Consider the following 54,262-nt stretch of genomic DNA (forward strand, 5'->3'; position numbering starts at 1 on the left):
GGCGGGCGCGGACGGGGCCGAGTCCTGGGCCTGCGGCAGGGGCTGCAGCGACGGCAGGGGCGGCAGCGGCTCCGGCTCGGGCGGCGGGGACGCGACGGCCCGGCGACGTCCGGTCGGCTCGGCCGACGGAGCGTGCTGCGCTGACGTGTGCTCGGCGCCGGGGACACCCCGTACGGCCTCGTGCTGCCCCTCGTCGGAGACCGGCAGCGGCCCGGCGACGGGAACGGGGGCGCCCGGTCCGGCGAACGGCGCCGCCTCCGGCTCGGCGGGACGGTCGGCGTCGGCGGGCGGGAGCGCGAACGGCGTCCGGGGCCCGGCATCGGCCGCCGCCGCCCGCTCCTGCGCGGCGGCGAGCGCGCGCCGACGGCGCCCGCTGGGCTGAGGCTCGGACGCGACCTCGGCGGAGGCCACGGCCGGCAGGGCGCGGGCGAGCGCGGTGGCCGACGGCGCACCCGAGGGCTCGACGGCGACGCCCTGCGGCGGCACCGCGGCGCCGAGTGCGGCCCGCCCCTGCGCGCCCTCGGCGGCGGTCACGACGGACCCCTCGGCGGGCCGGCCGCGTCGGCGTCCGGTCGGCTCGACGACGGAGACGCCGGGGGCGCCCGGGGCCGAACCGGCGGCTGGAAGGGCCTGCTGCCCGCCCGAGTTCTGCTGGGCCGGGATCAGTTCGGCGGGTCCGCCGGTGGCCTCCGCCGTACGGGCACGGCGACGCCCGCTGGGCTCGGCACCGCCCTCGGGCGCGAGCGAGCTCTCGAGGAAGGCGTCCGTGGAGCTGCGTCGGGCGCGTCGCCGTCCCCCGCCGGGGGCCTCCGAGGGCTCCGGGCCATCCGGGGCCGAGGACCCGGGGGCGAGCGCGAGAGCAGCGGAAGGAGCGGAGTCGCCGGCGGAACCGTCGGGAGCCGACGCACCGGAGGCGGCCGAAGAAGACCCCGCGGGAGCCGAAGCACCCGAAGCGGCCGAGGAACCCGAAGAGGCCGCCGAGGAACCGGAAGGCACCGGTACGGGCGCGGAAGCCTGCGCGGGCAGCGCGAGCGCCTCCCGACCGCCGCCGCCCGGCCCACTGCCCGGCCCACCGACCGGTCCGAGTGCGGGCCCGCCGCTCGACCCGCCGACCGGGCCGAGTGCGGGCGTGCCGGCCGGCGCGCCGCCCGATCCGCCCTCACGGCCCGTCGCCGCCGCGGGGACCGTGCCCCGCCCCGTACCGACCGGGACTTCGAGGACGTACGCGCCGCCGGTCGTCCCCGGCACCTCGTGCGTCTGGACGACACCGCCGTGCGCCGCCACGATGCCGCGGACGACCGGGCCGTGGACCGGGTCGCCGCCGGCGTACGGGCCGCGGACCTCGATCCGTACGACGTCACCGCGCTGTGCGGCCGCGACGACGATCGTGGAGTCGGCCGGCCCGGATCCCTGGGCGGTGGCGCGGTTCTTGCCGGTCGCGTCGACGCCGGCGACGTCCGCGACGAGGTGCGCGAGCGCGGTCGTGAGGCGGGCCGCGTCGACCTCGGCCTCGATGGGCGGCGCGTGCACGGCGAACTGGGCCCGGCCGGGTCCGATCAGGTCGACGGCGCCGTCGATGCCGGCCGTCACGACCCCGTCGAGGAGCGCGACGCGCTTGTCCAGGGTCTCCGCGCCGGCGTCCAGGCGCTGGTAGCCCAGGACGTTGTCGACGAGCGCCGTCATCCGGGCGTACCCGGCGGCGAGGTGGTGCAGGACCTGGTTGGCCTCGGGCCAGAGCTGTCCGGCGTCGTCCGCGGCGAGGGCGCCCAGCTGGGTGCGCAGCTCCTGGAGGGGGCCGCGCAGGGACTCGGCGAGGACGGCCGTGAGCTGCTCGTGCCGGGCGGCGAGGGAGGCGTACCGCTCCTGCTGGGCCTCCCGGTCGGCGGCGTTCCGCTCGGCGCGGTCGGCGAGTTCGGCGGTGTTCCGCTCGGTGAGGTCCTTGATCTCGGCGGCGTGTTCCTCGACGAGCTGCTCGTACGGCCTGCGGTCGGTGAAGGTCATGACCGCGCCGACGAGCTGGTCGCCGTCGCGGACCGGGGCGGTCGTCAGGTCGACCGGTACGCGGTCGCCCTTCTTGGCCCACAGGACCTGCCCGCGGACGCGGTGCTTGCGGCCGGACTTGAGGGTGTCGGCGAGCGGCGATTCCTCGTACGGGAAGGGCTCGCCGTCGGGGCGCTTGGCCAGGATCAGCGGGTGCAGCTCCTGGCCGCCGAGTTCACCGGCGCGGTAGCCGAGGATCTGGGCGGCGGCCGGGTTCACGAGGACGACGCGGCCGTCGGTGTCCGTGCCGACGACGCCCTCGGCCGCGGCGCGCAGGATCATCTCGGTCTGCCGCTGCGAGCGGGCGAGTTCGGCCTCGGTGTCGAGGGTGCCGGTGAGGTCCCGGACGACCAGCATGAGCAGCTCGTCGCCGGTGTAGCCGCCATACGAGTCGTAGGCCTCGCGGCCGTCCTCCAGGCTGGCGCTCGTCACCTCGACGGCGAACTCGCTGCCGTCGGTGCGGCGGGCGATCATCCGGGTCGGCTTGGTGCGGCCGCGCTCGTCGGTGCCCTCGGGGCGGCGCATGGAGCCGGGGATGAGGCGGGAGTCGAAGCCGGGCAGGAGATCGAGCAGGCCGCGTCCGACGAGTGCGGTGCCCGGGGTCTCGAACATGCCGAGGGCGATGGTGTTGGCGTTGACGACCGTGCCGTTGCAGTTGACGAGCACGAGGCCGTCGGGGAGGGCGTCGAGTATGGCTGCGAGGCGAGCAGCGCCCCGGGATGGCCTGCTGCTCACGACGACGTTCCTCCCTGACGCACTGCAACGTGCATGCCCTATCGGCCGGCCGGCCCCATCTTGCCCCTCGGGCCGCACCCTGTCACGGAAGGGAGTCTAAGGGAGCCTCCGGTGGGGGACCCCGGTCTCATCCCTCCCATCCCGTCTCATCCCCGGACAAGAGGAAGGACCGGCTCCAGATTCTCCCAGCGGTTGATCTCACAGCCGTTGGCGCGGGAGAAGCGGGCGTCGACCGTGCGGCCCTGCCAGGTGCCGGTGACGTGGGCGAGGGCGGGGCCGCCGTACACCTGGGTGCAGAGCTGGTCCGCGGGCACGGGCGCGAAGGGGTTCGCGCCCTCCTTCGCGAGCCGGTCGAGGCGCTCGCAGGCGTTCTCGCGCGCCGGGTGGTTCCCGGCGGCCCGGTCGTCGCACCTGAGCTCGAAGGTGCCGTCGGCGTCCGGATGCCCGCTCTCGGAGACGGCCACGGTGAGCCGCTCGGCGGGCGGCGGCGCGAGCAGGGGCAGCGGCGGAAGCGGGCCGAGCCCGGCGGTGCCTGCGGCGGCGGTGGCGAGGGACGCGAGGACGAGGCGGCGCAGCATGCGGATCTCCAGGAGCGGGCGGACGGGGAGCGGCGGTGCACGGAAGGACGCGGGCGCACGAGGTGCTCCCGCCCCGTCTAACGCTCCGGGAGCCGGGGCGTTGCGCAACCGGGGTGCGCCGGCCGGGCGGCGGGCACGGAAAGGGCGGGGGTGCGGGCGGGGCGGCGGGAGGGAGCCGGCGCCGAGTCCGCGCCGAGTCCGCCGCCCGGCCGGTGCCTCGGACGGCCCCGGCGGGCGCTGCGTCGGGCGCCACGTCGGGGCCGCTGGGCTTTGCCCTCGACCCCGGAGGGCTAGTACGGTGAGAATCGATTGGTGACAGCCGGTTCGCCTGTGTCATCATCTGCACGCACCACTCGCGTCCGCGCGGGGTGCATGGAGGCGTCGCCTAGTCCGGTCTATGGCGCCGCACTGCTAATGCGGTTTGGGTCTTAAAGCCCATCGAGGGTTCAAATCCCTCCGCCTCCGCCCCTACCGAAGCCCCGGCCCCACAGGCCGGGGCTTCGGCCGTTTCCGGCCCGGAGATCACCGCACCAGCTCCGCCCGCGATCCGGGCGCACCGATGCCCCGTGCGGTGTTTCCGCAGGTCACAAGGGGTGAGGCCAATGGATTTCACATGGCGGCGGCAGTCATGTAATGTTCTGTCTGTCGCCGCGAGCGGGTCGAAAGACCGGGGAGCGGAGGCAAGACAAAAGAACAAGCACTCGTAGCTTAACGGATAGAGCATCTGACTACGGATCAGAAGGTTGCAGGTTCGAATCCTGCCGAGTGCACAGTGGATCGAAGGCCCCGGACGAGAGTCCGGGGCCTTCGGCGTTGTGGGGGTGGGGGGTTAGGGTCGGATGATCGTTCTTTTCTCTTCTATGTGGGGGTTGGGGCATGGCGCTCTTCGGGAACGCGCACGCGATTGATCCGGCGCAGGCGCAGCAGGACTACGCGCGGCTGCTCGGGCAGGGGGAGCAGGTGCACGCCGCGTACCTGCTGATCCGCGACACCATCTTCTTCACCGACCGGCGGCTCGTGCTGGTCGACAAGCAGGGCATCACCGGCAAGAAGGTCGAGTACCACTCGATCCCGTACAAGAGCATCACGCACTTCGCGGTCGAGACCGCCGGCACCTTCGATCTGGATGCCGAGCTGAAGATCTGGATCTCCGGCAGCCAGCTGCCGGTCCAGAAGACCTTCACCAAGGGCGTCGACATCTACGAGGTCCAGGCGATCCTCACGCAGTTCGTCGCCCGCTAGGCGACGCGGCGCCTTCGTAGATGCGGGGGGAGGGATTTCGGGGGGTATACCCGGGAATCCCTCCCCTTTTGGGTGAACCTGTCTGATTTGCATGTCAGTTGAATATGCCTTCGTCCTAGCTTGCGAGGCGGAGGTGATGATCGATGGACGCGATCGACATCGATGACGTGGTGTACGCCGCCACCGGAGCGCCCCTGCGCCGGCTGACCGCGTACGACGGGACCCACTGGTTCCCCGTCGTGGACGTGGCCAAGCAGCTGGGGTACGCGGGGAGCCGGGAGGCGTTGCGGACGGTGGCGCTGCCCGGGACCTGCCTGGCGTCCGCGCGGGAGCTCGCCGGGGGCGAGGAGTTCTCCGGCCGGAGCGGGATCAGGGCGTCGACGCGGATGGTGAGCCTGCAGGGGCTCGTGCAGCTCGTCGGGGCCTGCCGGAGACCGGAGGCCGGGCCGTTCCGGGCGTGGACGGCCGAGGTCATAGCGGCGGTTCAGCGGTACGGGGGGTACGGGCTCGAACCCTCCCCCGTGCAGGGCGTGTTCGTGCTGCCGCCCGAGCTCGTCGACGTCCTCGTCCGGCTCGACGGGCAGTTCGACGAGCGGGCCGTCGCGTACACCGAGCACACCGAGTACGCGGAGCTGCTCCGCGAGACCCGGCGGAGCCTCTCAAGGGTCGCCGACTCCCTTGAACGGCTCGCCGTGCCCCGCCAGCGCGCCGGCGCCGTCGTCGCGCTCACCCCGCAGCAGCTCGTCGAGTCCTGGACGGTCACCGGGGACACGCACACGGTCGCGAGCTGCCTCGCCCCCGCCCTGCTCCGCGGCGGCGTCCGCCACCGGGCCCAGGACGTCACCCGGCGCACCGGTCTCTCCGCCGACCGGGTCCGGGAGTGCGTGCGGCTCCTCGTCGACCGCGGGTGCATCCGGGAGGTCGGCGGACCCGACGCCGACGGGGCGCGGATCTACGTCCTGCCCTGAGCCGTCACGACGACGATCCGGCCGGTCGGGCCGAAGGCGCCGGGAGGGTCGACCCGCGGGCCCGGGGTAGGGGACCGGCAGTGGATGTGGCGGAGACTGGACATCCGGGGAGCACAGGGAGGCGCGGGCGTGGAGTGGCGGTGTCGGGGGATCACCTGGAGCGGAGGCGTGCCCGGACTGCGGTGGCAGGGCGGGAGGGTCAGCGCGCTCGCGTACGGGCAGCGGCTCGCCTTCCGGGCCGCGGGGGAGCGCCGGTGCCCGGGGGCGCGGGGGAATCCCTGCCCGCTGGAGGCCGTCGTGCCCGGCCGGTCCACCGGAGGGCGGTGCGGCGCGTGCGCGCGGCTCGACCGGGCCCATTCCGTCGCCGCCGACACCTTCCTGGACGATCCGCAGCCGTACCGGGTGTACCTGGCCTGGTTCGGACCCGGGATGACCAAGGTCGGGATCACCGCGGAGGCCCGGGGCGACGCCCGGCTGCTCGAACAGGGCGCCGTCGCGTTCAGCTGGCTCGGGCGGGGCCCGCTGATGGCCGCCCGGCGGACCGAGGAGGTGCTGCGGCAGGCGCTCGGGGTTCCCGACCGGGTGGCGTACGAGCGGAAGCGCGCCGCCCGGCACGCCCTGCCGCCCGCCCCGGGCCGGGCCCTGGAGGTCCGGGAACTGTACGGGCGGGCGCGGGAGGTCGGCGGCTGGACGGAGACCCTGGAGCCGCTGGACTTCGCCGCACACGACCACGCCGCGGCCTTCGCCCTCGACGGACTGCCGACGTTCTCGGGCACGGTCACGGAACTGGTCGACGGGGGTGTCGTGTGTGGGCGGCTGCTCGCCGCGGCCGGGCCCGATCTGCACCTGCTCGACCCCGGCGGGCGCTGCCTCGCGCTCGACACCCGGCTGATGGGCGGGTGGGTGCTGCAGGGAGCCGGCGAGGAGGACGCCTTCTCCGCGCCGGTGTCGGAGGCGGTTGCCACCGTCGATCCGAGCAGTCAGGGAGAGCTGTTCTGAGGGCCCGCGACCCCTTCGTAAAGTCTTGGATCCCTTTCCCCGGGGGCCGTGGACATCCCCGCCCCGGCCCGGCGAGGGTGATCACATGACCCCCAAACTGGTGGCGGACATCGAACCGCCCTACTACACCGCTGTCTTCACCTCGATCCGGCCCGACGACCCCGAGGGCTACGCCGAGACGGCCGCGCGGATGGACGAGCTCGCCGGCGGGATGCCGGGCTTCCTCGGCCACGAGTCCGCCCGTACGCCGGGCGGCATCGGCATCACCGTCGCCTACTTCCGGGACCTGGAGTCGCTCGACGCCTGGCGGGTGCACGCCGAGCACCGGGCCGCCAAGGCGTACGGGCGGGAGCACTGGTACGACAGCTACAGCGTCCACATCGGCAAGGTCGAGCGGAGCTACAGCTTTGAGCGCGAGTAGCCGGAGCGGCGTGAGTGGTCCGAGTGACCCGGGTGGAGAGACCCGCGGGGCCCGCGAGAGCGAGGACATCCGGGTGCTCCTCGGGCGGTTGGGCATTCCTGGTCTCGTCGACGTGCACACGCACTTCATGCCGCAGAACGTCCTCGACAAGGTCTGGGCCTACTTCGACGCCGTCGGCCCCCTGACCGGCATGGAGTGGCCCATCACCTACCGCGAGGAGGAGGAGCGCCGGCTCGCCCTCCTGCGGGGCTTCGGGGCGGTCGCCTTCACCGCGATGCTCTATCCGCACAAGCCCGGCATGGCCGCCTGGCTGAACTCCTGGGCCGTCGACTTCGCCTCCCGCACCCCCGACTGCCTGCACACCGCGACCTTCTTCCCCGAGCCGGGCGTCGAGGGGTACGTCCACGAGGCGCTCGCCGCGGGGGCCCGGGTCTTCAAGGTGCACCTCCAGGTCGGCGGCTTCGACCCGAACGACACGCTGCTGGACCCGGCGTGGGGAGCCCTCGCCGACTCCGGGACCCCCGTCGTGGTGCACTGCGGCTCCGGGCCCACCCCGGGCAGGTTCACCGGACCCGGGCCCATGGAGCGGCTGCTCGCCCGCCACCCCCGGCTCCGGGTGATCGTCGCCCACATGGGGATGCCCGAGTACGGCGAGTTCCTCGACCTCGTCCAGCGGTACGAGGGCGTCCACCTCGACACCACCATGGCCTTCACCGACTTCAGCGAGCGGCTCGCGCCCTTCCCCCGGGCGGAGCTCAAGCGGCTCGTGGACGTCGGTGACCGGATCCTCCTCGGCTCCGACTTCCCGAACATCCCGTATCCGTACGCGCACCAGCTCCACGCCCTCGAACGCCTCGGGCTCGGCGACGACTGGCTCAGGGCGGTCCTGTACGGGAACGGCGCCGCGTTGTTTCACGTGAAACCCTGAACCCTGAACCCTGAGGGCCAGTGCCAGGGCCTCCCGTCCCTTTCTCAGGGAATTCACAGGAAAGGGCAAGAGGCCTCTCAGCGGCGGCCGACAGTGTGGGTTCCATGACCGTCACCACACGCCGTCCCGGCACCCGCGCCGACCTGCTCCGTGCCGACGGAACCGCCGTCCGCGTCCTCGTCGTCGACGACGAGGCCTCGCTCGCCGAGCTGCTCTCGATGGCCCTGCGCTACGAGGGCTGGCAGGTGCGCAGTGCCGGGGACGGGGCCACCGCCCTGCGTTCCGCGCGGGAGTTCCGGCCCGACGTCGTCATCCTCGACATCATGCTGCCCGACGTCGACGGCCTGAGCCTGCTCGGCCGGATCCGGCGCGAACTGCCCGACGTGCCGGTGCTGTTCCTGACGGCGAAGGACGCCGTCGAGGACCGGATCGCCGGGCTCACGGCCGGCGGCGACGACTACGTCACCAAGCCGTTCAGCCTGGAGGAGGTGGTGGCCCGGCTGCGCGGGCTCATCCGCAGGTCGGGGGCGGCCCTCGCGCGCAGCGAGTCGCTGCTCGCCGTCGGGGACCTCACCCTGGACGAGGACAGCCACGAGGTCACCCGGGGCGGGGACTCCATCCACCTCACGGCGACCGAGTTCGAGCTGCTGCGCTATCTGATGCGCAATCCGCGGCGGGTGCTCAGCAAGGCGCAGATCCTCGACCGGGTCTGGTCGTACGACTTCGGCGGCCAGGCCAATGTCGTCGAGCTCTACATCTCGTACCTGCGGCGGAAGATCGACGCGGGGCGCGCCCCGATGATCCACACCCGGCGCGGGGCGGGCTACCTCATCAAGCCGGGGGAGTAGCGGCCCGTGGTGAGAGGTGCGGGGCAGCGGGACCGGCCGTCGCCGACCCGATCGTCGCGGAGCCGGCGGCCACAGACCCGGCCGACCCGGCCGACCCGGCCGTCCCGGACTCCGTCGTCGAGGACCTCGTCGTCCCGGATCCGGGGGCCGTGGTCGCTGCGGACCCGGCTCGTCGTCTCGGCTGTCGCGCTGATCGCGGTCGTCGCGGCCGTCATCGGCACGGTCACGACGATCGCGTTCCGCTCGTACCTGTACAACCAGGCCGACGACTCGCTCCGCAGCGTGTCCACACGTGCCGCCGGGCCGCCGGACCGCGTCGGCCTGCCCGACCCGGACGGGAAGAGGCAGGTCAGGCCGCCGCTCGGCTTCCTCAAGGACCCCGGCGCGCCGATAGGGACGCTCGGTGCGGTCCTGATCGACGGGGCGGTCTCCGAGGCCGGCTACTCGACGGAGGCGGCCGGGGCGACCGGCGCGGACCTGCCGCTGTTCCCGGTCGAGAGCCTCGACGCCGCCCAGCAGTCCGCGCTCTCCGCCGTCCCGCGGGACGGACGGCCGCACACCGTCGACCTCCCGGGCGGCCTGGGTTCCTACCGGGTCGAGTACGCGAAGGGCGGCCTCGGCACCTTCCTCATCGGCATCCCCCTCACCGAGGTCGAGGACGCCCTCTCCACCCTGATCCTCGTCGAACTCAGCGTCACCGGCGCCGGGCTCTTCGCCGCCTCGCTCGCCGGAACCGTGCTCGTCCGGGTGGCCCTGCGGCCGCTGCACCGGGTCGCCGTCACCGCCCGGCAGGTCGCCCGGCTTCCCCTGCACAGCGGTGAGGTGGCGCTCCACCAGCGGGTCCCCGACACGGAGGCCGATCCGCGGACCGAGGTCGGCCAGGTCGGGGCCGCCCTCAACCGGATGCTCGACCACGTCCACTCGGCGCTCGACGCACGCCAGCAGAGCGAGACCCGCGTCCGGCAGTTCGTCGCCGACGCCAGCCACGAACTGCGCACCCCGCTCGCCTCGATCCGGGGGTACGCGGAGCTGACCCGGCGCGGCCGCGAGGAGTGCGGGCCCGACACCCGGCACGCCCTCGGCCGTATCGAGTCCGAGGCGACCCGGATGACGGGCCTCGTCGAGGACCTGCTGCTGCTCGCCCGGCTGGACGCCGGCCGCCCCCTCGCGTACGAGCCCACCGACCTCGTCCCCCTGGTCGTGGACGCCGTGAGCGACGCCCGCGCCGCCGGGCCCGACCACCACTGGTCCCTCGAACTGCCCGAGGACGACGCCTGTCCCGTACGGGCGGACGGCGCCCGGATCCAGCAGGTCCTCGTCAACCTCCTCGCCAACGCGCGGACGCACACCCCGCCGGGCACCAAGGTCACCGCCCGGGTCGGTACGGAACCCGGCGCGGTGGTCGTCGGGATCGAGGACGACGGGCCCGGCATCCCGGCCGCGCTCCTGCCCTCCGTCTTCGAGCGGTTCGCCCGCGGCGACGCCTCCCGCTCCCGCAACGCCGGATCCACCGGCCTCGGGCTCGCCATCGTCCGGGCGGTCGTGGGCGCGCACGGGGGCGAGGTGGGCGTCGAGAGCGCCCCCGGCCGGACCGTCTTCACCGTCCGGCTGCCCGCCGCGTCCCCGGCCGGAGCCCACTCACAGGCAGGCCACAGGCTCATCACACAGCCGTGACAGCGCCCCCGGCGAAGGTCGGTGGCATGCGAACCCCAACGATCGCGGGGCCCACGTCCGGGGCCCTCCCCGCCCGGGAGCACCTGCCGGTGAACACCGCGGGACGGCCCGTCCTCGACGTGGTGATTCCCGTCTACAACGAGGAGAAGGACCTGGAGCCGTGCGTCCGCCGGCTCCACGAGCACCTCCTCCGGACCTTCCCGTACGGCTTCCGCATCACCGTCGCCGACAACGCCTCCACCGACACCACGCCCGAGGTCGCCGCCGGCCTCGCCGCGGAGGTGCCCGAGGTGCGCTCCGTACGACTGGAGCAGAAGGGCCGCGGCCGGGCGCTGCGGACGGTGTGGTCGGGCTCGGACGCGCCCGTCCTTGCCTATATGGACGTCGACCTGTCCACCGATCTGAACGCCCTGCTCCCGCTGGTCGCGCCGCTCATCTCCGGCCACTCCGACCTGGCGATCGGGTCCCGGCTCGCCCGCTCCTCGCGGGTGGTGCGCGGCCCGAAGCGGGAGTTCATCTCCCGCGCGTACAACCTGATCCTGCGGGGCTCGCTCGCCGCCCGGTTCTCCGACGCGCAGTGCGGGTTCAAGGCGATCCGGCGCGATGTCGCCGAGCGGCTGCTCCCGATGGTGGAGGACACCGGCTGGTTCTTCGACACCGAGTTGCTGGTCCTCGCCGAGCGGGCCGGGCTCCGCATCCACGAGGTGCCCGTCGACTGGGTCGACGACCCCGACTCGACCGTGCACATCGTGAGCACGGCCACCGACGACCTGAAGGGCGTCTGGCGGGTGGGCCGGGCGCTCGCGACCGGTTCGCTGCCGCTGGACCGGCTGGCCAGGCCCTTCGGGGACGACCCCCGGGACCGTGAACTCGCCGGGGTGCCGGGCGGACTCGCCCGGCAGCTGGTCGGCTTCTGCGTGGTCGGGGTCCTGTCGACGCTCTTCTACCTCGCCCTGTACTCGCTCTTCCGGCTCGGTGTGGGCCCGCAGATCGCCAACGCCGCCGCGCTCCTCGTCTCCGCCGTCGCCAACACGGCGGCCAACCGGCGGCTCACCTTCGGGGTACGGGGCCGGGACCGGGCCGTCCGCCACCAGGCGCAGGGGCTCGTGGTCTTCGCCATCGGCCTGGCCCTGACCAGCGGTTCGCTCGCCGCCCTCGGCGCGGCGACCGGCGATCCGGCGCACTCCACCGAACTCGCGGTGCTGGTCGTCGCCAACCTGGCCGCGACGGTCCTCCGCTTCCTCCTCTTCCGGCTCTGGGTCTTCCCCGAGCGGTCCGCCTCACGGAACGACCCAAGGAACGACCGATGACTTCGACCTCCCTGGCCGCGCCGGCCGGCGCCGCCCCCGCCGCGCCGCCCCGCAGCGGCCCGCTCGCCCGGCTGTGGCGCGGCCGCGCCGAGGACGCCCGCTGGGTCCGCCCCGCGTTCCTCGGCCTGCTCGCCGTGACCACCGCGCTCTACCTGTGGAACCTGAGCGCCTCCGGCTACGCCAACTCGTTCTACTCCGCGGCCGTCCAGGCGGGCGGCGAGAGCTGGAAGGCCTTCTTCTTCGGCTCGCTCGACGCGGCCAACGCCATCACCGTCGACAAGCCGCCGGCCGCCCTCTGGCCGATGGCCCTGTCCGTCCGTCTCTTCGGCCTCGGCTCCTGGCAGATCCTCGTGCCCGAGGTCCTCATGGGCGTGGCGACCGTCGCCGTGCTCTACGCGGCCGTACGGCGCAGGTTCGGCGCGGACGCCGGTCTGATCGCGGGCGCCGTCCTGGCGCTCACCCCCGTGGCGGCGCTCATGTTCCGCTTCAACAACCCGGACGCGCTGCTCGCCCTGCTCATGACGGTGGCCGTGTACTGCGTGCTGCGCGCGCTCGAGGAGGACCGGGGCGCGGCGAAGTGGCTGGTGTGGGCCGGGGTGGCCTTCGGGTTCGCGTTCCTCGCGAAGACCCTCCAGGCCTTCCTGATCCTGCCGCCGCTCGCCCTCGTCTACGGGGTGTGCGCGCCGGGCGGGATCGGGCGCCGGATCGGCCGTCTCGCGCTCGCGGGGCTCGCGATGCTGGTGTCGGCGGGCTGGTGGGTGGCCCTGGTCGAGCTGTGGCCGGCGTCCTCCCGCCCGTATGTCGGAGGCTCGCAGAACAACAGCTTCCTGGAGCTGACCTTCGGCTACAACGGCCTCGGCCGCATCAACGGCGACGAGACCGGCAGCGTCGGCGGCGGGGGCGGCGGCATGGGGGGTGGCCGTTGGGGTGAGACCGGCATCGTCCGGATGTTCAACGACTCCGTCGGCGGCCAGATCTCCTGGCTCCTGCCGGCCGCGCTGATCCTGCTCGTCGCGGGGCTCGTCGTCACCCGGCGGGCACCCAGGACGGACACGGCACGCGCGGCGTTCCTGGTGTGGGGCGGTTCGCTGCTGATCACGCTGGCGGTGTTCAGCTTCATGGCCGGCATCTTCCACGAGTACTACACGGTGGCCCTGGCCCCGTACCTCGCGGCGCTCGTGGGCATGGGCGCGGCCGTGCTCTGGGAGGAGCGGACCCGGCTGCTCGCCTCTGCGGCCCTCGCGGTGACGGTGGCGGTGACCGCATGGTGGGGCTGGACCCTGCTGGGGCGGACGCCGGACTGGCTGCCGTGGCTGCGCTGGACGGTCCTGGTCGCGGGCGCGGTGGCCGCGCTCGGGCTGCTGTGCGCGGGGCGGGTGGACCGGCGGCTCGGCCTCGGGGCCGCGGGCCTCGGTCTGGCGGCGGGACTCGCGGGTCCGTTCGCGTACACCCTGGCGACGGTGGACGCCGGACACCAGGGCTCGATCGTCACGGCGGGCCCGGCGGGCGGCGCGATGGGGGGCCGGGGTCCCGGCGGCGGTGGCATGCGGATGTTCGGGGGCGAGGGATTTCCCGGCGGCGGCCAGATGCCGGGCGGTCCCGGTGGTCAGGGCGGCCAGGGCGGCCAGATGCCTGGTGGCCCCGGTGGCCAGATGCCCGGCGGCCAGGGCGGGCAGTTGCCGGGTGGTCAGGTGCCCGGTGGTCAGGGCGTCCAGGGCGGCGGTCAGCTGCCGGACGGTCAGGGCGGGACCCAGGGCGGGCGGCCCGGCGGCACCCCGCCGCAGGGCATGGCCCGGGGCGAAGGCTTCGGTGGCGGTGGCGGCGGGATGGGCGGTCTGCTCAACGGTGCCAGCGTCGGTACGGAGGCGAAGAGCGCGCTCCTCAAGGACGCCGACGCCTACACCTGGGTAGCGGCCACGGTCGGCGCCCAGAACGCGGCCAGCTACCAGCTCGCCACCGAGAAGCCGGTCATGGCCATCGGCGGCTTCAACGGCAGCGACCCCTCCCCGACGCTCGCGCAGTTCCAGCAGTACGTCGCCGACGGGAAGATCCACTATTTCATCGGCGGCGGCGAGGGCGGCGGCACCGGCGAGGGCGGCGGGGGCCGGATGGGCGGGGGCGGTGGCCCCGGCGGCAACTCGGAGATCTCCACCTGGGTCGCCGAGAACTTCGAGAAGGTCACGGTCGGCAACGCCACCTTCTACGACCTGACCGCCGCCGAGTGAATAAGCGCTGTACAGCGTAAGAGAGACCCTTGTACGGTGTACGAGACCTAGTCCCGTACACCGTACAAGGAGTGCTGCCCATGACGGCGACGACCGCCGCGACCGAACCGACCGCCACCGGCGGTCACCCGCAGCGCTGGCTGATCCTCGGCGTCATCTGCCTCGCCCAGCTCACCGTGCTGCTCGACAACACCGTCCTCAGCGTCGCCATCCCGTCGCTGACCTCCGAACTCCACGCGACCACCACCGACATCCAGTGGATGATCAACGCGTACTCGCTCGTCCAGTCCGGCCTGCTGCTCAGCGCGGGCAACGCCGCCGACCGCTACGGACGCAAGAAGCTGCTCGCGATCGGACTCGCGCTCTTCGGCATCGGCTCGCTCGCCGCCGGGATCGCCGACTCCACCACGCAGCTGATTGCCGCCCGCGCGGGCATGGGCGTCGGCGGCGCGCTCCTCATGACCACCACCCTCGCCGTCGTCATGCAGATCTTCGACGACTCGGAGCGGGTGAAGGCCATCGCGCTCTGGTCCACCGTCGCCTCCCTCGGCTTCGCCGGCGGACCGCTGATCGGCGGCGTGATCCTCAACCACTTCTGGTGGGGAATGATCTTCCTGATCAACATCCCCGTCGCGGTCGTGGCCCTGGTCGCCGTCCTCAAGCTCGTACCGGAGTCCAAGAACCCGCAGGGCGAGCGCCCCGACCTGCTCGGCGCGCTGCTCTCCACCATCGGCATGACCGCCGTCGTGTACGCGATCATCAGCGGCCCCGAGCACGGCTGGGTCTCCGCCCAGGTGCTGGTCCCGGCCGCGATCGGGCTGCTCGGCCTCGGCGCGTTCGCGCTCTGGGAGCTGCACACCCCGTACCCGATGCTCGACATGCACTTCTTCCGGAACCAGAAGTTCATCGGCGCCATCGGCGGCTCGATCCTGGTCGTCTTCGGCATGGGCGGCTCGCTCTTCCTGCTCACCCAGCACCTGCAGTTCGTGCTCGGCTACGAGCCCCTGGAGGCCGGTCTGCGGATGGCGCCGCTCGCGCTGACGATCGTCGGCCTCAACCTGACCGGCATCGGCCCGAAGATCGTCATGAAGCTGGGCACCCCGCCCACCGTCGTCCTCGGCATGACCCTGGTCGCCGGGGGTCTGACCTCGATCTCGCTGCTCGGCGGCGGCACCGACGGCAGCTACGCGGGCATGCTCCTCGGCCTGGTCCTGATGGGCGGCGGCATCGCCGTCTCCTCCCCGGCGATGGCCAACGCGATCATGAGCTCGATCCCGCCGGAGAAGGCGGGCGTGGGCGCGGGGATCAACGGCACCCTCGCCGAGTTCGGCAACGGCCTCGGTGTCGCCGTCCTCGGCGCCGTCCTCAACGCGCGCTTCGCCGCGCTCGTCGCCGTCACCGCGACCTCCCTCCCGGCGGCCCTCGCGGCAGCCGGCGGCGAGGCCGAGCGGCGGGAGATCGCGGACGCCTTCGCCTCCGGCCTCCAGACCAGCCAGCTGGTCGGCGCGATCGCCGTCTTCGCGGGCGGTCTGGTGGCGGCGGCCCTGCTCCGGCGGGCCGAACGGACGGAGAAGGCCCTGACGCCCGAGCGGCCGATCGCTGCCTAGCATGGTCACGGAGAACTGACAGACGGAGGAACGCGATGGTCAAGGCAGCCGACCGGGCCAAGAACCCGGCGCGTTCCAGCGTCTGGCTGGAGACCCGGACCCCGCGCGGCGGCGGCGGTCCGGCCGGTCTCGACCGGGAGCGGATCGTCGCCGCCGCGATCCGGATGCTCGACGAGGAGGGCCTGGCCAAGCTGTCGATGCGCAAGCTGGCGGCCGAGCTGAACGTCACCGCGATGTCCCTGTACTGGTACGTGGACACCAAGGACGACATCATCGAGTTCGCCATGGACAGCGTGTACGGCGAGGTCGACCTCGGGGCGGTCGAAGCCGCCGACGGCTGGCGGGACATGATCAGGGTGCTCGCCCTGGAGTACCGCCGGATGCTGGTGCGCCACCCGTGGATGTCCCCGAGTGCCGGGCAGTACCTGAACATCGGCCCGCACGCGATCGCGGTCGGCGCAAAGATCCACGAGGCGATCGGCGGCACCGGTCTGCCGATGGACCGCCAGCCCAGCGCGATGTCGGCGGTCTTCCAGTTCGTCTACGGCTACGGGACGATCGAGTCCCAGTTCGGGCGGCGTGCGGCGGAGGCCGGGATGTCGGAGGACGACTTCTACACGGAGTCGATCAGGGCCTTCCGCGACGAACCGGGCTTCACGGACGCCCTCGAACCCATCACGGAGCTCCTCGACGAGCGGGCCTCGCACGGCAGCGTCACCCAGATCTGGGACCGCGACTTCGCCTACGCGCTGGACGTCCTGGTCGCCGGTATCGAGACGATGGTTTCCCGTGAAACCGAGGCCGGCGGGACCAAGACCGGCGGGACCGGGGCGGGCGGGACCGAGGCAGATGGCCCCGGCGCCGATGCACCACAGGCCGGCGGGGCCGGTGCCGGCGGGGCGGACGCCCCCCGAACCGGAACATGACGGAGCGGCGGGCCGTCCCCTGCCCGCCGCTCCGTACCGGACCCGGCCGCGCCTCCGCTCGAAGCGCGGCCGGGAGTCTTTTCTAGGCCTCCGCCGCGGCCTCCGCGGCCACCGGCTTCTCGTCGGCCTTCGCCGAGCCGCTCTTCAGGGCGACTTCCTTGATGAAGAGCGTCACCACGAAGGCCAGCAGCGCGAACGGCGCCGAGTAGAGGAAGACGTCGCCGACGCCGTGTCCGTACGCGCTCTCCATGACCGTGCGGATCGGGGCAGGCAGCTTGTCCATGTCGGGGATGCCGCCGCCCGTGCCGCCCTGGCCCATGGCCGCCGCGGCCTTCGGGCCGAGCTCGGTCAGGCCCTCCTTGACGTAGTCCGTGACCCGGTGGGCCATGACCGCGCCGAGCGCCGAGACACCGATCGCACCGCCCAGGGAGCGGAAGAAGGTGACGACGGAGGAGGCGGCGCCGAGGTCGGCGGGGGCCACCTGGTTCTGGGTGCAGAGCACCAGGTTCTGCATCATCATGCCGAGGCCGAGGCCGAGGACCGCCATGAACAGCGCGATGTGCCAGTACTGCGTGTCGTAGCGGATCGTGCCGAGCAGGCCGAGACCGCCCGCGGCGAGGGCGCCGCCGCTGACCAGCCACGCCTTCCACCGGCCGGTCTTGGTGATGATCAGACCCGAGACGGTGGAGGAGACGAACAGGCCCGCGATCATCGGGATGGTGAGGACGCCGGACATCGTCGGCGACTCGTTCCGCGCCAGCTGGAAGTACTGGCTGAAGAAGACCGTGCCGGCGAACATCGCGACACCCACGAAGAGCGAGGCGAGCGAGGCGAGGGTGATCGTGCGGTTGCGGAAGAGGCGGAGCGGGATGATCGGCTCGCTCGCCTTCGACTCGACGAGCAGGAAGATCCCGCCGAGCGCGACCGCGCCGAGCACCATCACGGCCGTCTGCCAGGACATCCAGTCGTACTTGTCGCCCGCGAAGGTGACCCAGATGAGGAGCAGGGAGACCGCGGCGCTGATGAAGAAGGCGCCGGCCCAGTCGACCTTGACCTTGCGCTTCACGACGGGGAGCTTGAGGGTCTTCTGCAGGACGACCAGCGCGATGATCGCGAAGGGCACGCCCACGTAGAAGCACCAGCGCCAGCCGAGCCAGTCGGTGTCGGTGATGACACCGCCGAGCAGCGGGCCGCCGACGGTGGCGACGGCGAAGGTCGCGCCGAGGTAGCCGCTGTACCGGCCGCGCTCACGCGGGGCGATCATCGCGGCCAGGATGATCTGGGAGAGGGCGGTCAGACCGCCGACGCCGATGCCCTGCACGACACGGCAGGCGATGAGCATGCCGGTGCTCTGCGAGAGACCGGCGACGACCGAGCCCGCCACGTAGATGATCAGGGCTATCTGGACGAGCAGCTTCTTGGAGAAGAGGTCCGCGAGCTTGCCCCAGAGCGGGGTGGTCGCGGTCATCGAGAGGAGTGCGGCGGTGACCACCCAGGTGTAGGCGGACTGGCCGCCGCCCAGGTCGGTGATGATCTGGGGGAGGGCGTTGGAGACGATCGTCGAGGACAGGATGGCGACGAACATGCCGAGCAGCAGCCCGGACAGCGCCTCCATGATCTGCTTGTGCGTCATCGGGGCGCCGCCGGAGGCGGTGCCCCCCTGCTTGGCGCTCGCGCCGCTCACACCGGTCTCTGGTGTGGTGGTCGTAGCCATCAAGTTCCTTCGTTCTCAAGCGTGGTGGGCCCGGCAGTCCCCGAAGGAATCGCGGAGGCGGGCGAGCAGGGTGGTGAGCAGTTCGACGTCGTCGTCGGACCACTCCGCGAGGGTGCGGGCGAGCATGCCGGTCAGCCGTCGGTCGAGGACGGCGAGCATGTCTTCGCCCGCCCGGGTCAGGTGCAGGATCCGGGAGCGCCGGTCGGCGGGATCGGGCAGGCGCTCGACCCAGCCGCGGTCCACGGTGTGGGCCACGTGGCGGCTGCTGACCGACATGTCGACGGCCATCAGCTCGGCCACCCGGCCCATCCGCATGTCGCCGTGGTGGTTGAGCAGGGCGAGGACGATGGCCGATCCGCCGGGGCACTCGGCGGGCAGGACCCGCGCGAGTCCGCGCTTCACCGCTCCGATGGCGCTCACCTGGCGGGCGAGGTTCTCGTAGCGATTGCTCCGGTCCGTCGGGCTGTCCATCGAGTCGTCCATCAGGCACTCCACAGATGTTGTTGCTTAGGGCAACCATAGAGATGGATGGTTGCTCCAGGCAAACTAAATCGGTCAAACGGCGCTAAAGAATAGGCAAAGGTGGAGCGGAGGTGTGGGTCGCGGACGGTTCCGCAGTGGTGGGGGTACGGGGCTTGGGCCCCTCACCCGTACTTCGCTAGGGTCCTGACCCATGGCACACAACCCCCAAGCACCGTACGGCCAGGGCCAGGGCCCCGAGGGCTCCTACGACCCCGCCGGCAACACCCAGATGTTCCGCGCCTTCGTCGACGAGGGCGCCCCGCAGCAGCGGCAGCCGCAGGTCGCGGCGGCGTCGGGCGGTCCGAAGGTCGGTCTGATCGTCGGCGTGGTCGCGGTGATCGTCGTCCTGGCGGCCGTCGCCTGGCTGGCCCTCGGTCGCTGACCGCCCCGTCCTTCACCGAGCCCCCGGGTGGGCCGGATCCGCGCCACGCGGACCCGGCCCACCTTTCCTTTGCCCCGGCGCGGCTCCCCGGCCCAGCCCCTGATCCGGCGTGGCCCCCAACCCGACCCCTCTCTTACGGGGTCTCCCGCCGGGCGACGGAGTCCAGCGCGGGCGCGAGCAGCGCGAAGGCCTCGGTGATCAGGGCGCCGGGATCCGCCGAGCTCCCCGGTTCCTCGCCCTCGCTCCACCGGTGCAGTACGGCGTCGAAGGCGGCGAGCGCCGTCCCCGCGGCCAGTCGCGGGGAGAGGTCGGTCCGGGGGTCGCGGCCCAGCCGGGCCGCCAGCTCCTCCGTCAGGTCCTCCCGCCACCGGGCCTGGTGCTCCAGGAACCGGGCGAGGAGGGCGGGGGTGCGCAGGATCAGCCGCACCACCGGCAGGGCCCGCTCGGCGTGGGCGTCGCAGATCGTCAGGGGTACGGAGACGGCGTGCAGCAGTGCCTCGGAGGGGCGCTCCCCGGTGGGCCGGGCGGCGAGGTCCGCGCGCATGTCGGCGCCCATGTCGGCCAGGAACTGGACGACCACGTCCTCCTTGGACGCGAAGTAGCGGAAGAAGGTCCGCTTGGAGACCCCGGCGGCGGTCGCGATCTCGTCGACGGTGACGGCGTCGAAGCCCTTGAGGGCGAGCAGTTGGAGGGCCGCCTCGGTGAGCTCGGTCGCGACGAGCTGGCGCTTGCGCTGAGCCAGGCTGACGGAGGCCGGAGCTGGAGCCGTGACGAGGCCGGGGGTGGCGGCTGGAGACAGGGCGGGGCCGGGGCCGGTACCGGGGGCGACTTCGGGGCGGATGCTCACGCTCGGCATCGTAACGCGGTGCCCTCGACGGCACCAAGGGGCTTCAATGGCGCGTGAGCGCATGCTTGACACTCGGTGACACAAGCGGCAGCCTGTGCCGCATGACCAGGAAGCAGCGCTGGACCGCCGACCGGATACCGGACCAGACCGGGCGGCTCTTCGTCGTCACCGGGGCCAACAGCGGCCTCGGCCTCGCCACCACCCGCGAGCTCGCCCGCCGGGGCGGACACGTGATCCTCGCCGTACGGGACGAGGAGAAGGGCCGCCGCGCCGTCGACGCGCTCGTCGCAGCCGGGACCGCGCCGGGCCTGCTCGCCGTACGGCCGCTCGACCTCGCCGACCTCGGCTCGGTGCGCGCCTTCGCCGGCCGGCTGCGCGAGGAGCACCCCCGGCTGGACGTCCTCGTCAACAACGCGGGGGTGATGGCGCCGCCGCGCACGCTGAGCCCCCAGGGCCACGAGGTCCAGTTCGCCGTCAACCACCTCGGCCACTTCGCGCTCACCGGGCTGCTGCTCGACCTGCTCGCCGCCGGACGCGAGCCCCGGGTGGTCACGGTCAGCTCCCTCAACCACCGCCAGGGCCGCCTCCGCCTCGACGACCTCACCGGTGAACGCGGCTACGCGCCCATGGCCTTCTACAACCAGTCGAAGTTCGCCAACGCCGTCTTCGGACAGGAACTGCACCGGCGGCTGAGCGCGGCCGGCAGCCCGGTCCTGAGCGTCCTCGCCCACCCCGGCTACACGGCGACCCGGCTCCAGACCCGGGACACCTCCGGTCTCCTGAAGCTGCTCCTCGGCCGCATCGGCAACCCGCTGCTCGCCCAGCGCCCCGAGCGGGGCGCGCTGCCGCAGCTGTACGCGGCGACCGGACCGGGCCTGGAGGGCGGCGAGTTCATCGGGCCCGACGGCCCGGGCGAGCTGCGCGGCGCGCCCATCCGGGTGCGTCCCTCGGGCCCGTCCGCCGACCCCGGCACGGGGCGCGCGCTGTGGGAGCTCTCGGAGCGCCTGACCGAGGTGAGCTTCCCCGTCACCGCCAGGTAGCGGAGACCTTCCGGGTGTCGATCCGCATCCCGAGCGGCACCCGCCAGGAGTCCACGCACACGGTGTACGTCTCCGTCCGCGCCGTGCCCGCGGCGATCGGCGCGGGCAGCGGCTGGGAGGACGTGAGCGTCGCCCAGTCGACGCCCAGGGCTCCGATGACGTGGGTGGCGAAGGTGACCGTGCCCGAACGGGCCGCCGTCCCCCCGCTGTTCCGGAAGGTGACCGTCACCTTCTCGCACCAGCGCCGGTCGCCGTCGGCGAGGACGGGCGCGGAGACGGTGACCAGGGCGGGCCCGGGGGCGGGCGTCGGCGTGGGTGCCGTGGTCGTGGGGGGCGCCGGGGCGGTGGTCCCGGGCGCGGGCTTGGGGGGCGGGGCGGAGGGCGTACGGGGAGGGGTGCCGGCGCCGGGGTGCGCGGACGTCCCGCCGGAGCCGGAGCCGGAGCCCGAGCCCGTGTCCGAGCCGGAGCCCGTGCCCGAGCCGCCCGGTGCGGTCGTGCCCGGCCCCGTACTCGATCCCGTGCCCGGCCCCGTACCCGATCCGGTGTCGGAGGATCCGGGGCTGCCCGGGGGGCTCGTGGCGCCGTCCGCCGGCGGCATGGCCGACCCGCCCTGCTCCGTGCCCGGGGCCGTGCCCGGTTCCGGCGACGGGGACGACGTGCTGGACGTGTCCCCGCTCGACGTGGGGCCGTCCAGGGGTATCAGGGTGACCGCGCCCGAGGGGGCGCCCGCCGCTCCCGGGGAGGGGCCCGCGCCGACCGCCGCGTACCCCTCGCCGTCTCCTCCGCCGCCACAGGCGGTCAGCGCCCCGCCGAGGCAGAGCGCCACCGCCACGAGTCCGGGCTTCCTTCGCCTCATGACCGCCAGTCTGTCTGACGATCCGTCAACAAACGAGCCCTTCGCGGAACTCAGTCCGCGATGAGGCCGTCCCGCAGCTGGGCCAGGGTGCGGGTGAGCAGCCGCGAGACGTGCATCTGGGAGATGCCGACCTCCTCGCCGATCTGCGACTGGGTCATGTTGGCGAAGAAGCGCAGCATGATGATCTGCCGCTCCCGGGGCGGGAGTTTGGCGAGCAGCGGCTTGAGCGACTCGCGGTACTCGACGCCTTCGAGCGCGGTGTCCTCGTAGCCGAGGCGGTCGGCGAGGGAGCCCTCGCCGCCGTCGTCCTCGGGCGAGGGGGAGTCGAGCGAGGAGGCGGTGTACGCGTTGCCCACGGCGAGGCCGTCGACGACGTCCTCCTCCGAAACCCCGAGCACGGCGGCGAGTTCGGGCACGGTGGGGGAGCGGTCGAGCTTCTGCGCGAGCTCGTCGCTGGCCTTGGTGAGGGCGAGGCGCAGCTCCTGGAGCCGGCGCGGGACGCGGACCGACCAGGAGGTGTCGCGGAAGAAGCGCTTGATCTCACCGACGACCGTCGGCATCGCGAACGTCGGGAACTCCACGCCGCGTTCGCAGTCGAAGCGGTCGATCGCCTTGATCAGGCCGATGGTGCCGACCTGGACGATGTCCTCCATCGGCTCGTTGCGGGAGCGGAAGCGGGCCGCCGCGTACCGCACGAGGGGGAGGTTGAGCTCGATGAGGGTGTCGCGGACGTAGGTCCGTTCCGGGCTGTCCGCGGCGGCACCCTCGGTGTCCAGGGCGCGCAGCCTCAGGAAGAGGGAGCGCGAGAGGGTGCGGGTGTCGAGGGCTCCCGACGTGACGGCCATCGGCGGAGGCGTGACCTCGGCGCTGTCGGTCGCGGTCGGCGCCGTCGTCTGCGTGGGCACGGGAACGGGCGTGAGCGTGAGCACCTTCGAGCTGCCCAGTTCTGTGGACATGCCACCCCCTTGAGGTCGCGGACGGTCGCGGTGGCCGCGACCATCTGAGGAACGCAGCCACCACCTGAATACCGGCGGCGGGGCTGCGGCAAACTCGGTTCCAGCAGAATGTCACATGTCGGCAACACGCTGTAGTGACTTGTCGACAAGCCGAGGGCGCATATCCGCAGGAAACAAGGGGTGTACGGCATTTGGGGCGCCGCAGAACTGCTCCGAACCGGTCTACCCGATTCAGCTACGCCTCGATTCTGTTTGCGGATCTCAAACGCGCGAAGCTGCGGGCGAGGAGCCTTGACACATGCATCTGGGAGACGCCGAGTTCCTGGCTGATCTGTGACTGCGTCAGATTGCTGTAGTAGCGCAGCATCAGGATCCGCTGCTCGCGCTCGGGCAGTTGGACGAGCAGGTGCCGGACGAGGTCGCGGTGCTCGACGCCGGCCAGCGCGGGGTCCTCGTAGCCGAGCCGGTCGAGCAGTCCGGGCAGTCCGTCGCCCTCCTGCGCGGCCTCCAGGGAGGTCGCGTGGTACGAGCGCCCGGCCTCGATGCAGGCGAGCACCTCGTCCTCGCCGATCCGCAGCCGCTCGGCGATCTCGGCGGTCGTGGGGGAGCGGCCGTGGGCGGTCGTGAGGTCCTCGGTGGCGCCGTTCACCTGGACCCAGAGCTCGTGCAGGCGGCGGGGCACGTGCACGGTGCGGACGTTGTCCCGGAAGTACCGCTTGATCTCGCCGACGACGGTCGGCATGGCGAACGTCGGGAACTGGACACCGCGGTCGGGGTCGAAGCGGTCGATGGCGTTGATGAGGCCGATGGTGCCGACCTGGACGACGTCCTCCATCGGCTCGTTGCGGGAGCGGAAGCGGGCCGCCGCGTACCGCACGAGCGGCAGGTTGGCCTCGATGAGCGCCCCGCGCACCCGGTGGTGCTCGGGAGTGCCCGGTTCCAGGTTCTTGAGCTGCCCGAAGAGCACCTGGGTGAGGGCGCGGGTGTCGGCGCCGCGGGTGCTCTGCGGGCGCGGGCGCGGGGACTCCGCGCCCGCCTCGTGCTGGGGCGGGACCTGAGGCGCTGTACTGGCCGGCACGTTCACGCCACCCCTTTGTCTGGTCTTGCTGGTCGACTGGGTCAACTACGGTCAACTCATCCGTCAAAAGCGGTCATAGCATCACAAGACATGTCCACTGTGTGCAAGCACCGCATACTGACGTGTTGAGGGCATAGTGGCGGAAAAAGGGGAGGTCACGCGTGGAATCACCCACGAAAAAGCCCCCCACCTCGAAGGCGGGGGGCTCGGCGGCGTCCGTGGACTAGAACGCGTAGTCCGCGATCACCCAGGTGGCGAACTCGCGCCACTGGCCGACACCCGCCTGGTGCGCGGGGTGGTCCAGGTAGCGCTGGAGCGCGTCAGTGTCCTCGACGGCCGAGTTGATGGCGAAGTCGTACGCGATCGGCCGGTCCGTGATGTTCCAGTCGCACTCCCAGAAGCGCAGCTCCGGGATCTGGTCGCCGAGGGCGCGGAACGCCTCCACACCGGCGACGACGCGCGGCTCGTCGCGTGCGACACCGTCGTTGAGCTTGAAGAGGACCAGATGGCGGATCACGGAAGGGCTCCTAGTTGATGAGTTCGGTCATGAACTCGCCGACACCCTGGGCGGCGCTGGAAATGCCCTCGAACCCTACCTGTACGAGATCGGCGGCCCGGGAAGGGGACGTGATGATCGTGTACAGCACAAAGACCGCGACCGCGTAGAGCGCGATCTTCTTCGCCTGCGCCATGGCCGGCCCTCCCCTGTTGCCCCGCCTGTTCCCCTGCCGTACGACCGCGCCACTCTAACCGAGGCTTTATGGACCAAGGGCCCGGTGATCGAGGCCTTTCGCCGCCCCCCGGACGGGTGACGGCGGAGCAGGATGGAGGGCGAGCCCGGAGGATCTGGCAGGAATCGGAAGGGCTCCTGGAACCGGCCCGCACTGCGGGGTCCGCGCCGCGAGCTTCCCCCTGACTGCGGCGCGGGCTTGGAGGACCGGTTCCCATCGGGGGGAGCGGCTTGTCCCCCCGATGCCGCTCCCCCCGTCCCAGCTTCCCGGGTGAATTCCCCGAGGACTTCTCGGCCGGGGCGTTCTCCCGGTATCACGGTGAATGCGGTACGGACCGCTGCCGAAGACGATTTCCGTGGAAAGGTGGACGGCCGTGGGCCGTTCCGGGCCGTGCGCGGCCTTCGCGGAATTCACCGGGGGATATCGGGGACGACGTCGGAGCCCCGTGCGGCAGCCGCTCGGGATCGGGTCGGTTCCGGGCCGGACTCCCCGGTGATCCGCAGTCACGCCGCCCCGCCCGCACACGCCCCCCGGCTCCCGGCCGCGGGGCGGCTCGGCGGCCGTACGGGTCAAGGGCCTCGGCGACGCGCCGGAGGCGGCGATCCCGCCCGGCCCGTCGGTTTTCGGCCTGGACTTCGCTCTTCGGCCAACGGCTCGGGACCGGGCACACCATATGACGTACGGTGAAGACGAGTTGGCGGTTTCTTTACCGAGTGCGGGCATGCCCCGGGGGGATCACAGGTATGAAGCGGATTTTCGGCATCGCGGCGATCATCGCGGGCGGAGTGCTCGCCCTGTTCTTCCCGGATCTCGAATTCGGCTGGTTCAGGGGCCGGCCGCTGGGAATCGTCCTCGTCGTCATCGGAGGCATCGAACTCCTGGAGAGCGCGCGGGGCCGCAAGCCGGAGGTGGACCGGGAGGTGGACCGGGAGGCGCGGAAGCACCGCGGCCACCCCGACCTCTGAGCCCGGCCGGTGGGTGACGCCCTGGGCCAGGTCCTGCCCCTCGCCCTGCTCGACACCCTCGGCGTGTCCACGATCGCCGTCCCCGTCTGGTTCCTGCTCATGCCGTCGGGACTGCGGTTCGACCGCGTCTTCGGCTATCTCGCCCTCGTCCCGCTGGGCTACCTCCTGATCGGCCTGGTGCTCCTGAGCACGCTGGCGGCGGTACGCGAGGACCTGGGGAGCGCACTGGACTCACGGGCAGGGGACACCGCCACGGGCGTGGCGGGCGGCGCCCTGCTCCTGTTCGCCGCCTGGTACGGCCTGCTGCGCCGGGAGAGGCCCGGCTCAGGCCGGCTCGCCCTCCGACGGGAACAGACCGTGGGCAGGTCCTCCACGGTGAAGGGCCTGGTCGGCTTCGCCGCCCTGGCCGTCGTCCTCGAAGCGGCGACGATGTTCCCCTACGTGGCGGCCGTCGGGAGCCTGGCCGACTCGGCGCTGCCGTGGCCGTCCCGGGCCGCCGTCCTGGCGGTCCACTGCCTGGTGATGGTCGCCCCGGCCGTGCTCCTCACCCTGGCCCGGCTGGCCTCGGAGCGCGCGGTCCACCGACCGCTGCGGAGGATCGACGACTGGCTCAGGGACAACGCCCGGGAGAACACGGCCTGGCTCATCGCCCTCGCGGGCTTCGTGCTGCTGTCGCACAGCACCGCCTACGACCGGATCACCGGCCTGCTCTCCTCCGGCTGACGGAGGGCCAAGACTCCGTCCCTGCCCACCGGCAGGCAGCAAAAGAAGAACCCCTCCGGTCCGTTTCCACGGACCGGAGGGGTTCTTGCTGGCGGTAGCGGAGGGATTTGAACCCTCGGTGAGTTTCCCCACACTCGCTTTCGAGGCGAGCTCCTTCGGCCGCTCGGACACGCTACCGAGAGAGAGCTTAGCCGAAACTCGCGCTGCGATGAAATCCGTATCCCGTGGCAGGTCAGCGGGCGCGGAAGAAGGCCGTCAGCTGCGCCGCGCACTCCTCGCCGAGCACGCCCTGGATCACCTCGGGCCGGTGGTTGAGCCGGCGGTCCCGCACGAGGTCCCAGAGCGAACCCGCCGCACCCGCCTTCTCGTCCGGCGCGCCGAACACCACCCGCTCGACCCGCGACTGGACGAGTGCCCCCGCGCACATCACGCACGGCTCCAGGGTCACGACCAGCGTGCAGCCCGTCAGCCGCCACTCCCCGGTCGCCGCGGCCGCCCGGCGCAGGGCGAGCACCTCGGCGTGCGCGGTGGGGTCGCCGGTCGCCTCCCGCTCGTTGTGCCCGCGGGCGAGCACGGCACCGCCGGGGCCGAGCAGGACCGCGCCGACCGGTACGTCACCGGCCGGCACGGCCGCGTCGGCCTCGGCGAGGGCGAGCCGCATGGCGTCCCGCCAGGGGTCCCGAACGGGGTCGGGCGCGGGGTCCGGCACGGGGCCGACGGGTACAGCGCGTGCCACTAGCGGACGGCCTCCAGGACCTCGGCGGCCCCCAGCGCGTCCGCGATCTCCGCGAGCGCGTCGCTGTCGAGCGCCATCAGGTCCGCCGGCGGCATGCCGAGGTCGGCCAGGATCAGCCGGTCGCCGACCGGAGCGGCCGGCACGGCCTCGGCCGCGACGCTCGTCTCCTCGTCGTCGTCCGTGTCGCCGTCGAGCGGCTCCCCGTCCTCCGTACCGTCCAGGTCCAGCGATTCGAGCTCGTCGACGATGTCGTCCAGGTCGTCGCCGAGGATCTCCCGGGTGAGGATCTCCCCGTACGAGGAACGGGCGGCGGCGGCGCCGTCCGAGACGTAGACGCGAGGGTCTTCCTCACCCTCGATCCGTACGATCCCGAACCACGCGTCCTCCTGCTCGATGAAGACGATCACCGTGTCGTCGTCCGAGGCCTCGCGGGCGAGCTCGGTCAGATCCGACAGGGTCTCCACGTCGTCGAGCTCCGTGTCGCTCGCTTCCCACCCGTCTTCGGTGCGCGCGAGCAGTGCGGCGAAGTACACCTGACTCTCTCCCACTGATCAGAGGTGTGACGATCCGGCGGCGCTCTCCTGACGCCCCGCCCAATCGGCATCGTGACAGATACGGCGCCCACAGGAGAGGTCTTCGGCTCTTGCGTCGTGCATCAGTCTGAACGACCCCGCGATCGGGCGGGCGTGCGACCCCGGCGCACACAGGGGGCGCACAGGGGGACGGAACAGGGGCGCGGCCGGGGACGGAGCGGGCAGGAGGCCGCCCCGGCCCCAGGAGGCACGGGAGGGGCCGGGAGGAACTCCTGGCGACCTCCGGCTACCCGCGGCGGGTGCTTGCGACCGCCGACGACCTCCGGCTACCCGCGGCGGGTCCTGGCGACCTCCGGCGGTCTCCTCACCAGCGGAACGTGCGCATGCGCATCTGCTGGCGCATCCGTGCCGCACGCGCGCGGCGCGGCTGGACGCGCTCGCGCAGCGCCTTCGCCTCGCCGAGTTCCCGCAGGAACTGGGCGCGGCGCCTTCGGCGCTCCGCGTCGGTCTCCGGTACCGGTGTCCGGGCCGCCCCCTCGGCGGCGCCGTCGGCCGGTTCTTCCAGGTCGGGCATCGGCCACTCCACCCCATCGCTGGGTCCCCGTGCCACCCACCTTCCCCCAGTGGCGTGGGTCGATGCCAGTGCGGGGCGGGCTACTGTTGAGTCATGCGTCTCCACGTCGTCGATCACCCGCTGGTCGCCCACAAGCTCACCACGCTGCGCGACAAGCGCACGGATTCCGCGACCTTCCGTCGGCTCGCCGACGAGCTGGTCACCCTGCTCGCCTACGAGGCCACCAGGGACGTCCGGACCGAGCAGGTCGACATCGAGACCCCCGTCACGCCCACGACCGGCGTCAAGCTGTCGTACCCGCGTCCGCTGGTGGTCCCGATCCTGCGCGCCGGGCTCGGCATGCTCGACGGCATGGTCCGGCTGCTCCCGACCGCCGAGGTCGGCTTCCTGGGCATGATCCGCAACGAGGAGACGCTGGAGGCGTCGACCTACGCCACGCGGATGCCGGAGGACCTCTCGGGCCGCCAGGTGTACGTCCTCGACCCGATGCTGGCGACCGGCGGCACGCTCGTCGCGGCCATCCGGGAGCTCATCAAGCGCGGCGCCGACGACGTGACCGCGGTCGTGCTCCTCGCCGCCCCCGAGGGCGTCGAGATCATGGAGCGCGAGCTGGCGGGCACCCCCGTCACCGTCGTGACGGCCTCGGTCGACGAGCGTCTCAACGAGAACGGCTACATCGTTCCGGGCCTGGGCGACGCGGGCGACCGCATGTACGGCTCCGCCGAATAGGGAGCTGCCGGCTTCGCCGAATGGGAAGCCGCCGGCTCCTACCTCAGCACTTTCCGGTCGGTACGGGCGCGGGCTTGGTCAAGGCGACCAAGGCCGCGTCCGCCGTCGTTTTCGGGGCCAGGTTCTTGAAGGCGGTCCCAATGATGAGGTCCACGTCCGCCGTGCCCCGGGTGTCGGTCTTCGTCGTGGCGCCCGCGAGCTGGGTGCCGAGGACCGGGAAGGCGCCCTTGGTGGCGGTGGTGGCGCCGAGGAGCAGACCGGCGCCGGGGACCTTCTTGTCGTAGGCGGCGGGTGCGTTGCCCACCTTGCCGATCTTGAAGCCGCGCTTCTTGAGTTCGTCCGCGGTCGTCTTGGCGAGCCCGCTGCGCGGGGTCGCGTTGTAGACGTTGACCGTGATCTGGGCGGGCTTGGGGAGGACGGCCGCGGGGGCGGTCGTCGCACGGGCGACGGGTTTGCAGTCGGCCTGTTTCCCGGCGGTCGCCCTGGTGCCCTCGTCGCCGGAGAAGACGTCGACGAGCTGGAGCGTGCCCCAGCCGGCCGCGCCGAGCACGACCACGGCGGCGGCGGACGCGAGGATGATCCTGCGCCGGCGGTGGGGGCGGCGCATGCGCGGGTAGACGTCCCCCGTGATGCGGTACTTTCCGCCCATTCCGGGGGGAGTGAGCATGCTCATGAACGCAGCGTAATGCCGCCCGTCGGCGATGCCTACTTGATGATCATGTGATCGCGTCCGGATGGGGGCGAACTGACCCCGAAAGGGTCAGTGCGTGCGGGGCCGGTCGGCTCCGGCTCAGTCCATTTCCAGGACGCGGGCGTGCAGCACCTGGCGCTGCTGGAGCGCCGCGCGGACGGCGCGGTGCAGTCCGTCCTCGAGGTAGAGATCGCCCTGCCACTTCACGACGTGCGCGAAGAGGTCGCCGTAGAACGTGGAGTCCTCGGCGAGCAGCGTCTCCAGGTCCAGCTGGCCCTTGGTGGTGACCAGCTGATCGAGGCGGACCGGGCGCGGGGCGACGTCCGCCCACTGCCGGGTGCTTTCCCGGCCGTGGTCGGGATACGGCTTTCCGTTTCCGATGCGCTTGAAGATCACACGGAAAGCCTACCGGGCGAGCGGCTCCCGGCGCAGCCATGCACGGGCAGTGGGATGCTGGTGCGAACCATGACAAACCGGAATTGGGGTGCCGTGATGAGCGTGAGCGAGCAGCCACCGGCCGCGCCGGGCGGCCCTGCCGCCGAGATCGCCGCCGGGTACGCCTTCGAGGGCGCGGCACTCGATCTGGGGGCACTGCTGTGGGACGGCGTGTGTCACCCGGACGCGCCGATCCGCATCCCGCTGCCCGTGCTCAACCGGCACGGACTGGTCGCCGGGGCGACGGGCACCGGCAAGACGAAGACGCTCCAGCTGATCGCCGAGCAGCTCTCGGCGAACGGCGTGCCGGTCTTCCTCGCCGACATCAAGGGCGACGTCTCCGGCGTCTCCGCCCCCGGCGAGGACGGCGAGAAGGTCCGGGAGCGGGCCGCCCAGGTCGGCCAGGAGTGGCGGGCGACGGGCTTCCCCTGCGAGTTCTACGGGCTCGGCGGGACCGGCCCCGGCATCCCGGTGCGCGCCACCGTGACCAGCTTCGGCCCCGTACTGCTGTCGAAGGTGCTCCAGCTGAACCAGACGCAGGAGCAGTCGCTCGGCCTGATCTTCCACTACGCCGACTCCAAGGGCCTGGAGCTGGTGGACCTCAAGGACCTCCGGGCGGTGGTGGCGTTCTTGGTGTCGGACACCGGGAAGGCCGAACTCAAGGGGATCGGCGGGCTGTCCACGGTGACGGCGGGGGTGATCCTGCGGTCGATCACGGCCTTCGAGCAGCAGGGCGCGGGCGGCTTCTTCGGGGAGCCGGAGTTCGACACGGGCGAGTTGCTGCGGACGGCGGCGGACGGGCGCGGGATCGTCTCGGTCCTGGAGCTGCCGTCGGTGCAGGACAAGCCGCAGCTCTTCTCGACGTTCCTGATGTGGATGCTGGCGGATCTCTTCGACGACCTGCCGGAGGTCGGCGATCTGGAGAAGCCGAAGCTGGTGTTCTTCTTCGACGAGGCGCATCTGCTCTTCAAGGGCGCGTCGAAGGCGTTCCTGGAGTCGATCACCCAGACCGTGCGGCTGATCCGCTCGAAGGGCGTCGGCGTGTTCTTCGTGACGCAGACGCCGAAGGACGTGCCGTCGGACGTGCTCGCGCAGCTCGGCAACCGGGTGCAGCACGCGCTGCGCGCCTTCACGCCGGACGACGCGAAGGCCCTGAAGGCGACGGTACGGACGTTCCCGAACTCGCCGTACGACCTGGAGGAGGTCCTCACGGGCCTCGGCACGGGCGAGGCGGTGATCACCGTACTGAGCGAGAAGGGCGCGCCGACCCCGGTGGCGGCGACCCGGCTGCGGGCGCCGGAGTCGCTGATGGGCCCGGTCGACGCGGCCGCCCTGGACGCGGCGGTGAAGGGCTCGCCGCTCTACGGGCGGTACGCGGAGGCGGTGGACCGCGAGTCGGCGTACGAGAAGCTGACGGCCGAGCAGCGGGCGGCGGAGGCGGCGGCGCTCGACGCGGCGGCCGCCGAGGAGGCGGAGAAGGCGGCGAAGCAGGCCGGGAGGCAGACGGGAGGGAGGGCTCCGAAGCCGGAGCCCTCCCTCACCGAACAGGTGGTGGGCAGTGGGATCTTCACGTCCCTCGCGCGGTCGATCGGCACCCAGCTGGGCCGGGAGATCAGCCGCTCGCTCTTCGGCACCGCCCGCCGGAGGAGGTAGGCAGGGACCGCCCGCCGTAGGAGGCGGCTGGGTCCGCCCGGCCGCCTCCTCGGTGGCCTCGGGAGGCGGCGGGGTCCGGCCCCGGCTCCTCCTACTCGGTGACCTCGTGGTGGTCGTCGTGCAGGCCGCCGCCGCTGCCCGTGCCGCCCGTGGTCGGGGTGGAGACGACCGGCTTGCGCAGCGAGGAGATGTCGTGGGCGTAGGTGCCCACGGCGTTGGCGATGACCTTGATGTTGGCGTCGAAGGCCTTCATGTTGACGTTCTTCAGGTCGTCGCCCTTGGCGTGGTAGTTCACGTCGTACGCGACACCCGCCGTGCCGCCGAACTTGGTGGCCTGGGCGGCGGTCTTGATGCCCTCGGCGCCGGTGAAGGTGCCGCCGGAGGGGATGCCGACCTTGATGAACGGGCCGTAGTCGGAGCGGCCCGAGAAGTCAGTGCCCTCGTGCGGGAGGCCGCGCGAGGTCATGAAGTCGGTGATGTCGCGCTCCAGCTGGGCGGAGCCCGCGGGGCCGGCGCCCTCGCCGACGTTGTCCGAGTTGTCGCCGTCGTAGACGAACAGGCCGTAGTTCGGCGAGGCGATCATGTCGAAGTTGAGGTAGAGCTTGATCTCGCTCTTGTCGAGCGCGGTCAGGTTCTTGACGTAGTGGTCGGAGCCGAGGAGGCCGTTCTCCTCCGCGGACCACCAGGCGAAGCGGACCTTGTTGCGGACCTTCTCCTTCGACTTGGCGAGCTCCAGGGCGGTCTGGAGGAGGCCGGCGGAGCCGGAGCCGTTGTCGTTGATGCCGGGGCCCGCGGTGACGGAGTCGAGGTGCGAGCCGAGCATCACGGTGTTCGCCGCGTTGCCGCCCTTGGTCTCCGCGATCACGTTGTTGGTGATGCGCTTCTCCTGGAGCTGGCGGATCTCGAAGGAGAGCTTGACCGCGCCCTTGGCGAGGTCGGCGGCGAGCTTCTCGCCCTCGGCCAGGCTGATGCCGCCGGTCGGGATCTTGCCCGCGGCCGGCTCGCCGAGGGTGCCGGAGAGGATGCCCTCGGCGTTGTTGTAGATGATCGCGCCGGCGGCGCCGGCCGCGGCGGCCTGCTCCTGCTTGATGGCGAAGGAGCAGCCACCGCGCTTGATGAGCGCGACCTTGCCGGTGAAGGTGCCGGAGGCGTAGTCGCCCGGCTCACATCCGGTGGTGCCGTCGGCGTCGACGGGCACGGCGACGAGGTCGGCCTTGATGCCGCCGACCGGGGTGGACTTGGTGTACGTCATGGCCCGGATGTCGAGGGCGCGCGGCGCGGGCGACTCGACGGAGACCTTCTCGGCCAGCGTCTGGGTGTAGATGAAGTCGAACTGCTCGTACGAGACGTCGTAGCCGGCCTTCTTGAGCTGCGTGTAGACGTACGCGGCGGAGGCGTCGTGGCCGAGCGTGCCGGCCGCGCGGTGACCGCCGGCCGAGTCGGCTATCGCCTGGAACTTCTGCAGGTGCTTGTAGGCGTCCTGGGCAGTGGTTTCGCGGACCAGCTTCTTCGCCAGCCTGGCGGCATCGCGGGCGGGTGCGGCCGTGGGGTCCTTCACCGCGGTGGCGGGGGAGGCGAGGACCAGCGGGGTGGCGAGGGCGGCGGCGGCCAGAACGGCCGCGGCCCGGCGCTGGGTTGCGTTCACAGAAGTCCTTCCCGTTACGGACGAGGTTGAGGGGAAGTTAGCGATCGGCAGGGCATCCTGTGAACACCTTCTCCACAATTCCTGTCACATAGAGCAGGATTGAAATCTGGAATTCTCAATTCCCATCGCTTTTGGGCTCCTTGGCGGCTTTCGCCGCTTTCGCCGCCGCCTTCATCTCCTGCTTGTGGGCCCGCACCTTCACCAGCGACTCCGGCCCCGTGATGTCCGCGGCCGAGCGGTACGAACCCTGCTCGCCGTACGCCCCCGCCGCCTCCCGCCAGCCCGTCGGCCGCACCCCGTACTGCTTGCCGAGCAGGGCCAGGAAGATCTGCGCCTTCTGCTTGCCGAAGCCCGGCAGCGCCTGGAGCCGCCCGAGCAGCTCCTTCCCGGTCGCCACGTCCGCCCAGACGGCCTCCGCGTCACCGCCGTACTCCTCGACGAGGAACGCGCACAGTTGCTGTACGCGCTGGGCCATCGACCCGGGGTAGCGGTGCACGGCCGGCTTCTCCGAGAGCAGCGCGGCGAACTCCTCCGGGTCCCGGGCCGCGATCTCGTGCGCGTCGAGATCGTCCGCCCCGAGCCGCTGGGCGATGGTGTACGGCCCGGAGAACGCCCACTCCATCGGCACCTGCTGGTCGAGCAGCATGCCGACGAGCGCGGCCAGCGGCGAACGGCCGAGCAGCGCGTCGGCCTCCGCCTGCTGCGCGAGATGGATCTCGGGGTGCTTCGGGTGCGGGGCGGCGGAGCTCTGCGACACGGGACTCATGGATCGATCATCCCGCCCGGCCGTGGTGATCGCCCGGTGGACTCACCCTTCCGCCTGCTCAGCGGCCGCCCCGGGCCGGCGGGAGCCCCTTCGCGAAGCGGTCGAGGGCGGCGAGGATCAGCTCCCCCGTCTCCTTCCCGCCCAGGTGGCCGGCGGTCTCGACCACGTACAGCTCGGCGTCCGGCCAGGCCCGGGACAGCTCCCAGGCGGTGCCCAGCGGACCGCCCATGTCGAGCCTGCCGTGGATCAGGACACCGGGGATGCCGGCCAGCCGGTGGGCGTCCCGGATCAGGGCCCCCTCCTCCAGCCACGCGCCGTGCGCGAAGTAGTGCGCGCAGATCCGTACGAAGCCGAGCCGGGTGTCGTCGACCCGGTCGGTGTACGGGGTGCCCTGGCCCTCCAGCGACAGGACCGCGTCCTCCCAGGCGCACCAGTCGGCGGCGGCCCGCTCCCGGACGGCCCGGTCCGGATGCTCCAGGAGGGCGGCGTAGGCGCCGACCAGGTCCTCCGCGTGGCCCGCCCCCGCCCGGAACCGCTCGTGGGCCTCGGGGAAGAACCGCCCGACCCCCTCGTACAGCCAGGCCGTCTCGGAACGCCGGGTCGTCGTCACCGCCGCGATCACGATCTCCGTGACCCGCTCCGGGTACGCCTCCGCGTACGCCAGGATCAGGGTGGAACCCCAGGACCCGCCGTACAGCAGCCAGCGGTCGATCCCCAGGTGCTCGCGCAGCCGCTCCATGTCGGCGACCAGGTGCGCGGTGGTGTTCACCCCCATGTCGGCGGCCGGGTCGCTCGCGTGCGGGGTGGACCGGCCGCAGCCGCGCTGGTCGAAGAGGACCAGGCGGTACGCCTCCGGGTCGAAGAAGCGGCGGCTGCGGGGCGAGGAGCCGGAACCCGGGCCGCCGTGGACGACGAGCGCGGCCCGGCCCTCCGGGTTGCCGGAGACCTCCCAGTGGACGTGGTTCCCGTCGCCCACGTCGAGCAGGCCCTGGTCGTACGGTGCGGTGTGGTCGGAGTACATCCGACCGACCCTAATGACCCTTGATCCGCACCGCGGGGTCCTCGCACCACTCCAGGAGCGAGGGCCAGTCCCCGTAACCGGAGCCCGGGTTGAGGTGCGCCCCGCCCGGTACGTGGTCCATGTCGAGGCCCAGCGGGCGGCCGTAGTGCAGATCGGCGCCCTCCGGGCAGTACGGGTCGCCGTCGCCGTACACGAGACGCGCGTCGAGCCCGGCCTCCGCCAGGTCGAGCCCGTCGGCGAAGGCGGCGATCTCGGGGATCCCGGCGGTGACGGGGGGCGAGGGCGGGGCGACGAGCAGCACCCGGTCGGCGGCCGGCCGGCGGGCGCCGGCCCGCAGCCAGAGCAGCACGGACAGGCTGTGCGCGAGCACGACGAACTCGCCCCGGGCGGGGCGCGCGCCGTGCTCGTCCAGCGCGGCGAGCCAGTCTTCGAGCACGGGGGCGTCGGGCTCGGGCAGCTGCGGGTACCGCACGTCGTGACCGCGGTCCCGGAGCTGCTGGGCGAGCCGGTGCTGCCAGTGCTCGGGGGGCCGGCGGTTCTGGAAACCGTGCAGGATGAGGAAGGTCTTGGACGGGTCGCTCATACGACGATGCTGCGCGCGCCCCGGATCAAGAATCCACCCGATCCCAAGGACTGGACACCCTTACGCGACGGCCGAGGCCCTGACCCTGACCCCGCCCCGTTGTGGGCATTCGTTCCGCTGGGGCGGAACGGGTGGGCACAACGGAACGGCGCCCGTTGCCGGGCCTAGGCTTCCGCGCCCTGACCCGCACCCTGTTCGCGCCGAGGTAGGGGTGCGGGTCCAGGCGCAAGGGGCGGAGGCGCCGCGAGAGGGCGCCGTCCCGTGTGCCCACCCGTCCCGCCCCAGCGGGACGATTGCCCACACGGGCGGGGTGGCGGGGGCGGTGGGCGCCGCCCATACGGGCGGTGGGTGGCGCGAGCGCGGCCCAAGGCGGCGAGGGTGCGGGTCGTGCGGCGAGGCGGCGGCGGGCCGCGCAGTGCCGCGCCCCGCGGTTCGGGGCCCAGGGCGTCGGGTGCGGCCCGCGCCGCGCGGTGGCCCGTACCCGGGGTGTCAGGCGTTCACGTACTCCTTGAGGTGGCGGGCCGTCAGGGTGTCCGACTTCGCCACCAGTTCCGCCGGCGTCCCCTCGAACACCACCCGCCCCCCGTCGTGCCCCGCCCCCGGCCCCAGGTCGATCAGCCAGTCCGCGTGGGCCATCACCGCCTGGTGGTGTTCGATCACGACGACCGTGTTGCCGGCCTCGACGAGGCGGTCGAGGAGGGCGAGGAGCTTGTCGACGTCGGCCAGGTGGAGTCCGGTGGTGGGCTCGTCGAGGACGTACACCGCCCCCTTCTCCGCCATGTGGATCGCCAGCTTCAGCCGCTGCCGCTCACCGCCCGAGAGCGTGTTCAGCGGCTGCCCGAGCCGCAGGTAGCCGAGGCCGACGTCCTTGAGGCGGCCGAGGATCGTGCGGGCCTGGCTCTTGGCCGTGAAGAACTCGTACGCCTCCTCGATCGACAGCGACAGGACCTCGTGGATGTTCTTCCCGTCGAGCCGGTACGTGAGGACCTCGGGGGTGAACCTCTTCCCCTCGCACTCCTCGCAGACCGACGCGACGCCCGCCGCGATGGCGAGGTCGGTGTAGACGAGCCCGAGGCCGTTGCAGCGCGGGCACGCCCCCTCGGAGTTGGCGCTGAAGAGGGCGGGCTTGACGCCGTTGGCCTTGGCGAAGGCCGTACGGATCGGCCCGAGGAGCCCGGTGTACGTCGCCGGGTTCGAGCGGCGCGAGCCCCGGATGGGGGACTGGTCGGCGACGACGACGCCCTCGCGGCCCGGCAGGTTGCCGTGGATGAGGGAGGACTTGCCGGAGCCCGCCACGCCCGTGACGACGGTCAGGACCCCGGCCGGGATCTCGACGCTCACGTCCTTGAGGTTGTGCTGCGTGGCGCCGGTGATGCTCAGCGCGCCGCTGGGGACGCGTACCTCGGTGCGGAGCTTCGCCCGGTGCGCGAGGTGGTTCCCGGTGAGGGTGCCGGAGGTGCGCAGTCCGGGAACGTTTCCGCTGTAGCAGATCTCGCCGCCCGCGGTCCCGGCCCGCGGGCCGAGGTCGACGACGTGGTCGGCGATCTCGATGACCTCGGGCTTGTGCTCGACGACGAGGACGGTGTTGCCCTTGTCGCGCAGCCGCAGCAGCAGGTCGTTCATGCGCCGCACGTCGTGCGGGTGGAGTCCGGTGGTCGGCTCGTCGAAGACGTACGTGACGTCGGTGAGCGGGGAGCCGAGGTGGCGCACCATCTTCACGCGCTGCGCCTCGCCGCCGGAGAGCGTGCCGGAGGACCGGTCGAGGGAGAGGTAGCCGAGGCCGATCTCGACGAGCGAGTCGAGGAGTTCGCGCAGGCCGGCCAGGAGCGGAGCGACGGAGGGGTCCTCGATCCGGCGGACGAAGGACGCGAGGTCGCTGATCTGCATCGCCGAGCACTCGGCGATGTTGACCCCGTCGATACGGGAGGACAGCGCGGCCCGGGTGAGCCGGGCGCCCTCGCACTCGGGGCAGGTCCGGAAGCCGACGGCCCGGTCGACGAAGGCGCGGATGTGGGCCTGCATGGCCTCCCGGTCCTTGGAGAGGACGGTCCGCTGGAGCTTCACCACGAGGCCCTCGTAGGTGAAGTTGTTGGTGCCGACCTTCACCTTGCAGGACGGCTTGTGGAGGAAGTCCTCCCACTCCTGGTCGGTGAAGTCCGCGAGCTTCTTGTCGGGGTCGTAGAAGCCGGAGTGGGCCATGATCTGCCACATCCAGGAGTCGACGGCGTAGCCCGGCACGGTGATGGCGCCCTCGTTGAGGGACTTGGTGCGGTCGACGAGTTCGTCGACGTCGATGTCGGAGATCTGGCCGGTGCCCTCGCAGCGCGGGCACATGCCCTCGGGCAGGTTGAAGCTGAAGGCGCCCGAGGTGCCGACGTGGGGGGTGCCGAGGCGGCTGAAGACGATCCGCAGCATCGTGTAGGCGTCGGTGGCGGTGCCCACGGTGGAGCGGGAGTTGGCGCCCATCCGCTCCTGGTCGACGACGATCGCGGCGCTCAGGTTGTGCAGCCCGTCGACGTCGGGGCGGGCGAGCGACGGCATGAAGGACTGCAGGAAGGCGCTGTAGGTCTCGTTGATCAGGCGCTGCGACTCGGCGGCGATGGTGCCGAAGACGAGGGAGGACTTCCCGGAGCCGGAGACTCCGGTGAAGACGGTGAGGCGGCGCTTGGGGAGGTCGACGTCGACGTTCCTGAGGTTGTTCTCCCTGGCCCCGCGGACCTGGATGACGTGGTGGCTGTCCGCTGCGACGGGGTGGTTCATCGTGCGCCCTCCGATGGTCGTCCTGTGTGCTGGGGAAGCGTACTCTATACAACGTACAAAGTAAGCGGGCAACTATTCTGACCTGCGAGAACGTCAAGGACATACGGAACGCGACGAGGGACGGCGGCGACATGGCGGGAGCGAAGGGGAAGAGCAGCAGTGGCGCGGGCGACCCGGCGCGCACCCTGGAGCTCCTGTGGCGCGACGGCTCGGCCGCCCCGGCGGGGCGCCGCGGCCCGCGGCAGGGCCTCACCGTCGACGCGGTCGTCGACGCGGCCCTCGCCCTCGCGGACGCCGGCGGGCTGGACGCGCTGACCATGCGCGCGGTGGCCCAGCACCTCGGGGTGACCCCGATGACGCTCTACACGTACGTCCCCGGCAAGGCCGAGCTGCTCGACCTCATGCTGGACGCCGTCTTCCTGCGCATGGACCGGCCGCGGTTCCGCCCGGAGGGGTCCTGGCGGGACCACGTCACCGCGGTCGCGGACGCGAACCGCGCCCTGCACCTGAGCCACCCGTGGCTGGTCGAACTGCGCATCGTGCGCGCCCCGCTGGGACCCGGCGTGATGACCAAGTACGAGTACGAGCTCGGCGCCTTCGAGGGCCTGGGCCTCGACGACGTGGCCAGGGACTCGGCGCTGACGTACGTCCTCGGCTTCGTGCAGTCCGGCGCCCGGGCGGAACTGGACGCGCGGGCCGTGGAGCGGGAGAGCGCCATGTCGGACGGGGAGTGGTGGGACGCCCACGAACCGCTGCTGGCGCGGGCGTTGGACGAGTCCCGGTTCCCGCTCGCGAGCCGGGTGGGGGAGGCGGCGGCGATCGCCTACGACGGCCTGTACGACGCGGAACACGCGTACCGCTTCGGCCTGGAGCGGGTGCTGGACGGCCTGGCGGTTCTGGGCGGTATCTGACCCGGGGGCGGGGGCGGGGGTGGGGGTCCGGGGCGGTGGGGCCTGCGGTCGCCGGTCCGGGGCCGGTAGGGCCTGCGGTCGTCGGTGCGGGGCCGGTAGGGCCTGCGGTCGTCGGTGCGGGGCTCAGGCCCGCAGCCGGAGCAGCTCCCGTACGCCCGCCTTGAGGCGGTCCGCCGACAGTTCCTGCTCGACCGCCAGGTGGTGCATCACGTCCGGCGAGAACGGAGCGAGCAGCATGTGCGCGAGGAGCGTGCTGTCGGAGCCGGGCCGCAGCCGCCCGATCAGCAGGGCCACATGCGTGTGCATCACGCGGTACGCGCCGCTGTGGTAGCGGGCGCGGGGCGCGGCGGAGTGCGCGGCGAGCAGGATCTCGCGCTGCTCGCCGACCCGGTCGACGAGCGCATCGAGGAAGGCGTCGAGCCGGGCGTCGGCCGGGGCGCCGGGACCGAGCGGCGGCGGGCCGCTCATGTACGCCTCCTGGAACTGGCGCTCGCGGTCGTCGAGCAGCGCCCACAGCAGCTGGGAGACATCGCCGAAGCGGCGGTAGACCGTGCCGACGCCTATGCCGCTGGCGTGCGCGACCTGGTTCATGGTGACGGCCTCGGGGCCGTCCTCGCTGACGATCCGGGCGGCGGCGTCGAGGATCTTGCGCCGGTTCCTGGCGGCGTCGGCGCGCTCCGGTGCGGGGGTTCCGACAGTGGGGAGGAGGCCGAGCAGGGGTGCCGCCGTGCCTCCGGCCCGCGGGATCTCGGTGCTCATCTGCCGACTCCTGTTCCTGGTGCGCCGCCCGTGCGCCCTGTTGCGCGCTGTGTCGCGCTGTTTGTCTTCTCGCGCCCCGTCTCCCCGTTCCGGTAGCCCTCGCTGTGAGCATACCTGTCCCTCTTGCAAAGCGGATAGCGATCCGTTTAGTCTCGTTCCATAGAAACGGAAACTGATCCGCTTGAGGGAGATCGCCATGTCCGTGAAGGTCGCCGTCGTCTACTACTCGGCCACGGGTGCCGTCCACCAGCTCGCCCAGGCGGTCGCCGAGGGTGCCGAGAAGGCCGGCGCCGAGGTGCGGCTGCGCCGGGTGCCCGAGCTCGCCCCGGACGCCGCCATCGACTCGAACCCGGCCTGGCGCGCCCACGTGGACGCCACCGGTGACGTGGAGGTCGCCACGCTCGAGGACCTGGAGTGGGCGGACGCGTACGCGTTCGGCTCCCCGACCCGTTTCGGCAACGTGGCCGCGCAGCTGAAGCAGTACATCGACACCTCGGGCGGCCTCTGGCAGCGGGGCGTCATGGCGGACAAGCCCGCGACCGCCTTCACCAGCGCCCACAACCTGCACGGCGGCAACGAGTCGACGCTGCTCGCGCTCTACAACACCTTCCACCACTGGGGCTCGGTCATCGTCTCCCCCGGCTTCACGGACCCGGCGGTCTACGCGGCCGGCGGCAACCCGTACGGCACCGCCCACCCGGGTGCGAACGGCGCGCCGGAGGAGAACGTCCTGCAGGCCGCCCGCTACCAGGGCCGCCGTCTGACGACGATCGCGAAGCGCCTCAAGGGCCTCGCGACCGACTGACCGCGCCGAAGGGCGTTGCCGCGGTCGCCGAGGACGTCGCCGCAGAAAGACGTGCCCCCGGGGGAGACCCCCCGGGGGCACGTCCGTGTCTCGATGGATCGCGGTCAGGCCAGCGACAGGAAGAGCTTCTCCAGGCGGGCGCGCATCGCGTCACGGTCCTCGCCGTTGCGGCGGGCGTCCTCGACATCGGTCAGGCACTGCTGGAGGCCGGTCGCGATGATCGCGAACCCGGCCCGGTCGAGGGCCCGGGAGGCGGCGGCCAGCTGGGTCACGACCTCCTCGCAGTCACGGCCTTCCTCGATCATCCGGATCACGCCGGAGATCTGGCCCTGAGCCCGGCGGAGCCGGTTCAGCACCGACTTCAGCTCGGCACCGGCGAGATCCAGTTCCACAGCAACTCCTCTTCGATACCCCAGGGGGTAATTTACTCCCCGCGCGGGGTTCCGTCGAAGACCAAGGATGACACCTGCGTCAGATTGCGGTCGTGGACGAGGGCGTGGACGAGGGCACGGGGGCGTACCGCCGGAGGAACATCTCGACCCCGTCGACGACCAGGCGATCGCCCAGTTCCTCGCCGAGCTCCGTCCCGTGCTGCTCGAACACCATCTGCGGGAAGACCAACAGCGAGTAGAGCTGGAGGACGGCGACCTCCAGGTCGGGGATGTCGAGGAGGCCCCGGTCCGCGAGGGTGCGCAGGGCGTTCGTGACGGCGGGGTGGTGGCCGGCCGGGCCGTGCGCGCGCCAGGCGCGGCCCAGCTCGGGGAAGCGGTGCACCTCGGTGGCGACGAGGGTGCGCAGGGCGCGCCCCTCGGTGTCGGCGCGCAGGGCGCGGCCCCAGGCGCGGCCGGCGTCGGTGAGGGCGGCCTTGAGCGCGTCGGGCCCGTCGGCCTCGACGAGCCGCGCGAGATCGGGCACGTCGCTGCGGCCGCCCTGCGTGCCCTGTGTCTCCTGCTCGCTCCGCCCGCTCCGTCCGCCGTCGCCGAGCGGCTCGTCCAGGCCGCCCGCGACGACGGCGGTGAAGAGGGCTTCCTTGCTGCCGAAGTGGTTGTAGACGGTCACCTTGGAGACGCCGGCCTCGGCGGCGATGGCGTCCATGCCGACGCCGAACCCCTCGCGGAGGAAGAGGTCGCGGGCGGCCCGGACGATCGCCTGCCGCTTGCGGGCGGCGCGGGGGCCGGTGGGGGCGGGCTTGGCGGCCGGTGCGGGCTGGGCGTCCATGGCCTCACCCTACCCAGAAACTGTACTCTTGAGTTCAACTGTACTGTGCCGTACAGTTCAGTTATGCCCACCGACTCCGCCGTACCCTCCCCTGCCCACGACCGGGCGCACGGAGCCCACGCTCAAGCGGCCCGCGCCCACGAGGGTCAGGCCCATGGGGCCCACGCCCACGACCGCCCGCACCCCGACCCACGCCGCTGGAAGGTCCTGGCCCTGATCTGCGCGGCCCAGTTCATGCTGGTCCTCGACGTGACCGTGGTGAACGTCGCGCTGCCCGTGCTCGCCACCGACCTCGACCTCGGGCGCACCGCCCTGACCTGGGTCGTCACCGCGTACACCCTCTGCTTCGGCGGGCTGATGCTCCTGGGCGGACGGCTCTCCGACGCCCTCGGCGCCCGCCGGATCCTCCTCGTCGGCCTCGCCCTCTTCACCGCCGCGTCCCTCGCCTGCGGCCTCGCGCCGAACGCCGGCGTCCTGCTCGGCGGCCGGATCGCCCAGGGCGTCGGCGCCGCACTGCTCTCCCCGGCGGCGCTCGCCCTGGTCACGACGGTGTTCCACGGCCCGGAACGGGCGAAGGCACTGGGCGTCTGGGCGGCCGTCGGCGGTACGGGATCGGCGGTGGGCGTCCTGCTCGGCGGCGCCCTCACCTCGGGTCCGGGCTGGCCGTGGATCTTCTACGTCAACGTCCCGGTGGGCCTCGCGGTCCTGGCGACCCTGCCGAGGTTCGTACCCGCTGCTCCCACGACACCGGCGACCGCCACGCCCACCACGAGCACCACGACTGACACGCCCACCACGACCGCCACGCCCACCACGACTGCCACGAGCACCACCGCACCCGCGGCGGCGGAGCCCGCGCGGCGAGGTGGCCGCGGTCTGGACGTCCCCGGCGCCCTCCTCGTCACGACGGCGACCGGCGCACTCGTCTACGGCCTGGTCACGGCGGGCGACTCCGGCTGGACGTCGACGGCGACGCTGCTGCCCCTCCTGGGCGCGCTCGTCCTCTACGGGGCCTTCGCGGCGACCGAGCGGAGGACCCGCGTCCCGCTGATGGACCCGCGGATGTTCACCCGGCGACCGGTCGTCGTGGGTTCGCTCCTCATGCTGGTCGCGACGGCGCTGCTGATCTCGTTCTTCTTCCTGGGCTCCCTGCACCTGCAGCACGTCCACCACCTCGACGCCCTCCGCACCGGCCTGCTGTTCCTCCCGGTGGCGCTCACCACGGCGATCGGCGCCCACCTGGGCTCCCGCCTGGTGAGCACGGCCGGCCCGCGCGTCTGCGCGACGGGCGGCCTCGCGGTCGCGGCCCTCGGCTGCCTCCCCCTGGTCTTCGCCGACCCCGCGTCCGGCCCGTGGACCACGCTGCTCCCGTCCCTGGCGACGGCGTCGCTCGGCCTCGGGGCGGTCTTCGTCACGGCGACGACCACAGTCCTGGGCCTCATCGCCCCGCGGGAAGCGGGCCTCGCCGCCGGCATCGTGAACACCTTCCACGAACTGGGCGGCTCGATCGGCGTCGCGCTCGCCTCCACCCTCGCCCTGACCGCCACGGCCGCCCCGGCCCCCACCCCGGCCGGCCTGACCGCCGCGTACACCCTCTGCACCCTCACGGCGGCACCCGCGGCCCTGGCGTCCCCGCTGCTGATCCCGAAAGGCCGCCCGCACCTGACGGGCGGCCCGCACGGAATGCACTGACCTCCGGTTCAGCGCCGCCCCGGGCCCCAGGCCGGGCCCGAATGCAGCGCCGCCCCGAATCCAGCAGCGCCTCCGGTTCAGCGCCGCCCCGGGATCAGAGCGGCGCCAGGACCATCAGGACCTCGTCCCGGTCGTCCCCGGGTGCCAGCCGGAGCGCCCCGGGCCAGCGCCCGACCTCACGCCACCCGAGCCGCCCGTAGAACGTCTCCAGACCGACGCCGCCGCGCGCGGCGAGCCGGAGCTGCTCCAGTCCCATCTCGTCGCGCGCGATCTCCCGTACCCGGCGCACGAGGGCGGCCCCGATCCCCCGCCCGCGCAGACCCGTCCGGGTCTGGACGTGGTGGAGCGTCCCCCAGTGCGCGACGAGCCGGACGTCGTCGCGGCGGACGTTCAGCCATCCGACGAGCTCGTCGTCGATCGACGCGACGAGCAGCCGGCTCGCCCGTGGGCCGAGGCCCGCGACGAGGGAGTCGACCGCCGGTCCGGCCAGGTGGGCGTCGATCGGCGGGAAGGGGAAGCCCGCCGCCCCACCCGCGTTGGTCACCTCGATCCAGCAGTCGACGAGTGCGTTCCGCAGCTCCGGGGAGACGTCCTCGGGAGCCGTGAACTGTCGGAGGGAGAGGGGTAGGGGTCGGGTATCCACGCGGCCGATCCTCGCACCCGGCACGGACAGTGCCGGGTGCGAGGACGCGGGATCGCGCGGTCAGTCCTGGGTCGGGCCCGTCGCGTCGACCGGGCGGATGACCACCGCGTACTCCGGGGCGCCGGCCGGCTGCGGGCAGCGGGCGACCTGGGCGGCGATCTCCGTCACGCGCTCCAGGGACGCGCAGTCGAGGAGCCAGTAGCCGGCGACGACCTCCTTGGTCTCCGCGTAGGGGCCGTCGGTGACGACCGGCCTGCCGTCGCCGTCCACCGTCACGAAGCGGGTCGTGGACGGGGACGCGAGGCCCTGGGCGTCGACCATCTCGCCCTTCGCCGCCAGCTCCTCGTTGATCGCGTTCATGTGCGCGAACATCGCCTTGAGGTCCGACTTGTTCCAGGCGGGGCTGCTGTCGGTGGCGTTGCCCGCCATGGCCTCGTAGTCGGCCTGACTGCCCTGCACCATCACCAGGTACTTCATGACGTCCTCCTCGCTCCTCGTCTGCGTTCTCGGCTTTCCGGGCGGACCGCCTCTCGCAGGACAGTCGGAGCGGCGGACCGGTTCTCGACACCGCGCCCGCGCCGGCCGGAAAAACGGGAGAAATCACCCGCCCGCACCATGATTCCGGTGTGAACGCCTTCAGCTACTCCGCCGCCTTCATCACCTTCTTCTCCGTCGTCGGCCCCCCGAAGGTCCTCCTCGCCTTCGCCGGCCTCGCCCAGGTCCATCCCGTGAGCCAGATGCGGACCATCGCCCTCCTGTCGTCCGGCGCGGCCGTCCTCGTCGGCCTGGTCATGGGCATCACGGCCCCGTGGCTGCTGAACGTCTTCCACATCAGCACCGCGGCCCTCCAGCTCGCGGGCGGCGTCATCTTCTTCATCTACGCCGTCGGGCTCGTGCTCGGTCTCCACCTCGGCTCCAACACCACCCACCAGGACTCCCCCGACCTGGTCAGCGGCGTACGCGAGCTGCTCATGCCGTACGTGGTGAGCCCGCTCGCCATGACGGCCGTGCTCATCGAGGCGGCCGCCCGCGACTCCTTCAGCTGGCGCTCGACGGTCGTCGGCGCGTACGTGTCCGTCATCGCGCTCGACCTGATCTGCGTCCTGCTGCTCGCCCGCGTCCTGCGGCGCACCCACCACGCCACGATCGAGCTCCTCGGCCGCCTGCTCGGCCTGCTGCTCGCGGCCGTCGGCGTGGACCTGGTCCTGGACGGCCTCTCGGAACTGGGCGTCCCGGGCCTGAACCTGCGCAAGTGACCGGACCGGACCGAGGGGAGCGGACCGATCCGGGCCGAGGGGAGCGGACCGATCCGGGCCGAGGGGAGCGGGTACGGGGTGCAGGGCTCAGGCCCCCAACTCCCGCTCCAGCGGCGTTCGGAACCGCGGTGTCACCCGTACGTCCCCGATCCACCCGGCGAGCCGTTCCGCCTCCGCCTCGATCGCCCGCCCGGCCCCCGCGCCCACGTCCGCCAGGAGCCGGTGGACGATCTCGCCGTCCGGGCGCTGCGCCCAGCCGCCGACGATCCGGCCGTCCCACCACACCGTCGGCCCGATGTTCCCGCTGCGGTCGTACAGCGCCGCCCGGTGCTCCGGGTCCAGGTACCAGTCGCGCGCCTGCCAGCCCATCGCCGTCGGATCGAGCGCGGGCAGCAGCGCCGCCCACGGCTCGGGTACCGACGCCCCTTCGGCCACGGGGTCGAGGTCGTCCGGCAGGACGAAGCCGGTCCCCTCGCCGAGGGTCACCGACCGCGCGCCGACGGCGGCGAGCGCCCCCCGCACGTCCGTCACCTTCCACCCCGTCCACCACTTCAGATCCGCCTCGGTGGCGGGCCCGCAGGCCCGCAGCCACCGCTGGATCAGCTCGGCCCGCGCCGCGGCCGGATCGAGCTGATCCACCGGTGGCTGCCCGGACGCCGGACCGGCGGGGCGCGCCCAGCGGAACCGGCTGGACGTCCAGGTGCCCTGGGGCCGGCCCCGTACGATCCGCCCCGCCATGCCGAGCACGCGCAGCACCTGGCTGGCGACGGACTGGACGCCTTCCTGCCGCGTGCCCTTCCCGTACAGATACGTGGATCTCAACGCCGGTACGGCCCTGCCGAGTTCGGCCCCGGTCGCCTCGCCCCGCACGCCCAGCTCGGCGAGGACGAGCCGCTCGGTCTCCGCGAGCCACGCTGCGTCGAAGTCACTGCCGGCCGCCAAGTGCTGGACGAGCGTGCCCCGTTCGCGGACGGCGGCCGGGTCCGTCGTCGAGGTCTGGACGGCGGGGGCGAGCGCGGCGGGGAGGACGAAGACCGTGTGCCGCATGCCGTGCATCCGGACCAGCGACCGGTCCTCGTACAGGGCCCGCTCGAGGTCCGCCACGGGCCCGGCGCTCCCGGCCAGCCGCGCTCCCACGGCGAGGAACACGCTCGCCGGGTCGGTCCCGTGCAGGGCGACCAGGGACCCCGCGACCTCCTCCGCCGATCCGGCCCGCGCACTTCCGGCCAGCAGATGCCGCACCCCGAGCCGCGCCCTGCGCTCGGCGGCGCCGATCGTCCTCGTCCTCGTCTCACCCATGCGGCCAAGCATGGCCTCACACACCGACCGGGACGAGGAAATCCGTCACGGTCTCCACGAACTCGTCCTCCTTCTCGAAGAAGACGACATGGCCGGCGTCGATCTCCGCGTACGTGCTGCCGCCGATCGCCGCGTGCAGCTCCCGGCTGTTCTCCACCGGGACGGTGGCGTCCTGCGCGCAGCCCACGACCAGCGTCGGCGCCGTGATCCGCGGCAGCAGCGCCCGGATGTCGACCTCCAGGTCGAGCGCCACGTGCCGCAGGGTGCCCGGGGTGGGCGGCATGTTCGGGATGAGCGCCTCGACGCCCTCGCGGCCGACGGAGTTGAGGAACCCGCGGCTGAACCCGGTCATCGTGACGCTCCGCCCGAAACCGGCCGGGTCGAACTCGCCGAGCCGCTGCCAGAGCGTGAACAGGTTCCGCAGGTACTCGTCGCCCCCGGTGTACGCCCATCCGGCGACCAGGACGAGCCGGTGGACCAGGTCGGGGCGGAGGGCGGCGACCGCCGCCGAGACCGGGGAGCCCATGGAGAAGCCGAGCAGGTCGACGGGCCCGGTGCCCGCGTCCTCGATCACCGCGATCACCTGCGCGGCGAGCGACTCGACGGTCAGCGGACCGCCGTCGTCGACGGTCCGGTCGGCACCCGACAGGTCCAGGGTGATGACCGTACGGCCTGCGGCGAAACGCGGCGCGGTGCCAACCCAGTTGACGACGGCGCCACCGGATCCGGTGCCGTGGACGAGGAGCAGCGCGGGCCCGTCGCCCGAGCCCTCGACGTCGTAGCGGACGAGGGCGTCGCCGACGGCGACGATGCCGCTGGTGCTGGTGGTTACGGCGGTGGCGGTGGACATGAGGATGCTCCAGGGAGGCTCGGGACGGGGTGTGTGTCGTTGTTGACCGACACCCCGAACTCTGCCGCCCGCCGGAAGCGGGCGGGAGAGCCCTTCCGACCCTGGGACCGGCAGTCCCTGGATGGCCCCGGGGAGACGTGCGACGGTGGAGCCCGGCCTGCCGGAGGGCCCGCGGAGACGCGTACGGATCGAGCCCGGCTGCCGGAAGACCCCTGGGACGTGCTGGGCGGAGGCCCGGAAGGATGATGACCGCATGACGACGATCGACCGCCGCGAACTCGCCGACTTCCTCCGCCGTACCCGCGACCGGGTCCGTCCGCAGGACGCGGGTCTCCCGGTCGGACCCAGGCGCCGTACGCCCGGGCTGCGCCGCGAGGAGGTCGCCCAGCTGGCCGGGATGTCCGCCGACTACTACATCCGCCTGGAGCAGGCCCCCGGCCCGCAGCCCTCGCCGCAGATGCTCGCCGCGCTCGCCCGCGCGCTGCGGCTCGACACCGACGAGCGCGACCACCTGCACCTTCTGGCGGGCCACCGCCCGCCGGCGGGCCCCATGGCCGGCGACCACGTCTCGCCCGGCCTGCTGCACCTCCTCGACCAGCTGCGGACGACGCCCGCACAGGTCCTGAGCGACCTGGGGGACGTACTCGCGCAGAACGACATGGCCCGCGCGCTGCTCGGCGGGGTGTGCACGGTGTCGGAGCACGGCCGGAACGTGGTGTGGCGCTGGTTCGCCGACCCGGAGGCCCGGACGGCGTACCCGGCCGAGGAGCACGCGTACCAGAGTCGCCTCCATGTCGCTGATCTGCGCGCGGCGTTCGGCCGCCGCTCGGGCGATCCGGCGGTGACCCGGCTGGTGGAGCGGCTGCGCGGGGCGAGCGAGGAGTTCGCGGAGCTGTGGGAGCGGCACGAGGTGGCGGTCCGCCGGCACAACCGGATGCGGGTCATGCACCCGGTGATCGGACCGGTGGACCTGGACTGCCAGGTGCTGCTCGCCCCGGAGGGCGAGCAGCGGCTCGTCCTGTTCACCCCGCCGCCGGGCACGGACGCGGGGGAGCGGCTCGCGCTGCTGGGTGTGGTGGGCACGGAGCAGTTCACGAAGTGATGGTGGAGTGGAACGACGGATCAGTCGGCGGCGGATCCCGCTGACTGATCTCGTCGTACCGGCCGGCGAGGAACGCTACCCGGCCGCCCGCTCCTCCAACGGCCTCCGTCGCAGCGCCGGCTGGGTGAGGAACGGCGGCTGCCAGGCGCCGTCCGCGCGGTAGAGGTCCGTGCCCGGCGGCACGATCGCGTCGATCCGGTCCAGGACCTCGTCCGTGAGGACGACGGGCGCGCCCTTCAGCAGCCCCTCCAGCTGCTCCATCGTCCGCGGCCCGATGATGACGGAGGTCACGGCCGGGTGCGCGGCGGCGAAGGCGAGGGCGAGCTCGGGCAGGGAGCAGCCCATCTCGTCGGCGAGGGCGACGAACTCCTCGACGGCGTCGAGCTTGGCGGCGTTGCCGGGGATCGTGGGGTCGAAGCGGTGCGGGGTGAGCGCGGCGCGCCCGCGGGTCAGATCGATCGGCTGCCCCTTGCGGTACGAGCCGCTGAGGAAGCCGGAGGCGAGCGGGGACCAGGTCAGGACGCCCATCCCGTAGCGCTGGGCGACGGGCAGGACGGAGGCCTCGATCCCCCGCGCGAGCAGCGAGTACGGCGGCTGCTCGGAGCGGAAGCGGCGCAGGCCGCGCCGTTCGGCGACGGCGTGCGCCTCGACGATCTGCTCGGCGGGGAAGGTGGAGCAGCCGAACGCCCGGATCTTGCCCTGGCCGACGAGGTCACCGAGGACGTCGAGGGTCTCCTCGATGTCCGTGCGGTGGTCGGGGCGGTGGACCTGGTAGAGGTCGATCCAGTCGGTGCCGAGCCGTTTGAGGCTGTTCTCCACGGCCCGGGTGATCCAACGGCGGGAGAGGCCGCCCCGGTTGGGGCCCTCGCCGCCGACGGGGAAGTACACCTTGGTGGCGAGGACGGTCGCCTCCCGCCGGCTGGAGTCGCGCAGGGCCTTGCCGACGATCTCCTCGGACTCGCCCGAGGAGTACATGTCGGCGGTGTCCACGAAGTTGATGCCCTGGTCGAGGGCGGCATGGATGACGCGTACGGAGTCCGCGTGGTCAGGATTGCCGACGGCTCCGAACATCATCGTGCCGAGGCAGTACGTACTTACTTCGAACCCGGTCCCGCCGAGTACCCGATAGCGCATGCGCGCACTCTAGGAAGTGGAGTGCACTCCAAGGCAAGCGTCTGTGTGCCGAGCGCAGGCGGAGCCGCCGTCCGCGAGGAAGTCGACGATCAGCCGGTGGAGGACGCCGGGCTGCTCCAGGTGTACGTCGTGGCCGGTGCCGGGCAGGCTGGTGCCGTGCAGCGCCGGCTGCCGGCGGACCATCTCCGCGTACTCCTCGGCACCGATGATCCCGCCGTGTTCGCCCTGGCCGAGGACCACGAGGGTGGGGCAGGCGAGGGCGGTCCACTCGTCCCAGAAGGCGCGGGTGGCGTTCTCGTCGAGGGACCGGACCATGACCTCGGGGTCGAAGCGTGGCCACAGCCCGTCGGCGCGCTCCTCGAGCCCGGCCGCCCAGCCCTCGCCCACGGCGTCGGTGCCGCCGCCGAGGTAGGCGACGGCCGCCGCGCGGGAGGGGAACGGCACCGGCCAGGCCCGCAGCCAGCCGCCGATCTGCTCCTGGACGCCGGGCTTCGCGCCGTCGGGCCCGGCCTCGACGAGGACGAGAGCGCGCGGCAGCTCGGGGTGGGCGGCGGCGGTGAGGAGAGCGGTGCTGCCGCCCAAGGACTGTCCAATCAACACGGGCCGTTCGAGACCGAGTTGTTCGATGACGGCGACGGCGTCGGCGACGTACGCGGCCCGCGAGACGTCTCCGTCGGAGGGGTTCCGGTCGCTGCCGCCGTGCCCGCGCTGGTCGAGGGCGACGACACGGTGGCCGGAGTCCCGGAGCAGCCGGGCCGTCGCGTCCCACTCCCCGGCGTGCCCGGCGAGCCCGTGGAGCAGAAGGACGTCACCCCGGAAGCCACCCTGGTCCCCCCGGAAGCCCCCCTGCTCGCCCCGGTCACTCTGTTCGCCCCGGTCACTCTGCTCACCCGGCTCGCCCGGCCGGCCCCAGTCGCGACACGAGAGCCGCACGCCGTCACGGACCACGAACCGCTCTGACCAGGAGGGACTGGAGGAAGATGTCATCCCTCCATGATCCCTTACGGGTTCAGGAGCTGATCGGCGACGGCCGTACGGGCGTAGAGGACGGAGCGTCCGCTGCGGTGGGCGGTGACGAGGCCGGCGTTGCGCAGGGCGATGAGGTGCTGGGAGACGCCGGCGGCGGACAGGCCGCAGTGGGAGGCGAGTTGGGTGGTCGACGCGGGGGTGTCGAGCTCGGTGAGCAGCAGCGTGCGGGAACGCCCGAGGACGGCGGCGACGGCCTCGGTGGCGTCGGCGGTACGGGGTTCCCACACGGCGCCGAAACCGCGGGCCGGGTAGGCGAGTTGAGGCGGGTCGGGGTGGACGGACCGGGTGAGGACCCGGGGCCAGGCGAACACGGAGGGGACCAGCAGCAGCCCGGACCCGGCCTGGTCGCGGCTGAGCGCGCAGTGCCGCCGTACGAGCCGCAGGGTGCCGTCGTCCCACCGCACGGTCTCGTGGAGCTCGCTCAGCACCCGCGCCGAACCGTGCTCGGCGACCTGCCGGGCCCGATGGAAGACGTCGGCCTCCAGGACGTGCTGGATCCGGGCCCAGTACGGGGCGAGGGCGAGCTCCCAGTAGGCCTCGATCTCGTCGACGACCTTGCGGAGAACGGCGGGAGGGTCGTCGTGCAGCAGCCTGATCCGGTCGCGGTGTTCACCTCCCGCCAAGGTGCGGAGATCGTCCCGGACCTGCTCGGCGGGCGTACGGAGAACGGCGTCGAGCTCGGTGCCGAGGGTGGGGAAGGGGCCGCCCGGGGTGGGGTTGAGGAAGTCGGCGAGGTAGCCGTGGGCGGGCACGAGCGCGGCGAGCCACCCGCGATCGAGCCCGGCCCGCACGATCCGGGGCCGGACCTGGGAGACCCAGCGCCGATGGGGCCCGGAGTCGGGACGACCGACGAGGACGCGGTAGCTGGTGACGACCTCCCACATGGGGGAGACGGCGAAACGGGTCTGGGCGAGGTCGGCGGCGGAGAAGCTGAGCCCGGATTCCAAGAGGTCCACGTCCTAGAGTCGGCGGAGTCGGCTGGTGCGGCGGGTGCGCCTGGACCGGCAGGTCCAACGGGTCCAACGGGTCCAGCAGGTCCAACAGGTCGAGCGGAGTCAGACCCACCCCCATTGGATTCGGCCACAGCTTAATCAATGGAGACGGAGACGCGGCGGGGGCAATCTCGGCGCATGCCCCCACTCACTGCCTCCTCGCCCGTCCCGTCCTCGTTCCGCGACCTGCCGTCCGTCGTGTGGACGATCTTCGCGGGAACGATCGTCAACCGGCTCGGCTACCTCGTGACGCCGTTCCTGGTCTTCTTCCTGGCCGCGCGCGGAGTGACGGGAGCGGAGACCTCGTACGTCCTGGGCGCCCTGGGCGCGGGCAACCTCCTGGGCCCGGCCGTCGGCGGCATCCTGGCCGACCGGATCGGGCGCCGCCCGACGATGCTGATCGGCCTGATCGGGGCGTCGGCGGCGCAGGGCGCGCTGTTCCTGGCCCCCGGCGTGTGGACGATGGCGGCGGCGGCGCTGCTGATCAGCGCGGCGGGCAGCACGGTGTCGCCGGCGGCGTACGCGCTGCTCGCGGACGCGGTGGACAGCGAGCGGCGCCGCCGCGCGTACGCCTTGTTCGGCTGGGGGGTGAACATCGGCACGGCGGTGGCGGGAGTCCTCGGCGGCTACCTGGCCGCGCGGGGCTACTGGCTGCTCTTCGTGGTGGACGCGGGGTCGATGCTGGCGTACGCGCTGGTGGTGGCGGTCCGCCTGAAGGACCCCAAGGGCGCGAGGACCACGGACGACCAGGTCGGGGAGGCCCAGGAGAAGAAGGACGGCATCGGCTACGGAGTGGTCTTCCGGGACCGCCTGGCCCTGCTCCTGCTGCCGCTCTTCGGAGTGCAGCTCTTCGTGTACTCGCTGACCGAGGTGGCGCTGCCGCTCGCGGTCCACGACAGCGGCCTGTCGCCGGCGGTGTACGGGGCGATGGCGGCGGTCAACGCGATCCTGGTGGTGGCGCTGCAGCCGTTCGCGACGGCGCGGCTGTCGAGGTTCCCGCAGCTGGCGGTGCAGGGCGCGGGCGGCACGCTGATCGCGGGCGGAGTGGCACTGACCGGACTGGCGGACGGCGTCGTCGGCTACACGGTGTCGGTCGTGGTCTGGTCCCTGGGCGAGGTGGTGGTGGCGGGCATCGCCGCGGGCGTGGTCGCCAACCTGGCCCCGGCCCACGCACGGGGCCGCTACCAGGGCGCCTTCAGCTGGACGTGGGGCCTCGCGCGCTTCGCGGCGCTGACGCTGGGGGTGGCGATGTACACGAGCTGGGTCCGTCGGCGCTGTGGTGGACGGCCCTGGTGGCGGGCACCGCCGCGGCGGTGGCCACGGCGGCGCTGACGGCGAGGGTGAACGCCCGCACGGCCCACGAACTGGCGGCGTGAGGCCGGGGGGCTACTTCCCCTCGGCGAGGGTGTGGGCCACGAGCGCGTTCGCGTGCCCGTGGCCCAGCCCGTGCTCGGCCTTCAGCCAGGAGACGAGCTCCATGTGCTTGGTGAGCGGCGAGGAACGGATGAGCTCCTGCCACTCGGAGATCGGCCGGCCGTACTTCTTCTCGATGGAGGGGAAGTAGCTGGCGGGTCCTTTGACGACGTTCTCGGCCATGGGGAGTCTCCGAAGTGGCGGTAGCGGACGGGCGGGGCGGTAGACGTGGGTGCGGGGGGCGGGGGCGGGCAACGACATCCACGCGCCGCCCTCTCCGCACCCACGCCTATGAAGACCCCCACCCCACCGAAAACTCATCGGCTCCGCAGAATCAATCCCGCCGAATGTGCTCGGGGTCGATGTGCCGCCGCACCATGGGCACGGAGGCGAGCGCGGCGACGAGCAGGACGCCCAGGGCGCAGGCGAGCAGCAGGGGCAACCCCTCCCAGTCCCAGTGCACGGCGCCGCCCCCGGTGATCAGATAGCTCGACTCGGCAAGCCACCCGGCAACGACGGCACCCCCCAGCCCCACGGCAAGCGGCAGCAACACCTGCAGGACCTGCACCCCCCGCAACGTCCCGGCCCGAGCCCCCAGCAGCGCCAACGCGGTCACCTGAGCCCGCCGTTCCATGGCCCGATCGGCCACGGACACGACGAACGCGGCCACCCCGATGACCAGCCCGAGCACCATCCCGACGGCCAGCAGACTGCGAAT

56 protein-coding genes and 3 tRNA genes (1 of these 59 only partly in view) are annotated in these 54,262 nt (G+C 72.6%); 25 read left to right on the top strand and 34 right to left on the bottom strand.

All coding sequences use genetic code 11. The features are described 5' to 3' along the window. Nucleotides 1-2,775: the 5' portion of a PAS domain-containing protein gene (locus tag AMK27_RS18840; protein WP_073908974.1), read on the bottom strand. The gene continues 1,299 nt to the left of window position 1, outside the view; only the first 2,775 of its 4,074 coding nucleotides appear in the window; it begins with the start codon at nt 2,773-2,775; its stop codon lies beyond the left edge, outside the window. A gap of 146 nt (nt 2,776-2,921) precedes the next feature. Further along, nucleotides 2,922-3,353, bottom strand: a complete 432-nt coding sequence (locus AMK27_RS18845; RefSeq protein ID WP_073908977.1) for an SSI family serine proteinase inhibitor — start codon at nt 3,351-3,353, stop codon at nt 2,922-2,924. A gap of 374 nt (nt 3,354-3,727) precedes the next feature. Here AMK27_RS18845 and AMK27_RS18850 point away from each other — a divergent pair. From AMK27_RS18850 to AMK27_RS18885, 8 genes are all read left to right on the top strand, one after another. Beyond that, nucleotides 3,728-3,818, top strand: a tRNA-Ser gene (locus AMK27_RS18850). Nucleotides 3,819-4,050: 232 nt separating this feature from the next. Next, nucleotides 4,051-4,123, top strand: a tRNA-Arg gene (locus tag AMK27_RS18855). A 106-nt stretch (nt 4,124-4,229) separates the two neighbouring features. Next, nucleotides 4,230-4,595, top strand: a complete 366-nt coding sequence (locus tag AMK27_RS18860; protein WP_030318096.1) for a PH domain-containing protein — start codon at nt 4,230-4,232, stop codon at nt 4,593-4,595. Between the two features lie 143 nt (nt 4,596-4,738). Then, entirely contained in the window at nt 4,739-5,563 is an 825-nt protein-coding gene (locus AMK27_RS18865) for a BRO family protein (RefSeq protein WP_073908980.1), read from the top strand. Nucleotides 5,564-5,647: 84 nt separating this feature from the next. Continuing rightward, complete coding sequence (locus tag AMK27_RS18870; RefSeq protein ID WP_079188502.1) at nt 5,648-6,562, top strand: DUF2797 domain-containing protein; 915 nt, start codon at nt 5,648-5,650, stop codon at nt 6,560-6,562. An 85-nt stretch (nt 6,563-6,647) separates the two neighbouring features. Then, a complete protein-coding gene (locus AMK27_RS18875; protein ID WP_073908989.1) occupies nt 6,648-6,983 on the top strand; it encodes an antibiotic biosynthesis monooxygenase family protein in 336 nt (111 codons plus the stop codon). Nucleotides 6,984-7,050: 67 nt separating this feature from the next. After that, the gene (locus tag AMK27_RS18880; RefSeq protein WP_079188523.1) at nt 7,051-7,911 is read left to right on the top strand and encodes an amidohydrolase family protein; all 861 of its coding nucleotides are present in this window, start codon (nt 7,051-7,053) and stop codon (nt 7,909-7,911) included. 104 nt (nt 7,912-8,015) lie between these two features. Further along, on the top strand, nt 8,016-8,759 hold the full coding sequence (locus tag AMK27_RS18885) for a response regulator transcription factor (RefSeq protein WP_241847539.1): 744 nt from the start codon (nt 8,016-8,018) through the stop codon (nt 8,757-8,759). Here the strand turns inward: AMK27_RS18885 and AMK27_RS43735 are convergent. Continuing rightward, a complete protein-coding gene (locus AMK27_RS43735) occupies nt 8,735-9,049 on the bottom strand; it encodes a hypothetical protein (RefSeq protein ID WP_241847553.1) in 315 nt (104 codons plus the stop codon). The genes AMK27_RS18885 and AMK27_RS43735 overlap by 25 nt on opposite strands. On the opposite strand from AMK27_RS43735, the gene AMK27_RS18890 reads away from it, so the two are divergent. The 5 genes from AMK27_RS18890 (at nt 8,949) to AMK27_RS18910 (ending at nt 16,501) form a co-directional block, all read left to right on the top strand. Then, complete coding sequence (locus tag AMK27_RS18890) at nt 8,949-10,433, top strand: sensor histidine kinase (RefSeq protein ID WP_241847549.1); 1,485 nt, start codon at nt 8,949-8,951, stop codon at nt 10,431-10,433. The genes AMK27_RS43735 and AMK27_RS18890 overlap by 101 nt on opposite strands. A 26-nt stretch (nt 10,434-10,459) precedes the next feature. After that, nucleotides 10,460-11,743, top strand: coding sequence for a bifunctional glycosyltransferase family 2/GtrA family protein (locus tag AMK27_RS18895; protein ID WP_079188503.1), 1,284 nt, complete (start codon nt 10,460-10,462; stop codon nt 11,741-11,743). After that, nucleotides 11,740-13,968, top strand: coding sequence for an ArnT family glycosyltransferase (locus AMK27_RS18900; protein ID WP_107425612.1), 2,229 nt, complete (start codon nt 11,740-11,742; stop codon nt 13,966-13,968). The genes AMK27_RS18895 and AMK27_RS18900 overlap by 4 nt, the downstream gene beginning before the upstream one ends. 80 nt (nt 13,969-14,048) lie before the next feature. Next, on the top strand, nt 14,049-15,575 hold the full coding sequence (locus tag AMK27_RS18905) for an MFS transporter (RefSeq protein WP_073909005.1): 1,527 nt from the start codon (nt 14,049-14,051) through the stop codon (nt 15,573-15,575). Nucleotides 15,576-15,610: 35 nt separating this feature from the next. Then, a complete protein-coding gene (locus AMK27_RS18910; RefSeq protein WP_079188504.1) occupies nt 15,611-16,501 on the top strand; it encodes a TetR/AcrR family transcriptional regulator C-terminal domain-containing protein in 891 nt (296 codons plus the stop codon). Nucleotides 16,502-16,583: 82 nt separating this feature from the next. Here the strand turns inward: AMK27_RS18910 and AMK27_RS18915 are convergent, their stop codons facing one another. Both AMK27_RS18915 and AMK27_RS18920 read right to left on the bottom strand, forming a co-directional pair. Next, on the bottom strand, nt 16,584-18,215 hold the full coding sequence (locus AMK27_RS18915; RefSeq protein WP_073909009.1) for an MDR family MFS transporter: 1,632 nt from the start codon (nt 18,213-18,215) through the stop codon (nt 16,584-16,586). A 15-nt stretch (nt 18,216-18,230) separates the two neighbouring features. Continuing rightward, nucleotides 18,231-18,698 (bottom strand): MarR family winged helix-turn-helix transcriptional regulator, encoded by a 468-nt coding sequence (locus AMK27_RS18920; RefSeq protein WP_231073156.1) that lies wholly within the window; start codon nt 18,696-18,698, stop codon nt 18,231-18,233. Between the two features lie 190 nt (nt 18,699-18,888). Here AMK27_RS18920 and AMK27_RS18925 point away from each other — a divergent pair, with 190 nt between their 5' ends. Continuing rightward, nucleotides 18,889-19,119 carry a hypothetical protein gene (locus tag AMK27_RS18925; protein ID WP_073909013.1) on the top strand — a complete coding sequence of 77 codons (231 nt, stop codon included), beginning with the start codon at nt 18,889-18,891 and terminating at the stop codon, nt 19,117-19,119. Between the two features lie 133 nt (nt 19,120-19,252). Here the strand turns inward: AMK27_RS18925 and AMK27_RS18930 are convergent, their stop codons facing one another. Continuing rightward, the gene (locus AMK27_RS18930; protein WP_073909601.1) at nt 19,253-19,918 is read right to left on the bottom strand and encodes a TetR family transcriptional regulator; all 666 of its coding nucleotides are present in this window, start codon (nt 19,916-19,918) and stop codon (nt 19,253-19,255) included. A 149-nt stretch (nt 19,919-20,067) separates the two neighbouring features. Here AMK27_RS18930 and AMK27_RS18935 point away from each other — a divergent pair, with 149 nt between their 5' ends. Next, the gene (locus AMK27_RS18935; RefSeq protein ID WP_073909017.1) at nt 20,068-21,006 is read left to right on the top strand and encodes an oxidoreductase; all 939 of its coding nucleotides are present in this window, start codon (nt 20,068-20,070) and stop codon (nt 21,004-21,006) included. On the opposite strand, the gene AMK27_RS18940 is transcribed toward AMK27_RS18935, so the two are convergent. The 5 genes from AMK27_RS18940 to AMK27_RS43060 form a co-directional block, all read right to left on the bottom strand. Continuing rightward, nucleotides 20,993-21,862, bottom strand: coding sequence for a hypothetical protein (locus AMK27_RS18940; protein WP_073909021.1), 870 nt, complete (start codon nt 21,860-21,862; stop codon nt 20,993-20,995). The genes AMK27_RS18935 and AMK27_RS18940 overlap by 14 nt on opposite strands. A 50-nt stretch (nt 21,863-21,912) precedes the next feature. Then, nucleotides 21,913-22,818: an RNA polymerase sigma factor SigF gene (locus tag AMK27_RS18945; protein WP_073909024.1), complete on the bottom strand. Its 906-nt coding sequence runs from the start codon at nt 22,816-22,818 to the stop codon at nt 21,913-21,915. Between the two features lie 235 nt (nt 22,819-23,053). After that, a complete protein-coding gene (locus AMK27_RS18950) occupies nt 23,054-23,896 on the bottom strand; it encodes an RNA polymerase sigma factor SigF (RefSeq protein ID WP_073909605.1) in 843 nt (280 codons plus the stop codon). A 223-nt stretch (nt 23,897-24,119) separates the two neighbouring features. Beyond that, nucleotides 24,120-24,413, bottom strand: coding sequence for a Dabb family protein (locus tag AMK27_RS18955; RefSeq protein ID WP_073909028.1), 294 nt, complete (start codon nt 24,411-24,413; stop codon nt 24,120-24,122). 10 nt (nt 24,414-24,423) lie between these two features. Beyond that, complete coding sequence (locus AMK27_RS43060; protein WP_198955897.1) at nt 24,424-24,588, bottom strand: hypothetical protein; 165 nt, start codon at nt 24,586-24,588, stop codon at nt 24,424-24,426. A gap of 782 nt (nt 24,589-25,370) precedes the next feature. On the opposite strand from AMK27_RS43060, the gene AMK27_RS18960 reads away from it, so the two are divergent. Then, nucleotides 25,371-25,592 (top strand): hypothetical protein, encoded by a 222-nt coding sequence (locus tag AMK27_RS18960; protein ID WP_073909032.1) that lies wholly within the window; start codon nt 25,371-25,373, stop codon nt 25,590-25,592. Nucleotides 25,593-25,601: 9 nt separating this feature from the next. Further along, on the top strand, nt 25,602-26,315 hold the full coding sequence (locus tag AMK27_RS18965) for a GAP family protein (protein ID WP_073909035.1): 714 nt from the start codon (nt 25,602-25,604) through the stop codon (nt 26,313-26,315). 89 nt (nt 26,316-26,404) lie between these two features. On the opposite strand, the gene AMK27_RS18970 is transcribed toward AMK27_RS18965, so the two are convergent. From AMK27_RS18970 to AMK27_RS18985, 4 genes are all read right to left on the bottom strand, one after another. Next, nucleotides 26,405-26,492: transfer RNA gene (locus AMK27_RS18970), tRNA-Ser, on the bottom strand. 55 nt (nt 26,493-26,547) lie between these two features. Then, on the bottom strand, nt 26,548-26,976 hold the full coding sequence (gene tadA / locus AMK27_RS18975; RefSeq protein ID WP_079188525.1) for a tRNA adenosine(34) deaminase TadA: 429 nt from the start codon (nt 26,974-26,976) through the stop codon (nt 26,548-26,550). Nucleotides 26,977-27,050: 74 nt separating this feature from the next. After that, nucleotides 27,051-27,584 carry a tRNA adenosine deaminase-associated protein gene (locus tag AMK27_RS18980; protein ID WP_073909609.1) on the bottom strand — a complete coding sequence of 178 codons (534 nt, stop codon included), beginning with the start codon at nt 27,582-27,584 and terminating at the stop codon, nt 27,051-27,053. 364 nt (nt 27,585-27,948) lie between these two features. After that, nucleotides 27,949-28,158, bottom strand: coding sequence for a hypothetical protein (locus AMK27_RS18985; protein WP_073909044.1), 210 nt, complete (start codon nt 28,156-28,158; stop codon nt 27,949-27,951). Between the two features lie 93 nt (nt 28,159-28,251). Between AMK27_RS18985 and upp the strand changes: the two genes are divergently transcribed. Further along, nucleotides 28,252-28,887, top strand: a complete 636-nt coding sequence (gene upp / locus AMK27_RS18990) for a uracil phosphoribosyltransferase (protein ID WP_024756127.1) — start codon at nt 28,252-28,254, stop codon at nt 28,885-28,887. 43 nt (nt 28,888-28,930) lie between these two features. On the opposite strand, the gene AMK27_RS18995 is transcribed toward upp, so the two are convergent. Together AMK27_RS18995 and AMK27_RS19000 are read right to left on the bottom strand one after the other, a co-directional pair. Further along, nucleotides 28,931-29,560, bottom strand: a complete 630-nt coding sequence (locus tag AMK27_RS18995; RefSeq protein ID WP_073909049.1) for a LytR C-terminal domain-containing protein — start codon at nt 29,558-29,560, stop codon at nt 28,931-28,933. Nucleotides 29,561-29,677: 117 nt separating this feature from the next. Beyond that, the gene (locus AMK27_RS19000; RefSeq protein WP_015034993.1) at nt 29,678-29,974 is read right to left on the bottom strand and encodes a type II toxin-antitoxin system VapB family antitoxin; all 297 of its coding nucleotides are present in this window, start codon (nt 29,972-29,974) and stop codon (nt 29,678-29,680) included. 96 nt (nt 29,975-30,070) lie between these two features. On the opposite strand from AMK27_RS19000, the gene AMK27_RS19005 reads away from it, so the two are divergent. Then, nucleotides 30,071-31,666: a helicase HerA-like domain-containing protein gene (locus AMK27_RS19005; protein ID WP_073909052.1), complete on the top strand. Its 1,596-nt coding sequence runs from the start codon at nt 30,071-30,073 to the stop codon at nt 31,664-31,666. 91 nt (nt 31,667-31,757) lie between these two features. On the opposite strand, the gene AMK27_RS19010 is transcribed toward AMK27_RS19005, so the two are convergent. The 5 genes from AMK27_RS19010 to AMK27_RS19030 form a co-directional block, all read right to left on the bottom strand. Continuing rightward, entirely contained in the window at nt 31,758-33,311 is a 1,554-nt protein-coding gene (locus tag AMK27_RS19010) for a M28 family metallopeptidase (RefSeq protein WP_073909056.1), read from the bottom strand. Between the two features lie 115 nt (nt 33,312-33,426). Continuing rightward, nucleotides 33,427-34,077, bottom strand: a complete 651-nt coding sequence (locus tag AMK27_RS19015; protein WP_073909061.1) for an HhH-GPD-type base excision DNA repair protein — start codon at nt 34,075-34,077, stop codon at nt 33,427-33,429. A 58-nt stretch (nt 34,078-34,135) separates the two neighbouring features. Then, nucleotides 34,136-35,098, bottom strand: a complete 963-nt coding sequence (gene pip, locus AMK27_RS19020; RefSeq protein ID WP_073909066.1) for a prolyl aminopeptidase — start codon at nt 35,096-35,098, stop codon at nt 34,136-34,138. 10 nt (nt 35,099-35,108) lie between these two features. Continuing rightward, nucleotides 35,109-35,681, bottom strand: a complete 573-nt coding sequence (locus AMK27_RS19025; RefSeq protein ID WP_073909070.1) for an RBBP9/YdeN family alpha/beta hydrolase — start codon at nt 35,679-35,681, stop codon at nt 35,109-35,111. 489 nt (nt 35,682-36,170) lie between these two features. Next, a complete protein-coding gene (locus AMK27_RS19030) occupies nt 36,171-38,441 on the bottom strand; it encodes an ATP-binding cassette domain-containing protein (RefSeq protein ID WP_073909074.1) in 2,271 nt (756 codons plus the stop codon). Nucleotides 38,442-38,572: 131 nt separating this feature from the next. Between AMK27_RS19030 and AMK27_RS19035 the strand changes: the two genes are divergently transcribed. Continuing rightward, nucleotides 38,573-39,352 (top strand): TetR/AcrR family transcriptional regulator C-terminal domain-containing protein, encoded by a 780-nt coding sequence (locus tag AMK27_RS19035; RefSeq protein WP_073909078.1) that lies wholly within the window; start codon nt 38,573-38,575, stop codon nt 39,350-39,352. Between the two features lie 123 nt (nt 39,353-39,475). Here the strand turns inward: AMK27_RS19035 and AMK27_RS19040 are convergent, their stop codons facing one another. Beyond that, on the bottom strand, nt 39,476-40,111 hold the full coding sequence (locus tag AMK27_RS19040; RefSeq protein ID WP_073909081.1) for a TetR/AcrR family transcriptional regulator: 636 nt from the start codon (nt 40,109-40,111) through the stop codon (nt 39,476-39,478). Nucleotides 40,112-40,307: 196 nt separating this feature from the next. On the opposite strand from AMK27_RS19040, the gene wrbA reads away from it, so the two are divergent. Next, on the top strand, nt 40,308-40,916 hold the full coding sequence (gene wrbA / locus AMK27_RS19045; RefSeq protein ID WP_073909085.1) for an NAD(P)H:quinone oxidoreductase: 609 nt from the start codon (nt 40,308-40,310) through the stop codon (nt 40,914-40,916). A gap of 104 nt (nt 40,917-41,020) precedes the next feature. Here the strand turns inward: wrbA and AMK27_RS19050 are convergent, their stop codons facing one another. Both AMK27_RS19050 and AMK27_RS19055 read right to left on the bottom strand, forming a co-directional pair. Then, a complete protein-coding gene (locus AMK27_RS19050) occupies nt 41,021-41,308 on the bottom strand; it encodes a metal-sensitive transcriptional regulator (protein ID WP_030318196.1) in 288 nt (95 codons plus the stop codon). Between the two features lie 79 nt (nt 41,309-41,387). After that, nucleotides 41,388-42,134, bottom strand: a complete 747-nt coding sequence (locus AMK27_RS19055) for a TetR/AcrR family transcriptional regulator (protein WP_073909089.1) — start codon at nt 42,132-42,134, stop codon at nt 41,388-41,390. Nucleotides 42,135-42,197: 63 nt separating this feature from the next. Here AMK27_RS19055 and AMK27_RS19060 point away from each other — a divergent pair, with 63 nt between their 5' ends. Further along, entirely contained in the window at nt 42,198-43,826 is a 1,629-nt protein-coding gene (locus AMK27_RS19060) for an MFS transporter (RefSeq protein WP_079188506.1), read from the top strand. A gap of 94 nt (nt 43,827-43,920) precedes the next feature. Here the strand turns inward: AMK27_RS19060 and AMK27_RS19065 are convergent, their stop codons facing one another. Both AMK27_RS19065 and AMK27_RS19070 read right to left on the bottom strand, forming a co-directional pair. Next, complete coding sequence (locus AMK27_RS19065; RefSeq protein WP_073909092.1) at nt 43,921-44,469, bottom strand: GNAT family N-acetyltransferase; 549 nt, start codon at nt 44,467-44,469, stop codon at nt 43,921-43,923. Between the two features lie 60 nt (nt 44,470-44,529). Further along, complete coding sequence (locus tag AMK27_RS19070) at nt 44,530-44,946, bottom strand: YciI family protein (protein WP_073909096.1); 417 nt, start codon at nt 44,944-44,946, stop codon at nt 44,530-44,532. A gap of 149 nt (nt 44,947-45,095) precedes the next feature. Between AMK27_RS19070 and AMK27_RS19075 the strand changes: the two genes are divergently transcribed. Next, complete coding sequence (locus tag AMK27_RS19075) at nt 45,096-45,725, top strand: MarC family protein (protein ID WP_073909100.1); 630 nt, start codon at nt 45,096-45,098, stop codon at nt 45,723-45,725. A gap of 87 nt (nt 45,726-45,812) precedes the next feature. Here AMK27_RS19075 and AMK27_RS19080 read toward each other — a convergent pair whose 3' ends face one another. Further along, nucleotides 45,813-47,024, bottom strand: coding sequence for a winged helix DNA-binding domain-containing protein (locus tag AMK27_RS19080; protein WP_073909104.1), 1,212 nt, complete (start codon nt 47,022-47,024; stop codon nt 45,813-45,815). Nucleotides 47,025-47,040: 16 nt separating this feature from the next. Further along, on the bottom strand, nt 47,041-47,874 hold the full coding sequence (locus tag AMK27_RS19085) for an alpha/beta fold hydrolase (RefSeq protein ID WP_073909109.1): 834 nt from the start codon (nt 47,872-47,874) through the stop codon (nt 47,041-47,043). A gap of 253 nt (nt 47,875-48,127) precedes the next feature. On the opposite strand from AMK27_RS19085, the gene AMK27_RS19090 reads away from it, so the two are divergent. Further along, the gene (locus AMK27_RS19090) at nt 48,128-48,976 is read left to right on the top strand and encodes a helix-turn-helix transcriptional regulator (RefSeq protein WP_073909112.1); all 849 of its coding nucleotides are present in this window, start codon (nt 48,128-48,130) and stop codon (nt 48,974-48,976) included. Between the two features lie 75 nt (nt 48,977-49,051). On the opposite strand, the gene AMK27_RS19095 is transcribed toward AMK27_RS19090, so the two are convergent. Genes AMK27_RS19095 through AMK27_RS19105 form a run of 3 tightly spaced genes read right to left on the bottom strand, consistent with a single transcriptional unit; the run spans nt 49,052 to nt 52,086 of the window. Further along, nucleotides 49,052-50,110, bottom strand: a complete 1,059-nt coding sequence (locus tag AMK27_RS19095) for an aldo/keto reductase (RefSeq protein ID WP_073909115.1) — start codon at nt 50,108-50,110, stop codon at nt 49,052-49,054. Nucleotides 50,111-50,119: 9 nt separating this feature from the next. After that, nucleotides 50,120-51,097, bottom strand: a complete 978-nt coding sequence (locus AMK27_RS19100; protein ID WP_073909118.1) for an alpha/beta fold hydrolase — start codon at nt 51,095-51,097, stop codon at nt 50,120-50,122. Nucleotides 51,098-51,111: 14 nt separating this feature from the next. Further along, nucleotides 51,112-52,086, bottom strand: a complete 975-nt coding sequence (locus tag AMK27_RS19105) for an ArsR/SmtB family transcription factor (RefSeq protein ID WP_079188526.1) — start codon at nt 52,084-52,086, stop codon at nt 51,112-51,114. A gap of 183 nt (nt 52,087-52,269) precedes the next feature. On the opposite strand from AMK27_RS19105, the gene AMK27_RS19110 reads away from it, so the two are divergent. Continuing rightward, nucleotides 52,270-53,463 (top strand): MFS transporter, encoded by a 1,194-nt coding sequence (locus AMK27_RS19110; RefSeq protein WP_241847540.1) that lies wholly within the window; start codon nt 52,270-52,272, stop codon nt 53,461-53,463. Nucleotides 53,464-53,517: 54 nt separating this feature from the next. On the opposite strand, the gene AMK27_RS19115 is transcribed toward AMK27_RS19110, so the two are convergent. Next, the gene (locus AMK27_RS19115) at nt 53,518-53,727 is read right to left on the bottom strand and encodes a DUF4287 domain-containing protein (RefSeq protein WP_073909122.1); all 210 of its coding nucleotides are present in this window, start codon (nt 53,725-53,727) and stop codon (nt 53,518-53,520) included. Between the two features lie 151 nt (nt 53,728-53,878). Next, nucleotides 53,879-54,238 (bottom strand): FtsX-like permease family protein, encoded by a 360-nt coding sequence (locus tag AMK27_RS44360; RefSeq protein ID WP_338014321.1) that lies wholly within the window; start codon nt 54,236-54,238, stop codon nt 53,879-53,881. Nucleotides 54,239-54,262 lie beyond the last annotated feature (24 nt).

The sequence above is a fragment of the Streptomyces sp. CB02009 genome (assembly GCF_001905825.1).
Lineage (GTDB): Bacteria > Actinomycetota > Actinomycetes > Streptomycetales > Streptomycetaceae > Streptomyces.

Coding starts and splice junctions, on each gene's coding strand:
- AMK27_RS19080 (WP_073909104.1), bottom strand. CDS start 47,024: ATGGGTGAGACGAGGACGAGGACGATCGGCGCCGCCGAGCGCAGGGCG.
- AMK27_RS19095 (WP_073909115.1), bottom strand. CDS start 50,110: ATGCGCTATCGGGTACTCGGCGGGACCGGGTTCGAAGTAAGTACGTAC.
- AMK27_RS19035 (WP_073909078.1), top strand. CDS start 38,573: ATGGCGGGAGCGAAGGGGAAGAGCAGCAGTGGCGCGGGCGACCCGGCG.
- AMK27_RS19085 (WP_073909109.1), bottom strand. CDS start 47,874: ATGTCCACCGCCACCGCCGTAACCACCAGCACCAGCGGCATCGTCGCC.
- AMK27_RS18870 (WP_079188502.1), top strand. CDS start 5,648: ATGTGGCGGAGACTGGACATCCGGGGAGCACAGGGAGGCGCGGGCGTG.
- AMK27_RS19100 (WP_073909118.1), bottom strand. CDS start 51,097: ATGACATCTTCCTCCAGTCCCTCCTGGTCAGAGCGGTTCGTGGTCCGT.
- AMK27_RS19110 (WP_241847540.1), top strand. CDS start 52,270: ATGCCCCCACTCACTGCCTCCTCGCCCGTCCCGTCCTCGTTCCGCGAC.
- AMK27_RS18895 (WP_079188503.1), top strand. CDS start 10,460: ATGCGAACCCCAACGATCGCGGGGCCCACGTCCGGGGCCCTCCCCGCC.
- AMK27_RS19015 (WP_073909061.1), bottom strand. CDS start 34,077: ATGAGTCCCGTGTCGCAGAGCTCCGCCGCCCCGCACCCGAAGCACCCC.
- AMK27_RS18865 (WP_073908980.1), top strand. CDS start 4,739: ATGGACGCGATCGACATCGATGACGTGGTGTACGCCGCCACCGGAGCG.
- AMK27_RS18945 (WP_073909024.1), bottom strand. CDS start 22,818: ATGTCCACAGAACTGGGCAGCTCGAAGGTGCTCACGCTCACGCCCGTT.
- AMK27_RS18905 (WP_073909005.1), top strand. CDS start 14,049: ATGACGGCGACGACCGCCGCGACCGAACCGACCGCCACCGGCGGTCAC.
- AMK27_RS18920 (WP_231073156.1), bottom strand. CDS start 18,698: ATGGACGACTCGATGGACAGCCCGACGGACCGGAGCAATCGCTACGAG.
- AMK27_RS19005 (WP_073909052.1), top strand. CDS start 30,071: ATGAGCGTGAGCGAGCAGCCACCGGCCGCGCCGGGCGGCCCTGCCGCC.
- AMK27_RS18875 (WP_073908989.1), top strand. CDS start 6,648: ATGACCCCCAAACTGGTGGCGGACATCGAACCGCCCTACTACACCGCT.
- AMK27_RS18885 (WP_241847539.1), top strand. CDS start 8,016: ATGACCGTCACCACACGCCGTCCCGGCACCCGCGCCGACCTGCTCCGT.
- AMK27_RS18860 (WP_030318096.1), top strand. CDS start 4,230: ATGGCGCTCTTCGGGAACGCGCACGCGATTGATCCGGCGCAGGCGCAG.
- AMK27_RS19060 (WP_079188506.1), top strand. CDS start 42,198: ATGCCCACCGACTCCGCCGTACCCTCCCCTGCCCACGACCGGGCGCAC.
- AMK27_RS19070 (WP_073909096.1), bottom strand. CDS start 44,946: ATGAAGTACCTGGTGATGGTGCAGGGCAGTCAGGCCGACTACGAGGCC.
- AMK27_RS18935 (WP_073909017.1), top strand. CDS start 20,068: ATGACCAGGAAGCAGCGCTGGACCGCCGACCGGATACCGGACCAGACC.
- AMK27_RS18960 (WP_073909032.1), top strand. CDS start 25,371: ATGAAGCGGATTTTCGGCATCGCGGCGATCATCGCGGGCGGAGTGCTC.
- AMK27_RS18845 (WP_073908977.1), bottom strand. CDS start 3,353: ATGCTGCGCCGCCTCGTCCTCGCGTCCCTCGCCACCGCCGCCGCAGGC.
- AMK27_RS19040 (WP_073909081.1), bottom strand. CDS start 40,111: ATGAGCACCGAGATCCCGCGGGCCGGAGGCACGGCGGCACCCCTGCTC.
- pip (WP_073909066.1), bottom strand. CDS start 35,098: ATGTACTCCGACCACACCGCACCGTACGACCAGGGCCTGCTCGACGTG.
- AMK27_RS18925 (WP_073909013.1), top strand. CDS start 18,889: ATGGCACACAACCCCCAAGCACCGTACGGCCAGGGCCAGGGCCCCGAG.
- AMK27_RS18910 (WP_079188504.1), top strand. CDS start 15,611: ATGGTCAAGGCAGCCGACCGGGCCAAGAACCCGGCGCGTTCCAGCGTC.
- AMK27_RS19025 (WP_073909070.1), bottom strand. CDS start 35,681: ATGAGCGACCCGTCCAAGACCTTCCTCATCCTGCACGGTTTCCAGAAC.
- AMK27_RS18940 (WP_073909021.1), bottom strand. CDS start 21,862: ATGAGGCGAAGGAAGCCCGGACTCGTGGCGGTGGCGCTCTGCCTCGGC.
- AMK27_RS18995 (WP_073909049.1), bottom strand. CDS start 29,560: ATGAGCATGCTCACTCCCCCCGGAATGGGCGGAAAGTACCGCATCACG.
- AMK27_RS19055 (WP_073909089.1), bottom strand. CDS start 42,134: ATGGACGCCCAGCCCGCACCGGCCGCCAAGCCCGCCCCCACCGGCCCC.
- AMK27_RS19090 (WP_073909112.1), top strand. CDS start 48,128: ATGACGACGATCGACCGCCGCGAACTCGCCGACTTCCTCCGCCGTACC.
- AMK27_RS19030 (WP_073909074.1), bottom strand. CDS start 38,441: ATGAACCACCCCGTCGCAGCGGACAGCCACCACGTCATCCAGGTCCGC.
- AMK27_RS18915 (WP_073909009.1), bottom strand. CDS start 18,215: ATGGCTACGACCACCACACCAGAGACCGGTGTGAGCGGCGCGAGCGCC.
- AMK27_RS19115 (WP_073909122.1), bottom strand. CDS start 53,727: ATGGCCGAGAACGTCGTCAAAGGACCCGCCAGCTACTTCCCCTCCATC.
- tadA (WP_079188525.1), bottom strand. CDS start 26,976: ATGCGGCTCGCCCTCGCCGAGGCCGACGCGGCCGTGCCGGCCGGTGAC.
- AMK27_RS44360 (WP_338014321.1), bottom strand. CDS start 54,238: ATGGTGCTCGGGCTGGTCATCGGGGTGGCCGCGTTCGTCGTGTCCGTG.
- wrbA (WP_073909085.1), top strand. CDS start 40,308: ATGTCCGTGAAGGTCGCCGTCGTCTACTACTCGGCCACGGGTGCCGTC.
- AMK27_RS18985 (WP_073909044.1), bottom strand. CDS start 28,158: ATGCCCGACCTGGAAGAACCGGCCGACGGCGCCGCCGAGGGGGCGGCC.
- AMK27_RS43060 (WP_198955897.1), bottom strand. CDS start 24,588: ATGGCGCAGGCGAAGAAGATCGCGCTCTACGCGGTCGCGGTCTTTGTG.
- upp (WP_024756127.1), top strand. CDS start 28,252: ATGCGTCTCCACGTCGTCGATCACCCGCTGGTCGCCCACAAGCTCACC.
- AMK27_RS18900 (WP_107425612.1), top strand. CDS start 11,740: ATGACTTCGACCTCCCTGGCCGCGCCGGCCGGCGCCGCCCCCGCCGCG.